Source organism: Enterobacter huaxiensis (assembly GCF_003594935.2).
Lineage (GTDB): Bacteria > Pseudomonadota > Gammaproteobacteria > Enterobacterales > Enterobacteriaceae > Enterobacter > Enterobacter huaxiensis.
In genome coordinates, this window is the sequence record NZ_CP043342.1 from 2,458,973 (window position 1) to 2,515,604 (window position 56,632).

General features: G+C 56.3%; 55 protein-coding genes (2 of these 55 cut by a window edge). 20 read left to right on the plus strand and 35 right to left on the minus strand.

Annotated features, from left to right (window positions below; genetic code table 11):
• Both D5067_RS11785 and sad read right to left on the minus strand, forming a co-directional pair.
• Window positions 1-301: the 5' portion of a methyl-accepting chemotaxis protein gene (locus D5067_RS11785; RefSeq protein ID WP_119936689.1), read on the minus strand. The gene continues 1,289 nt to the left of window position 1, outside the view; the window shows 301 of its 1,590 coding nt (coding positions 1-301); the start codon lies at window positions 299-301; its stop codon lies beyond the left edge, outside the window.
• Window positions 302-429: 128 nt separating this feature from the next.
• The gene (gene sad / locus D5067_RS11790; RefSeq protein ID WP_119936690.1) at window positions 430-1,818 is read right to left on the minus strand and encodes a succinate-semialdehyde dehydrogenase; all 1,389 of its coding nucleotides are present in this window, start codon (window positions 1,816-1,818) and stop codon (window positions 430-432) included.
• A gap of 99 nt (window positions 1,819-1,917) precedes the next feature.
• Here sad and ptrR point away from each other — a divergent pair, with 99 nt between their 5' ends.
• A complete protein-coding gene (gene ptrR, locus D5067_RS11795; protein ID WP_119936691.1) occupies window positions 1,918-2,796 on the plus strand; it encodes a putrescine utilization regulator PtrR in 879 nt (292 codons plus the stop codon).
• On the opposite strand, the gene D5067_RS11800 is transcribed toward ptrR, so the two are convergent.
• From D5067_RS11800 to D5067_RS11810, 3 genes are all read right to left on the minus strand, one after another.
• Window positions 2,750-3,232 (minus strand): GNAT family N-acetyltransferase, encoded by a 483-nt coding sequence (locus D5067_RS11800; RefSeq protein ID WP_119936692.1) that lies wholly within the window; start codon window positions 3,230-3,232, stop codon window positions 2,750-2,752. The genes ptrR and D5067_RS11800 overlap by 47 nt on opposite strands.
• Window positions 3,233-3,315: 83 nt before the next feature.
• Window positions 3,316-4,107 carry a PhzF family phenazine biosynthesis protein gene (locus D5067_RS11805; protein WP_119936693.1) on the minus strand — a complete coding sequence of 264 codons (792 nt, stop codon included), beginning with the start codon at window positions 4,105-4,107 and terminating at the stop codon, window positions 3,316-3,318.
• A gap of 21 nt (window positions 4,108-4,128) precedes the next feature.
• Complete coding sequence (locus D5067_RS11810) at window positions 4,129-4,923, minus strand: PhzF family phenazine biosynthesis protein (RefSeq protein ID WP_119936694.1); 795 nt, start codon at window positions 4,921-4,923, stop codon at window positions 4,129-4,131.
• Window positions 4,924-5,099: 176 nt separating this feature from the next.
• Between D5067_RS11810 and D5067_RS11815 the strand changes: the two genes are divergently transcribed.
• Window positions 5,100-6,296, plus strand: a complete 1,197-nt coding sequence (locus D5067_RS11815; RefSeq protein WP_119936695.1) for a sugar transporter — start codon at window positions 5,100-5,102, stop codon at window positions 6,294-6,296.
• Window positions 6,297-6,382: 86 nt separating this feature from the next.
• Here D5067_RS11815 and D5067_RS11820 read toward each other — a convergent pair whose 3' ends face one another.
• On the minus strand, window positions 6,383-7,048 hold the full coding sequence (locus tag D5067_RS11820) for a MarC family NAAT transporter (RefSeq protein WP_119936696.1): 666 nt from the start codon (window positions 7,046-7,048) through the stop codon (window positions 6,383-6,385).
• Window positions 7,049-7,304: 256 nt separating this feature from the next.
• Here D5067_RS11820 and marR point away from each other — a divergent pair, with 256 nt between their 5' ends.
• Genes marR through marB form a run of 3 tightly spaced genes read left to right on the plus strand, consistent with a single transcriptional unit; the run spans window position 7,305 to window position 8,387 of the window.
• A complete protein-coding gene (gene marR, locus D5067_RS11825) occupies window positions 7,305-7,739 on the plus strand; it encodes a multiple antibiotic resistance transcriptional regulator MarR (RefSeq protein WP_119936697.1) in 435 nt (144 codons plus the stop codon).
• 19 nt (window positions 7,740-7,758) lie between these two features.
• Entirely contained in the window at window positions 7,759-8,139 is a 381-nt protein-coding gene (gene marA, locus D5067_RS11830; RefSeq protein ID WP_001303241.1) for an MDR efflux pump AcrAB transcriptional activator MarA, read from the plus strand.
• Between the two features lie 32 nt (window positions 8,140-8,171).
• Entirely contained in the window at window positions 8,172-8,387 is a 216-nt protein-coding gene (marB, locus tag D5067_RS11835) for a multiple antibiotic resistance protein MarB (RefSeq protein ID WP_119936698.1), read from the plus strand.
• A 37-nt stretch (window positions 8,388-8,424) separates the two neighbouring features.
• Here the strand turns inward: marB and eamA are convergent, their stop codons facing one another.
• The gene (eamA, locus tag D5067_RS11840; RefSeq protein WP_119936699.1) at window positions 8,425-9,324 is read right to left on the minus strand and encodes an O-acetylserine/cysteine exporter; all 900 of its coding nucleotides are present in this window, start codon (window positions 9,322-9,324) and stop codon (window positions 8,425-8,427) included.
• Between the two features lie 193 nt (window positions 9,325-9,517).
• On the opposite strand from eamA, the gene ydeE reads away from it, so the two are divergent.
• Window positions 9,518-10,735, plus strand: a complete 1,218-nt coding sequence (gene ydeE, locus D5067_RS11845; protein WP_235843291.1) for an efflux MFS transporter YdeE — start codon at window positions 9,518-9,520, stop codon at window positions 10,733-10,735.
• A 45-nt stretch (window positions 10,736-10,780) separates the two neighbouring features.
• Here ydeE and zinT read toward each other — a convergent pair whose 3' ends face one another.
• The 8 genes from zinT to D5067_RS11885 form a co-directional block, all read right to left on the minus strand.
• Window positions 10,781-11,419: a metal-binding protein ZinT gene (gene zinT, locus D5067_RS11850; RefSeq protein ID WP_119936748.1), complete on the minus strand. Its 639-nt coding sequence runs from the start codon at window positions 11,417-11,419 to the stop codon at window positions 10,781-10,783.
• A 52-nt stretch (window positions 11,420-11,471) separates the two neighbouring features.
• Window positions 11,472-12,170, minus strand: coding sequence for an urea ABC transporter ATP-binding subunit UrtE (gene urtE / locus D5067_RS11855; protein WP_119936701.1), 699 nt, complete (start codon window positions 12,168-12,170; stop codon window positions 11,472-11,474).
• 9 nt (window positions 12,171-12,179) lie between these two features.
• Window positions 12,180-12,977: an urea ABC transporter ATP-binding protein UrtD gene (gene urtD, locus D5067_RS11860; protein WP_119936702.1), complete on the minus strand. Its 798-nt coding sequence runs from the start codon at window positions 12,975-12,977 to the stop codon at window positions 12,180-12,182.
• Entirely contained in the window at window positions 12,977-14,050 is a 1,074-nt protein-coding gene (gene urtC / locus D5067_RS11865; protein WP_119936703.1) for an urea ABC transporter permease subunit UrtC, read from the minus strand. The genes urtD and urtC overlap by 1 nt, the downstream gene beginning before the upstream one ends.
• A complete protein-coding gene (gene urtB / locus D5067_RS11870; RefSeq protein WP_119936704.1) occupies window positions 14,050-15,624 on the minus strand; it encodes an urea ABC transporter permease subunit UrtB in 1,575 nt (524 codons plus the stop codon). The genes urtC and urtB overlap by 1 nt, the downstream gene beginning before the upstream one ends.
• A 22-nt stretch (window positions 15,625-15,646) precedes the next feature.
• Entirely contained in the window at window positions 15,647-16,918 is a 1,272-nt protein-coding gene (gene urtA / locus D5067_RS11875; RefSeq protein ID WP_119936705.1) for an urea ABC transporter substrate-binding protein, read from the minus strand.
• A gap of 202 nt (window positions 16,919-17,120) precedes the next feature.
• Window positions 17,121-18,224: a cobalamin-independent methionine synthase II family protein gene (locus D5067_RS11880; RefSeq protein WP_119936706.1), complete on the minus strand. Its 1,104-nt coding sequence runs from the start codon at window positions 18,222-18,224 to the stop codon at window positions 17,121-17,123.
• Between the two features lie 156 nt (window positions 18,225-18,380).
• Complete coding sequence (locus D5067_RS11885; RefSeq protein WP_119936707.1) at window positions 18,381-18,794, minus strand: rhodanese-like domain-containing protein; 414 nt, start codon at window positions 18,792-18,794, stop codon at window positions 18,381-18,383.
• A gap of 73 nt (window positions 18,795-18,867) precedes the next feature.
• Between D5067_RS11885 and ftrA the strand changes: the two genes are divergently transcribed.
• Window positions 18,868-19,869: a transcriptional regulator FtrA gene (ftrA, locus tag D5067_RS11890; protein WP_119936749.1), complete on the plus strand. Its 1,002-nt coding sequence runs from the start codon at window positions 18,868-18,870 to the stop codon at window positions 19,867-19,869.
• A gap of 149 nt (window positions 19,870-20,018) precedes the next feature.
• Here the strand turns inward: ftrA and D5067_RS11895 are convergent, their stop codons facing one another.
• Window positions 20,019-20,381, minus strand: coding sequence for a hypothetical protein (locus D5067_RS11895; RefSeq protein ID WP_119936708.1), 363 nt, complete (start codon window positions 20,379-20,381; stop codon window positions 20,019-20,021).
• Window positions 20,382-20,711: 330 nt separating this feature from the next.
• On the opposite strand from D5067_RS11895, the gene D5067_RS11900 reads away from it, so the two are divergent.
• Window positions 20,712-20,942: a DUF2554 family protein gene (locus D5067_RS11900; protein ID WP_119936709.1), complete on the plus strand. Its 231-nt coding sequence runs from the start codon at window positions 20,712-20,714 to the stop codon at window positions 20,940-20,942.
• Here the strand turns inward: D5067_RS11900 and D5067_RS11905 are convergent, their stop codons facing one another.
• Together D5067_RS11905 and D5067_RS11910 are read right to left on the minus strand one after the other, a co-directional pair.
• A complete protein-coding gene (locus D5067_RS11905) occupies window positions 20,943-22,907 on the minus strand; it encodes a peptidase U32 family protein (RefSeq protein WP_119936710.1) in 1,965 nt (654 codons plus the stop codon).
• A gap of 80 nt (window positions 22,908-22,987) precedes the next feature.
• The gene (locus D5067_RS11910) at window positions 22,988-23,515 is read right to left on the minus strand and encodes a helix-turn-helix domain-containing protein (protein ID WP_119936711.1); all 528 of its coding nucleotides are present in this window, start codon (window positions 23,513-23,515) and stop codon (window positions 22,988-22,990) included.
• A gap of 92 nt (window positions 23,516-23,607) precedes the next feature.
• On the opposite strand from D5067_RS11910, the gene D5067_RS11915 reads away from it, so the two are divergent.
• A complete protein-coding gene (locus tag D5067_RS11915; RefSeq protein WP_119936712.1) occupies window positions 23,608-24,774 on the plus strand; it encodes a benzoate/H(+) symporter BenE family transporter in 1,167 nt (388 codons plus the stop codon).
• Here D5067_RS11915 and D5067_RS11920 read toward each other — a convergent pair.
• Entirely contained in the window at window positions 24,754-25,626 is an 873-nt protein-coding gene (locus tag D5067_RS11920; protein WP_119936750.1) for a helix-turn-helix domain-containing protein, read from the minus strand. The genes D5067_RS11915 and D5067_RS11920 overlap by 21 nt on opposite strands.
• A 172-nt stretch (window positions 25,627-25,798) precedes the next feature.
• Here D5067_RS11920 and D5067_RS11925 point away from each other — a divergent pair, with 172 nt between their 5' ends.
• Window positions 25,799-26,695, plus strand: coding sequence for a DMT family transporter (locus D5067_RS11925; RefSeq protein WP_119936751.1), 897 nt, complete (start codon window positions 25,799-25,801; stop codon window positions 26,693-26,695).
• 34 nt (window positions 26,696-26,729) lie between these two features.
• Here the strand turns inward: D5067_RS11925 and D5067_RS11930 are convergent, their stop codons facing one another.
• On the minus strand, window positions 26,730-27,404 hold the full coding sequence (locus D5067_RS11930) for a DUF3313 domain-containing protein (protein WP_119936713.1): 675 nt from the start codon (window positions 27,402-27,404) through the stop codon (window positions 26,730-26,732).
• 135 nt (window positions 27,405-27,539) lie between these two features.
• Window positions 27,540-29,135 carry an ABC transporter substrate-binding protein gene (locus tag D5067_RS11935; protein ID WP_119936714.1) on the minus strand — a complete coding sequence of 532 codons (1,596 nt, stop codon included), beginning with the start codon at window positions 29,133-29,135 and terminating at the stop codon, window positions 27,540-27,542.
• 111 nt (window positions 29,136-29,246) lie between these two features.
• On the opposite strand from D5067_RS11935, the gene pepT reads away from it, so the two are divergent.
• Window positions 29,247-30,476: a peptidase T gene (gene pepT / locus D5067_RS11940; RefSeq protein WP_119936715.1), complete on the plus strand. Its 1,230-nt coding sequence runs from the start codon at window positions 29,247-29,249 to the stop codon at window positions 30,474-30,476.
• Here the strand turns inward: pepT and tehB are convergent.
• Window positions 30,473-31,066: a tellurite resistance methyltransferase TehB gene (gene tehB, locus D5067_RS11945; protein WP_119936716.1), complete on the minus strand. Its 594-nt coding sequence runs from the start codon at window positions 31,064-31,066 to the stop codon at window positions 30,473-30,475. The two genes, pepT and tehB, sit on opposite strands and share 4 nt — an antisense overlap.
• On the minus strand, window positions 31,063-32,067 hold the full coding sequence (tehA, locus tag D5067_RS11950) for a dicarboxylate transporter/tellurite-resistance protein TehA (RefSeq protein WP_119936717.1): 1,005 nt from the start codon (window positions 32,065-32,067) through the stop codon (window positions 31,063-31,065). The genes tehB and tehA overlap by 4 nt, the downstream gene beginning before the upstream one ends.
• Window positions 32,068-32,189: 122 nt before the next feature.
• Here tehA and ydcK point away from each other — a divergent pair, with 122 nt between their 5' ends.
• Window positions 32,190-33,170 carry a YdcK family protein gene (gene ydcK / locus D5067_RS11955; RefSeq protein WP_119936718.1) on the plus strand — a complete coding sequence of 327 codons (981 nt, stop codon included), beginning with the start codon at window positions 32,190-32,192 and terminating at the stop codon, window positions 33,168-33,170.
• On the opposite strand, the gene rimL is transcribed toward ydcK, so the two are convergent.
• The 4 genes from rimL to D5067_RS11975 all read right to left on the minus strand — a co-directional run bounded on the left by rimL (window position 33,165) and on the right by D5067_RS11975 (window position 37,683).
• Window positions 33,165-33,704, minus strand: a complete 540-nt coding sequence (gene rimL, locus D5067_RS11960) for a 50S ribosomal protein L7/L12-serine acetyltransferase (protein ID WP_119936719.1) — start codon at window positions 33,702-33,704, stop codon at window positions 33,165-33,167. The genes ydcK and rimL overlap by 6 nt on opposite strands.
• A 105-nt stretch (window positions 33,705-33,809) precedes the next feature.
• Complete coding sequence (locus D5067_RS11965; RefSeq protein ID WP_119936720.1) at window positions 33,810-35,465, minus strand: glucan biosynthesis protein D; 1,656 nt, start codon at window positions 35,463-35,465, stop codon at window positions 33,810-33,812.
• A gap of 243 nt (window positions 35,466-35,708) precedes the next feature.
• Window positions 35,709-36,482 (minus strand): transporter substrate-binding domain-containing protein, encoded by a 774-nt coding sequence (locus D5067_RS11970; protein WP_119936721.1) that lies wholly within the window; start codon window positions 36,480-36,482, stop codon window positions 35,709-35,711.
• 31 nt (window positions 36,483-36,513) lie between these two features.
• Window positions 36,514-37,683: a pyridoxal phosphate-dependent aminotransferase gene (locus tag D5067_RS11975; RefSeq protein ID WP_119936722.1), complete on the minus strand. Its 1,170-nt coding sequence runs from the start codon at window positions 37,681-37,683 to the stop codon at window positions 36,514-36,516.
• A gap of 113 nt (window positions 37,684-37,796) precedes the next feature.
• Here D5067_RS11975 and D5067_RS11980 point away from each other — a divergent pair, with 113 nt between their 5' ends.
• Window positions 37,797-38,639 (plus strand): LysR family transcriptional regulator, encoded by an 843-nt coding sequence (locus tag D5067_RS11980; protein ID WP_119936723.1) that lies wholly within the window; start codon window positions 37,797-37,799, stop codon window positions 38,637-38,639.
• On the opposite strand, the gene D5067_RS11985 is transcribed toward D5067_RS11980, so the two are convergent.
• Window positions 38,626-40,131 (minus strand): carboxylesterase/lipase family protein, encoded by a 1,506-nt coding sequence (locus D5067_RS11985; protein ID WP_119936724.1) that lies wholly within the window; start codon window positions 40,129-40,131, stop codon window positions 38,626-38,628. The two genes, D5067_RS11980 and D5067_RS11985, sit on opposite strands and share 14 nt — an antisense overlap.
• Before the next feature lie 42 nt (window positions 40,132-40,173).
• Window positions 40,174-41,517, minus strand: a complete 1,344-nt coding sequence (hglS, locus tag D5067_RS11990) for a 2-oxoadipate dioxygenase/decarboxylase HglS (protein ID WP_119936725.1) — start codon at window positions 41,515-41,517, stop codon at window positions 40,174-40,176.
• Between the two features lie 227 nt (window positions 41,518-41,744).
• Here hglS and D5067_RS11995 point away from each other — a divergent pair, with 227 nt between their 5' ends.
• Both D5067_RS11995 and D5067_RS12000 read left to right on the plus strand, forming a co-directional pair.
• On the plus strand, window positions 41,745-42,668 hold the full coding sequence (locus tag D5067_RS11995) for a LysR substrate-binding domain-containing protein (RefSeq protein WP_119936726.1): 924 nt from the start codon (window positions 41,745-41,747) through the stop codon (window positions 42,666-42,668).
• A gap of 288 nt (window positions 42,669-42,956) precedes the next feature.
• Window positions 42,957-45,341 (plus strand): glucose/quinate/shikimate family membrane-bound PQQ-dependent dehydrogenase, encoded by a 2,385-nt coding sequence (locus D5067_RS12000; protein ID WP_119936727.1) that lies wholly within the window; start codon window positions 42,957-42,959, stop codon window positions 45,339-45,341.
• A gap of 97 nt (window positions 45,342-45,438) precedes the next feature.
• On the opposite strand, the gene D5067_RS12005 is transcribed toward D5067_RS12000, so the two are convergent.
• From D5067_RS12005 to D5067_RS12015, 3 genes are all read right to left on the minus strand, one after another.
• Window positions 45,439-47,133: a methyl-accepting chemotaxis protein gene (locus D5067_RS12005; RefSeq protein WP_119936728.1), complete on the minus strand. Its 1,695-nt coding sequence runs from the start codon at window positions 47,131-47,133 to the stop codon at window positions 45,439-45,441.
• Window positions 47,134-47,292: 159 nt separating this feature from the next.
• Complete coding sequence (locus tag D5067_RS12010; protein WP_119936729.1) at window positions 47,293-48,411, minus strand: S-(hydroxymethyl)glutathione dehydrogenase/class III alcohol dehydrogenase; 1,119 nt, start codon at window positions 48,409-48,411, stop codon at window positions 47,293-47,295.
• Between the two features lie 30 nt (window positions 48,412-48,441).
• Window positions 48,442-48,717 carry a metal/formaldehyde-sensitive transcriptional repressor gene (locus D5067_RS12015; protein WP_063451370.1) on the minus strand — a complete coding sequence of 92 codons (276 nt, stop codon included), beginning with the start codon at window positions 48,715-48,717 and terminating at the stop codon, window positions 48,442-48,444.
• 161 nt (window positions 48,718-48,878) lie between these two features.
• Between D5067_RS12015 and D5067_RS12020 the strand changes: the two genes are divergently transcribed.
• The 4 genes from D5067_RS12020 (at window position 48,879) to D5067_RS12035 (ending at window position 50,536) form a co-directional block, all read left to right on the plus strand.
• Window positions 48,879-49,151, plus strand: a complete 273-nt coding sequence (locus D5067_RS12020; RefSeq protein ID WP_119936730.1) for a CsbD family protein — start codon at window positions 48,879-48,881, stop codon at window positions 49,149-49,151.
• 422 nt (window positions 49,152-49,573) lie between these two features.
• A complete protein-coding gene (ycgZ, locus tag D5067_RS12025) occupies window positions 49,574-49,813 on the plus strand; it encodes a regulatory protein YcgZ (RefSeq protein WP_119936732.1) in 240 nt (79 codons plus the stop codon).
• 120 nt (window positions 49,814-49,933) lie between these two features.
• Window positions 49,934-50,233 (plus strand): hypothetical protein, encoded by a 300-nt coding sequence (locus D5067_RS12030; RefSeq protein ID WP_119936733.1) that lies wholly within the window; start codon window positions 49,934-49,936, stop codon window positions 50,231-50,233.
• Window positions 50,234-50,257: 24 nt separating this feature from the next.
• Window positions 50,258-50,536, plus strand: a complete 279-nt coding sequence (locus D5067_RS12035; protein ID WP_119936734.1) for a biofilm development regulator YmgB/AriR family protein — start codon at window positions 50,258-50,260, stop codon at window positions 50,534-50,536.
• A 97-nt stretch (window positions 50,537-50,633) separates the two neighbouring features.
• On the opposite strand, the gene D5067_RS12040 is transcribed toward D5067_RS12035, so the two are convergent.
• Window positions 50,634-52,097, minus strand: coding sequence for an EAL domain-containing protein (locus D5067_RS12040; RefSeq protein ID WP_119936735.1), 1,464 nt, complete (start codon window positions 52,095-52,097; stop codon window positions 50,634-50,636).
• Between the two features lie 328 nt (window positions 52,098-52,425).
• On the opposite strand from D5067_RS12040, the gene D5067_RS12045 reads away from it, so the two are divergent.
• Complete coding sequence (locus D5067_RS12045) at window positions 52,426-53,310, plus strand: MarR family transcriptional regulator (protein WP_119936736.1); 885 nt, start codon at window positions 52,426-52,428, stop codon at window positions 53,308-53,310.
• A 34-nt stretch (window positions 53,311-53,344) separates the two neighbouring features.
• Here the strand turns inward: D5067_RS12045 and D5067_RS12050 are convergent, their stop codons facing one another.
• Together D5067_RS12050 and D5067_RS12055 are read right to left on the minus strand one after the other, a co-directional pair.
• Window positions 53,345-54,520: an HlyD family type I secretion periplasmic adaptor subunit gene (locus tag D5067_RS12050; protein ID WP_119936737.1), complete on the minus strand. Its 1,176-nt coding sequence runs from the start codon at window positions 54,518-54,520 to the stop codon at window positions 53,345-53,347.
• Window positions 54,517-56,632, minus strand: the 3' portion of a protein-coding gene (locus tag D5067_RS12055; RefSeq protein WP_119936738.1) for a type I secretion system permease/ATPase. 50 nt of this gene lie beyond the right edge of the window; 2,116 of the gene's 2,166 nt are visible here — the last part of the coding sequence; the start codon falls outside the window, past its right edge; its stop codon occupies window positions 54,517-54,519. Before D5067_RS12055 ends, D5067_RS12050 begins: the two co-directional genes overlap by 4 nt.

Below are 56,632 nucleotides of genomic sequence, written 5' to 3' on the forward strand. Positions count from 1 at the left end.
GCCAGCTTCCCTCCGACCCGGTCTCTTTGTCCTGCATAAAATAGACGCCCGAACGGTTAAGCAGGTCGCTCGCGGCCAAGAGGGAAACGCGCGCCAGATCGAGCTTCCCCTGCTGCTGTATGGCCAGCTGATTGTGCTGCTCGTTGCGCTGGGCCTCTTTCAGGGAGGCAGTAAGAAGAAACGAGGAGGAGAGCTGGAGCGCGGAGAAAAGCGCAATAATACAAAAGATGCCGGCGAGCAAACCAAACTGACGAGGGAGTATACGCTGTGCAATACGGCGAGAAATTTGCGTTAGGTTCATTATTTTCTTCTGTAACAGTACGTTAGACGCGAGGGAGTCTACGAAACGAAAATGACAGAACCATGGCAAAAAAATGACAGCGTGCAGGGAGCGCCGGGCGGCGACTCCCTCTTACACGGCAAAAATACTCAGACCCGGTCTTTCCACACCGTCTGCACGTTACAGAACTCGTGCAGGCCAAAGTGGGAAAGCTCACGGCCAAAGCCGCTCTTCTTCACCCCACCAAATGCAACGCGGGGATCGCTGGCGCTGAAGCCATTGATAAACACGCCGCCGCACTCAAGCTCGCGAGAGAAGGTTTCAGCCAGCGCCTCATTCGCGGTAAAGACGGTGGCGGACAAACCAAAATCACTGTCGTTAGCCAGCTCGAGCGCATGGTCTGCATCTTTGGCTACCGTAATGGCGGCCACCGGGCCAAACAGCTCCTGGCGGAACGCGGTCATCTCAGGGGTGACGTTGCCCAGCACGGTGGGCGCATAGTAGTTCCCCTTACCGGCAACTTTCTCCCCGCCAAGCAGCAGCGTCGCACCTTCCGACAGCGTATCCTGCACCTGCTGATGCAGTTCGTCCCGCAGGTCGTAACGCGCCATCGGGCCTACGTAGTTTTCTTCACTATCGGGGGCGCCCATCTTCAGCGCCGCGACTGCCGCCACAAAGCGTTGGGTAAAGGCATCAGCAATACCCTCCTCCACAATAAAGCGCTTAGCCGCTGCGCATACCTGCCCGGTATTCTGATAGCGACCCGCGACCGCCGCTTTCACCGCCAGATCCAGGTCGGCATCGTTCAGGACGATAAACGGATCGGAACCCCCCAGCTCAAGCACGCATTTTTTCAACGCCGCGCCTGCCTGGGCACCAATCGCCGCCCCGGCGCGCACGCTGCCGGTCACGGTAATCGCTGCGATACGGCGATCGTTAATCGCCTGACTGACGCCGTCGTTAGTGGCATTCACCCAGCCAAAGACGCCCTGCGGGAAGCCGGCATCGGTAAAAATGTCAGCAATCAGGCTGGCGGAACCCAGCACGTTAGGCGCGTGCTTAAGCAGGTAGCTGTTCCCCGCCAGCAGGATCGGTACCGCGCCGCGCAGCACCTGCCAGAGCGGGAAGTTCCACGGCATCACCGCCAGAATTGCGCCATACGGACGGTACTCAATGACCGCATTGTGGTTTTCGACCTGAGTGGGTTCAGCCTGCAACATCGCCGGACCGTGTTCGGCATACCAGTCGCACAGGTTAGCGGACTTGGTGACTTCAGCGCGCGCCTGCAGGATCGGCTTGCCCATTTCGCGGGACATCATCTGCGCCATCTCTTCCGCGCGGTTACGCAGCGCTGCACCGAGATCGCGCAGTTTTTGTGCGCGACGGGAGACGCTTTCACCCCGCCACTGGCGATAACCCGCATCGGCCAGAGCAATCGCGCGTTCAACCTCGTCGGCCGTTGCCCACGGACAGGCGGCCAGGGTTTCGCCCGTCGCCGGGTTAACCGAGAGGGCATGTGTAGCAGATGAATAAGTCATGATGTTCTCCACGTCATTAGGGTTGATTCATTGTGGCCCACTCTGCTATTTCTTAAAAATGAATAATACTAACCACCTTGTTCACGAATTGAGAATGCCATGGACTTAACTCAGCTTGAAATGTTCAACGCCGTTGCGCAGACCGGCAGCATCACCCAGGCGGCCCATAAGGTGCATCGCGTTCCGTCAAACCTGACGACCCGCATCCGCCAGCTTGAGGCCGATCTGGGCGTTGAGCTGTTTATTCGCGAGAACCAGCGCTTGCGTCTGTCACCCGCCGGGCATAACTTCCTGCGCTACAGTAAGCAGATCCTGGCGCTGGTTGACGAGGCGCGAATGGTGGTTGCCGGGGATGAGCCGCAGGGGCTGTTTGCGCTCGGCGCGCTGGAGAGTACCGCCGCCGTGCGTATTCCTGAAAGCCTGGCCCGCTTTAACCAGCGCTATCCGCGCATCCAGTTTGCCCTCTCTACCGGCCCCTCGGGGACGATGATCGACGGCGTGCTGGAGGGAACCCTGAGCGCCGCGTTCGTCGACGGGCCGCTATCGCACCCCGAGCTGGAAGGTATGCCTGTCTTTCGGGAGGAGATGATGCTGGTCACGGCGGCAGGCCATTCTCCAGTGACAAAAGCCAAGCAGGTCAGCGGCAGCGACGTGTACGCCTTTCGCGCGAACTGCTCGTACCGTCGTCATCTTGAAAGCTGGTTTCATGCCGACAGGGCCACGCCGGGGCGCATTCACGAAATGGAGTCGTATCACGGGATGCTCGCCTGCGTCATTGCTGGCGCAGGCATCGCGCTGATGCCACGGTCCATGCTGGAAAGCATGCCGGGGCATCATCAGGTTGAAGCCTGGCCGCTGGCCGAAAACTGGCGCTGGCTGACGACATGGCTTGTCTGGCGGCGCGGGGCAATGACCCGCCAGCTCGAAGCGTTTATAGCACTGCTAAACGAACATCAACCGCCAGCGCCTTCTCCATAAACAGGCTCAGCGGATCCTCCGCATACGGGGCAAACGCGGATCGCAGTTCATAACCGCACTGTTCATAGAGGCGCACCGCTGCGTGTTGTTTGATCCCGGTTTCCAGCCGTACGGTATGGCAACTCCGGCTCAGGGCTTCATCTTCGAGGGCGGCCAGCAGCTTCTCCCCGAGATGTTGCCCCCGGTGGGCAGGATCGATATAAACGCGTTTCATCTCCCCCGTCCCGTCACCGTTGAGAACAACGGCGCCACAGCCTACCGCGCTGAGCTGCTGGTCGCGAATGATCATCAGAATCAGTGAGGCATCCGGCAGTTCTGCCAGATCGAGCAAATGATTGCTCTCGGCGGGATACAGTTCGCTCTGATAGCGGTCTAGAGCCGCAATGAGGTTGAGAATATCGGGATGGTGTGCAGATTCAGAGGTAATGGAATACATGGCAGGCTCCTTGTCGTTTTGATGTCAACATAGCGCCCGCCCTGTACGATGGCGTCATAGTATTTATCTATGACGCCGCACGGCTATCGCAGGAAGATTTTCCCTTTAAGATACAGCGTTGCCTGGCCGCCAATCAACACGCGGTCACCCACATGTTCACAGCGTAAATCTCCGCCTCGCAAGGAGACCTGACGGGCGTTCAGCGTCGTTTTACCCAGCTTTTCGCTCCAGTACGGGATCAGCATGCTGTGTGCTGAACCCGTTACCGGATCTTCCGGCACCCCTTCGCCCGGACAGAAGAAGCGGCTGACAAAATCGTACTCTTCGCCCGGCGCCGTCACGCAGACCATTTTATCCAGCGGGATCATCGCTGCAATATCCGGCGTTAAGGCCTCCACCTGCTGCTGGCTTTCAAGCACCACCATGTAATCCCGCCCGACGCGGACCTCTTTCGCAGCATCAATACCCAGCGAGCTAAGCAGCAACGGCGGTGGCGCGTCGACAGCCTCCGTTGACCAGGCCGGAAAATTGAGTGTCAGCCAGTCACCGCTGCGGCTCACCGTGAGATCGCCGACAAAGCGCGTTGAGAACCGTATTTCCGCGTGTGGATAATCAAGGTATTCGAAAATAACGTGGGATGCCGCAAGCGTCGCATGGCCGCACAGGTTAATTTCATCCTGCGTGGTAAACCAGCGTAGCTCGAACCCGCCGTCCGTCCGGACAAAGAAGGCGGTTTCGGACTGGTTATGCTGCTTAGCCATGTTGAGCAGCGTGCGATCCGGTAGCCACGCTTCCAGCGGACACACCGCCGCGGCATTGCCGCCGAAGGTCGCATCGCTGAATGCATCGACCAGATAGAAATCAATTTCCTGCATAGTCTCTTCCTCTGTTGTTATTCATATTGAGCGCAGAAAGACGGTGCCTTTCAAATAGAGTGACGCCTGCCCGCTCATCAGGACGCGGTCCCCTTTTAGCTCACAGCGAACGTCTCCGCCGCGCGCCGATATCTGACGGGCGAGCATCGCCGTTTTGCCCAGCTTCTCGCTCCAGTAGGGAATGAGCATCGTGTGCGACGAGCCGGTGACGGGATCTTCCGGAACGGCAACGCCGGGTGAAAAGAAGCGGCTGACGAAATCATACTTCCCGTCTCCCGGTGCGGTAACGGCCACTTTATGCTCGCCGGGCGTCATGGCGGAAAAATTCGGCGTGACGGCCTCCACCTGCTCACGGTTTTCCAGTTCGATAACCCAGGCGCGCCCTTTATGGGCCGCCGCGTAGCGGCTGATGCCCAGCGCGGTGAGCATTTCCGCTGGAGGCGTGCGTTCCTGCGTTGGGCAGGCCGGGAAATCCAGCGTCATCCAGTCGCCTTCCCGACTAACGGTCAGACGCCCTGAGGCGGTGTCGAAGTGAATACGGGAGTCGGGGTAATCCAGCTCGTTGAACAATACATGCGCCGCGGCAAGCGTGGCGTGACCGCACAGAGTGACCTCAACCAGGGTGGTAAACCAGCGCAGCTCAATTCCGCCTTTGCTGCACACGAAAAACGCGGTTTCGGACTGGTTATGCTGCTGCGCCATCTTCAGAAGCGTTTCATCCGGGAGCCACGCTTTCAGGGGGCATACCGCGGCGGGATTGCCGCCAAAGGAAACATCGCTAAACGCATCTACCAGATAAAAATCAATCTCCTGCATCGTTCTGCCGCCCGCTGTTGCTGTGTTGTCCTTTATATTCATTGAAAACAACGTCGTCCGCTACCGCTGTCATAAGGTAAATTTTGAGATCCAGGTCACATAATGGTTGAGTTTTCGCCATACAACGCTTTAAGATCGTCTCCTCATCTTTTACGCAACGAATCCCAGACATCCCTATGACAACAAACACTGTTTCCCGCAAGGTGGCGTGGCTACGTGTGGTGACGCTCGCCATTGCTGCGTTTATCTTCAATACCACTGAATTTGTGCCCGTTGGGCTGTTGTCTGACATTGCCGGGAGTTTCCAGATGGAGACGGCCCAGGTCGGCATCATGTTGACCATCTATGCATGGGTAGTGGCGCTCATGTCGCTTCCCTTTATGCTGCTAACCAGCCGGATGGAGCGCCGCAAGCTGCTGATTGGCCTGTTCGTGGTCTTTATCCTCAGCCACGTGCTGTCGTTTATGGCGTGGAACTTTACGGTGCTGGTGGTGAGCCGCATCGGTATCGCCTTTGCGCACGCCGTGTTCTGGTCTATTACCGCGTCGCTGGCGATCCGACTTGCTCCGGCGGGTAAGCGCGCCCAGGCGCTGAGCCTGATCGCCACGGGTACCGCGCTGGCAATGGTGTTAGGGCTGCCGATTGGGCGTATCGTCGGGCAGTACTTCGGCTGGCGCACCACCTTCTTTGCTATCGGCATGGGGGCGCTTGTCACGCTGGTTTGCCTGATCAAGCTGCTGCCTAAGCTGCCAAGCGAACATTCCGGCTCGCTGAAAAGCCTGCCGCTGCTCTTTCGCCGTCCGGCGCTGATGAGCATATACCTGCTCACCGTCATTGTGGTGACGGCACACTACACGGCCTACAGCTATATTGAGCCGTTTGTGCAGGTGGTTGCCGGGTTTAGCGCCAACTTCGCGACCGTCCTGCTGCTGGTTCTGGGCGGTGCGGGAATTATCGGCAGCGTTCTCTTTGGCAAGCTGGGCAATCAGCATGCGTCCGTCCTCGTCAGCAGCGCCATCGGCATGTTGTTAGCCTGCCTGCTGCTGCTGATGCCTGCGGCGGGCAGTGAAACACATCTGGCGATCCTCAGTATCTTCTGGGGCGTGGCGATCATGATTATTGGTCTCGGCATGCAGGTAAAAGTGCTGGCGCTGGCACCGGATGCAACGGACGTCGCAATGTCGCTCTTCTCGGGGATATTCAATCTCGGGATTGGCGCGGGCGCGCTGGTAGGAAATCAGGTAATACTGCACGTGTCGATGTCGGCGATTGGCTATCTGGGGGCGATCCCTGCGCTGCTTGCGCTTATCTGGTCCGTGCTTATCTTCCGTAAATGGCCGGTGGCGATGGAAGAACAAGGCCAGCATGGGTAAGGCCCGTATTGCCGGGTGGCGGCTTCGCCTTACCCGGCCTACAAAACCCGAATGCCCGTGCAGGCGACGCGCCGCCGGGCAAAACATCAATGATAGGTCTTAATAATTTCCAGCACGCCGTTAATAATAAACTGCACGCCCATACACACCAGCAGGAAGCCCATCAGGCGGGAAATCGCTTCGATACCGCCCTTGCCCACCCAGCGCATGATCGCACCTGAACTGCGCAGAGATGCCCACACGATAATGCCAATAAGCGCAAAAATGAGCGGCGGCGCAACGGCCAGAACCCAGTCCGGGAAGGTTGAGCTATCGCGCACCGTTGAGGCAGAGCTGATGATCATCGCAATCGTTCCCGGGCCTGCCGTGCTCGGCATCGCTATGGGTACGAAGGCAATGTTCGCGCTGGGCTCCGTTTCCAGCTCCTCGGATTTACTCTTCGCCTCCGGCGATTCATGCGCTTTCTGCGCAGGAAACAGCATGCGGAAACCGATAAAGGCCACAATCAGCCCCCCGGCGATACGCAGGCCGGGAATCGAAATCCCGAAGGTGTTCATGACCACCTGCCCGGCGTAGTAGGCCACCATCATGATGGCAAACACGTAGATGGAGGCCATCATCGACTGCTGATTGCGCTCCGCCGTGTTCATGTTCCCTGCCAGCCCCAGAAAGAGCGCAACCGTCGTTAGCGGGTTCGCTAAGGGCAGCAGCACCACCAGCCCAAGACCAATCGCTTTAATCAAATCCACCATAATGCTTCGCTGTCCTTATCCATAATCATCACCGCAATTATAGGGTGAAACCGGCTGGTTGAGCCATCCACACAACGTAAGGATTATTTTCCGTTCGAAAGGATAACCCTAAGTTATGTTTCTGATTTTAAAGACCCCAAAAAAAGTTCATGAAACGTTTTAGCAATTCGTGGCATCGGCTGATTCATTCAGTTGACTTATACTTGCCTGAGCAATAATATCTGCCGTGACTAAACTACTTGCCAGGGCAACCATTGTGAAAAGCACCAGTGATCTCTTTAACGACATAATTCCACTGGGTCGTCTTATTCATATGGTTAACCAGAAAAAAGATCGCTTGCTCAATGACTACCTGTCGCCGCTGGATATCACCGCAACGCAGTTCAAAGTGCTGTGCTCCATTCGCTGTGAAGCGTGTATCACGCCGGTTGAGCTAAAAAAGGTGCTCTCTGTCGATCTGGGCGCGTTGACCCGCATGCTGGATCGTCTCGTCTGCAAAGGATGGATAGAACGGAGCCCTAACCCGAATGACAAGCGTGGCGTACTGGTGAAGCTCACCCAGGACGGCGCGGCCATGTGCGAGCAATGTCATCAATTAGTAGGACTCACACTGCACCAGGAACTAACAAAAAACTTAACGGCAGACGAAGTGGCAACGCTTGAGCTTTTGCTTAAGAAAATACTGCCGTAAACAGAAAAGAGGTATGACGATGTCCAGACGCAATACTGACGCTATCACCATTCATAGCATTTTGGACTGGATCGAAGATAACCTGGAATCGCCGCTCTCCCTTGAAAAAGTGTCTGAGCGTTCAGGTTACTCAAAATGGCACCTGCAACGGATGTTTAAAAAAGAGACCGGTCATTCATTAGGTCAATATATTCGCAGCCGCAAGCTGACGGAAATTGCCCAAAAACTGAAAGAAAGCAATGAGCCGATCCTTTATCTGGCCGAGCGTTACGGATTTGAATCGCAGCAAACCCTGACGCGTACGTTCAAGAACTATTTTGACGTGCCGCCGCATAAGTATCGAATCACCAGCATGCCGGGTGAATCCCGATATCTCTATCCGTTGAAACACTGTAGTTAACCATCGCCTGTACAGACGTAATTGAGGAAATCATGAAAGTTATCGCCTCCGCCGCCCTCGCCTTGCTGGTGCTGTTTTCCAGCCAGACCTTCGCGGAGCAAACTCCCCGTGCAACGCAGCAAAATAATCGCGAAGCGATGATTTTGCCGTCAGCACATGACCAGTCACCCTATGATTTCAACCATATGGGCGCTGGTAGCGACAAATCCGACGAATTAGGCGTGCCGTATTACAACCACGACCTCTGATTCGTTTTGCCCCGCCGATGCGGGGCTTTTTTTTGATCTATCCCCGCACCCGCGTCGCCCGGCGTAAACGAAAGCCAAACACGTTGATGTACAGCCCGGCCATAATAAGCACTGCGCCCAGAAGCTGTAGCGCGCTCAGTTTCTCATCCAGCAGAATGGCCGCACTGGCAAGGCCAACCACCGGCACCAGCAGCGACAGCGGCGCTACGCGCCAGGTTTCATACCGCCCCAGCAGCGAGCCCCAGATCCCGTAGCCCACAATGGTGGCGACAAACGCCAGGTAGATAAGCGACAAAATGGTAGTAAGGTCGATGTTTATCAGGCTGTTCAGCATGGCGTCCGATCCGTCCAGGATAAACGACGCGACCATAAACGGTACAATCGGAATTAATGCGCTCCAGACCACCAGCGACATCACCGGCGGGCGCGTCTCGTGCTGCATGATGAGCTTGTTGAAGATATTCCCGCAGGCCCAGCTCAGCCCCGCCGCCAGGGTTAGCATAAAGCCCAGCAGCGCAACGTGCTGTCCGTTCAGGCTGGCCTCAATCAGCACCAGAACACCAAATACCGCCAGGGTGATCCCCGCCAGCTGTTTGCCCTGCAGGCGCTCGCCGAACACGAACGCCCCCAGAATGATGGTAAAGAACGCCTGCGCCTGCAGCACCAGAGAAGCAAGGCCGGCAGGCATGCCGAACTTGATGGCGCAGAACAGAAAAGCAAACTGACCAAAGCTGATGGTCAGGCCATAGCCCAACAGCAGTTTCAGCGGGATTTTCGGGCGGGCAACAAAGAACAGCGCCGGGAAGGCCACCAGCATGAAGCGCAAACCGGCCAGCATCAGCGGAGGCATGTTGTGTAAACCGACCTTAATGACCACAAAATTCAGCCCCCATACCACCACCACCAGCAACGCCAGCAGCCCGTCTTTACGCGTCATATTCTGCCCCTGAATTATTAAATTTTTGTAAACACTTCAAGGTAACAGAAAAAATAGCGTCGCGAATAGATCATTAATATTGGCAGTCAGGCGAAGCACTTAGGGATAAATTAGGCGCTATACAAGCCCCTTATGGCGTGGTAATCCTGTTAGAACACAACAAAAAAAGCATAAGCATTTGTCGGACAGGTATATGAAAGCATCTCTCAGGCGCTCAACCGCAGCGCTGCTGGCATCGTCATTGTTATTAACAATTGGTCGCGGGGCTACGCTGCCGTTCATGACCATTTACCTTACGCGCGTTTACGGCATGAGCGTGGAGAACATTGGCTATGCTCTGACCGTGGCGCTGACCATTGGCGTGGTGTTTAGCCTGGGATTTGGCATTCTGGCCGACAGGTTTGATAAGAAACGCTACATGCTTATCGCCATCATGGCGTTCATTGCCGGCTTTGTGGCGATCCCGCTGGTGAATAACGTCACGCTGGTGGTGCTGTTTTTTGCGCTCATCAACTGCGCCTATTCCGTCTTCTCCACGGTGCTGAAGGCCTGGTTCGCGGATGTGCTGACCTCCAGCGAAAAGGCCCGCGTTTTCTCGCTGAACTATAGCTTTCTGAACATTGGCTGGACGATCGGCCCCCCGATAGGCACCCTGCTGGTGATGTACAGCCTGCAGCTGCCGTTCTGGCTGGCGGCCTTCTGCGCCGCGCTTCCGCTGGGATTTATCCATTTCTTTGTGCAGAAAAGCATTGCCTTAGATACCGTTGAGGAAAAGACCCCGTGGCAGCCTTCCGTGCTGCTCAAGGACCGCGCGCTGTTCTGGTATACGCTGTCAGGCCTGCTGGCGTCGTACGTTGGCGGCTCTTTCGCGACCTGCATTTCCCAGTACGTGCTCGCCGCGCATGCAGACAGCGATTTCGCCGAAAAAGTGGTGGCCGTCGTGCTGCCCGTCAACGCCGCGGTCGTGGTGACGCTGCAGTACGCCCTCGGGCGCAGGATATCCGCCGCCAATATCCGTCCGCTGATGACGGTCGCGACGCTGTTCTTCATCATCGGGCTAGGCGGCTTTATGTTCTCTGGCGAAAACCTGGTTTACTGGGGCATCGCCGCGGCAGTCTTTACCCTCGGTGAGATTATTTATGCCCCGGGGGAATATATGTTGATCGACAACATCGCCCCGCCGGGAATGAAGGCAAGCTACTTCTCAGCGCAGGCGCTGGGCTGGCTGGGCGCGGCGGCCAACCCGATGATTACCGGGGTCATCCTGACTCATCTTCCGCACTGGTCGCTGTTTGTCATTATGATGGTCGCCATTGTGATTGCATGGCTGATGATTTTGCGCGGAATGCGCGTGAAAAGTGGGGTTAGCGTGTCGGGTGGCGCTGCGCTTACCCGACCTACAAAACTCTAATCGTAGGCCGGGTAAGGCGTAGCCGCCACCCGGCAAAAGCAGCAGCTAGTGGTGCAGCATCTCCTCAACAACCTGCTCTTTATACATCTCATTCGGATAATAGGTCGGCCAGTTATCCATCTCTTTCAGCAGCGCCTCATGAGAGGTGTTGCCCATAAAAATATGGAAATGCGCGGAGGCTTTTGGCGCGATGGTATGGTCGCTGAACTGAACGAACTTCGGTGCCTTGCTGGTGGCGTCCTTACACTCGAACAGGTAGCGAACGCCTTTTTTGCCTGAGGCATAGGTCAGGATTTTGTAGCCGCTGTAGTCGTAACGGCAGCTGCTTACCGCTTTCCCCTGATGGAATTCCATCACGTTATTTTCTATACCGATGGCGTCCACGTCCGTGGCATAGCCGGTGCGGTAATAGGCTTTCACGGCCTCAACGGACTTGTGGTCCTTCTCCGCTTTCTTCTTAAACACCGGATCGAGTGAACCATCCAACAGGAACGGATAGACCGATTGCCAGGTGCCGTCCCAGTCAGAGAGCGATCTGTCCTTGACGTCTTTATCCTCAAACACGCCGTTCGCCGCCTTCTGCTCCGCCTCGGTCATCTGGTGTCCGTGCGAGTGGGCAAACAGCTGGCCGCTGACCAGCAGCGCCCCCAGAGTCATTGCAAATTTCCCAATATGTGCAGCCAAAACAAAACCCTCACTCCGTTTTATAAGAGTGAGAATGTTATAATATAACATTTCAGATCGCAACCAATCCGCGCACCCCGTCCTGCTCCATGTTTTCACCGCGTCCGCGCTGAACGATAGCGCCGCGCGACATCAGCAGATAGCTGTCCGCCAGTTCGGCCGCAAAGTCATAAAACTGTTCAACGAGCAGAATAGCCATATCGCCCCGGTCCGCCAGCGTGCGGATCACCTGGCCTATCTCTTTGATCACCGAGGGTTGAATACCTTCCGTTGGTTCATCGAGGATCAGCAGCTGCGGGCGGCTGGCCAGCGCGCGCCCTATCGCCAGCTGCTGCTGTTGGCCGCCGGAGAGATCGCCGCCGCGACGGTGCTTCATCTCTTTTAGGACCGGAAACAGCTGCCAGATCTCCTCGGGTACGCCCTTCGCCTCTCGCGCCGGGAACCGGGACAGCCCCAGCAGCACGTTCTCTTCTACCGTTAAACGCGGGAATATTTCACGCCCCTGCGGCACATACGCCACGCCGGACTGCACCCGCTGGTGCGGCTTGCTGTGGGTGATTTTTTTGCCCTGCCATATCACCTCGCCCGTTTTCGCCGGGATCAGCCCCATCAGGCACTTCAGCAGGGTGGTTTTACCCACGCCGTTACGCCCCAGTAAACAGGTGACTTCACCGGCAACGGCGTCAAAGCTCACGCCGCGCAGAATGTGGCTTCCGCCGTAGTACTGATTCAGTTCGTTAACCTGCAACATCACGGCTCCTTAACGTCCAAGATAGACCTCAATCACCTGCTCGTTAGCCTGCACCTCGCGAAGCGATCCCTCCGCCAGCACGCGCCCCTGGTGCAGCACCGTGACGCGATCGGCGATGGTTTCGACAAAGCCCATGTCGTGCTCCACCACCATCAGCGAATGCTTGCCCGCCAGCGTTCTGAACAGCTCTGCGGTGTATTCAGTTTCCGCATCGGTCATTCCCGCCGCGGGTTCATCCAGCAGCAAGAGGTGCGGGTCCTGCACCAGCAGCATGCCGATCTCCAGAAACTGCTTCTGCCCGTGCGAAAGCAGCCCGGCACGACGATCCCGCTCTGCGCTCAGGCGCAGCAGAACCAGCATTTCATCGATGCGGTCCGCTTGCTCACCGCTGAGCGTTGCCCGCAGGCTTGCCCAGACGGACCTGTCGTTCTTCATCGCAATTTCAAGATTTTCCCACACGGTCAATGCTTCAAAGACCGTCGGTTTCTGAAATTTCCGCCCGATACCCCGTCGCGCAATGGCGGCAGGCTCGAGGACGGTCAGGTCGATAGACTGATCGTATAGGGCCTTCCCGCTTTTCGGCCGCGTTTTGCCGGTGATAACGTCCATCAGCGTGGTCTTGCCCGCGCCGTTGGGACCGATGACGCAGCGCAGCTCGCCCACGCCAATATTCAGCGAGAGGTCGGTCAGCGCCTGAAAGCCGTCAAAGTTCACGTTGACCGCCTCCAGCTGCAGAACCGGGTCGGTCCTGTCGCGGTAGCGATCGCCGGGCAGCTGGCGGGTAAATAATCCTTCTGAGGGCTGCATTATTTGTCTCCCTTACGAAACAGGCCGTAGACGCCCCGCGGCAAAAACAGCGTGACGGCGATAAAAATCAAGCCCAGGAACAGCTGCCAGTATTCCGGCATGGACACGGTGAAGACGCTTTTCGCGCCGTTTACCAGCGCCGCGCCAATGACCGGACCAACCAGCGTTCCGCGGCCTCCCAGCGCCACCCAGATTGCCGCCTCGATGGAGTTCGTCGGCGACATTTCACCCGGGTTGATAATGCCCACCTGCGGAACATACAGCGCCCCTGCCAGGCCGCAGAGCACGGCTGAAAGCGTCCACACCAGCAGCTTGAATCCGCGGGGATCGTAACCACAAAACGTCAGCCGGTTTTCCGCATCCCGCACCGCCGTCAGAATGCGGCCAAACTTACTCTTTGCCAGCGCATAGCCAATGCCTAACGCCAGAAGCAGCAGCATCACGGTCGCGAGAAAAAGCGCAATCCGCGTCGTCGTCGCCGTCACCGAAAATCCGAGCAGCGTGGTAAAGCCGGTAAAGCCGTTATTGCCACCAAAGCCGGTTTCATTGCGAAAGAACAGGAGCATCCCCGCGTAGGTCATCGCCTGAGTCATGATCGAGAAGTAGACCCCTTTGATTTTTGAGCGGAAGGCAAACCAGCCAAACGCCAGGCCAAGCAGGCCGGGGACCGTGACGATGAGCACCAGCGCCCAGGCAAAATGCTGGGTGCCCCACCAGAACCAGGGCAGTTCACTCCACGAGAGAAAGGACATAAACGCGGGCAGCCCTTCGCCCGCGGCCTGGCGCATCAGATACATGCCCATCGCATAGCCGCCCAGCGCGAAGAAAATGCCGTGCCCCAGGGACAGCATGCCGGCGTATCCCCACACCAGATCCAGCGCCACCGCCACGATGGCATAGCAGAGGATCTTGCCGATAAGCGTTAGCATCCAGGTCGACAGCGCCAGCGGATGGGTTGCGGGCAGCAGGGCCAGAAAAGGCAGTATCAGCAGTAACGCCATCAGCAGGCCGCCGATAACCTGCGCGGTGCGCGGCGCTTTACGCGCCAGCGTTAAGGTCAGTGGCTGGCTCATCAGTCCGTCACCCTCCCTTTCAGTGCAAAGAGCCCCTGCGGTCGCTTCTGAATAAACAGAACGATCGCGACCAGAATCACAATTTTCCCCAGAACCGCGCCCATCTGCGGCTCAAGGATTTTGTTGAAAATCCCCAGGCCAAACGCCGCCGCCACGCTACCGGCAAGCTGACCGACGCCGCCAAGTACGACCACCAGGAATGAATCGATGATGTAGCCCTGGCCCAGCTCCGGCCCGACGTTGCCAAGCTGTGACAATGCCACCCCGCCCAGACCGGCAATGCCGGAACCCAGGCCAAAGGCCAGCATGTCGACGCGTCCGGTCGGCACGCCGCAGCAGGCCGCCATGCTGCGGTTTTGCGTCACGGCGCGCACGTTAAGGCCCAGACGCGTTTTATTCAGAATGAGCCAGGTAAAGAACAGCACCAGCAGGACAAAACCCAGCACCACAATGCGGTTCCAGGGCAGCGTCAGGTTGGCAAACACCTGCACGCCGCCGGAAAGCCAGGCCGGGTTTGCTACCTCCAGGTTTTGCGCGCCGAAGGTCATGCGCACCAGCTGGATAAGCATCAGGCTGATCCCCCAGGTTGCCAGCAGCGTTTCCAGCGGACGACCGTAGAGGTGGCGGATCACCGTGCGTTCGAGCACCATGCCGATACCCGCCGTGAGGCAAAACGCGACGGGCAGCGCCACGACGGGATAGAGCCCCAGCCACTGCGGCGTGAATTGCCCCATCGCCTGCTGAACCATCCAGGTCGCATAGGCGCCCAGCATCAGCATTTCGCCGTGCGCCATGTTGATGACCCCCAACAAGCCATAGGTGATCGCCAGCCCGAGCGCGGCCAGCAACAGCACCGAGCCCAGAGAGAGCCCCATGAAGGCTTGCCCGAGCAGATCGCCCCACATCAGACGATGCTTGATGTGGTTAAGGCTCTCCTCAGCGGCAGCGCGAACGCGGGCGTCAGGTTCGTTTTGCGTCTGCGTGAACGGCGCAAGTTTTGACTGAACGTCCGGATCGTCAGACTGGCCCAGCAGCTCGACGGCGTGCAGACGCGCCTCCGCCTGCGGGCTCGCCAGCTGAAGGTTGGCCAGCGCCATCATCAGCGCATCGCGTACGACGGCATCGGTTTCGACGTCCACGCGTTTTTGCAGGAAACCGAGCATCTCTGGCTGCGCATCACGCTGCAGCTGGCGGGCAGCATCCCGCCGATTCGTGACGTTGTCACCTGTGAGCTGGTGCGTTGCCAGCGCCGTGGCGGCTAAGACGCGCAGGCGGTTGGTCAGGCGAACCGCTTTGGTTTGCCCTTCTGCCGCCGCTGACTCACCCAGCGCGACCGTTTCACCGTTGCTGCGCGTAAAGGCATGCTTTTGGCCGTCGATATACAGATTCTCTTTTTGCAGCGCCTCAAGCAGCGGCAAACGCTGCGGCGACGGCGCGGCGGCCCACTGCTCAAGCAGCGCGGCCTGCTGGCCGCGCGTGGCGACAACAAACTCATCGGCATCCGATGCCTGCGCCATCCCTGGCAGCAGTCCGGTAAGCCATACAAAAGCGATGAACATGCGCATGGCGTTCATGACGTTCTCCCTGGGGTAAGGCCTAGTTGCTGGCGGTTTTCATTGGCTGGTCGGGCTTTTTGTCATTCCCGGCGATAAACGGGCTCCATGGCTGCGCGCGCACCGGTGCATCCGTCTGCCAGACGACGTTAAACTGGCCGTTACCCTCAATTTCACCAATCATGACCGGCTTATGCAGATGATGGTTGGTGGCATCCATGGTGAGCGTAAAGCCCGACGGCGCCTTAAAGGATTGACCCGCCATGGCCGCGCGCACTTTATCCACATCGGTTGTTCCGGCTTTTTCGACCGCCTGCGCCCACATATGAATACCCACATACGTCGCTTCCATTGGATCGTTGGTTACCACAGAATCCGCATTCGGCAGCTTATGGGCTTTGGCATAGGCTTTGTAATCGGCCACGAAGGTCTGGTTGGTAGGATTATCGACGGACTCAAAGTAGTTCCATGCCGCCAGGTTACCCACCAGAGGTTTAGTGTCGATGCCGCGCAGTTCTTCTTCTCCCACAGAGAACGCCACGACCGGCACGTCGGTCGCTTTCAGCCCCTGGTTAGCCAGCTCTTTATAGAACGGCACGTTGGAGTCCCCGTTAATGGTGGAAACCACCGCCGTTTTGCCTCCCGCGGAGAATTTTTTAATGCTGGAGACGATGGTCTGGTAATCGCTATGGCCGAACGGGGTGTAAACCTCTTCAATGTCTTTATCTTCAACGCCCTTCGAATGCAGGAAGGCGCGGAGGATTTTATTGGTCGTGCGCGGATAGACGTAGTCCGTACCCAGCAGGAAGAAACGTTTGGCGCTGCCGCCGTCCTCACTCATCAGGTATTCCACCGCCGGGATCGCCTGCTGGTTAGGCGCCGCACCGGTATAGAAGACGTTAGGCGACATCTCCTCGCCCTCGTACTGCACCGGGTAGAACAGCAGGCCGTTCAGCTCTTCAAAGACCGGCAGAACGGATTTGCGTGAAACTGAGGTCCAGCAGCCAAATACGACGGCCACCTTGTCCTGGCTCAAAAGCTGTCGGGCCTTTTCCGCAAACAGCGGCCAGTTAGAAGCCGGATCCACCACCACGGGTTCCAGTTTTTTACCCAGCACTCCGCCCCTGGCGTTGATTTCATCAATCGTCATCAGGGCCACGTCTTTCAGGGGCGTTTCAGAGATCGCCATCGTGCCGGAGAGCGAGTGCATGATCCCGACTTTGATCGTATCTGCGGCCTGCACGCCAAAACTCATCCCCATCGCAACAACAGAGGCGGATAAGGCAAAGGCTTTAATTAAGGTACGACGGTGCATATTTTCACTCCTGAAAAAGAAAGCTGTGCGAAAGCGTCCGATACCGCAGAACGCAGAAAATAGAGACGTCAGCTTAACGAGAGCAAAAAGGATGCCAGGATGAGGGGGACGGATTTACAAGGGGACGGCGGAGTTAAAAAGCGGGAACGACTCAGAATGGCACAGCGCTGCACCGTTATAATGCAGCGCCGTGGTGATAGGTTTACCAGACTTCGCTGGCGATTTGCGTCACCAGGCGAACTTTGTCCCACTGCTGGGCTTCGTTGAGGCTGTTTCCTTCCTCGGTGGAGGCGAAACCACACTGCGGGCTAAGGCAGATCTGCTCTTTCGCCACGTACCGCGCGGCCTCTTCCAGACGCGCCTTCACGCCTTCCGGATTTTCCAGCTCACCGTTTTTGGTGGTGATCAGACCCAGCACCACCTGCTGCTTGCCCGGACGCACAAAGCGTAACGGTGCGAAATCGCCGCTGCGGTCGTTATCGTATTCCAGGAAGAAGGCATCCACATTCACGGTGCCGAACAGCACTTCCGCCACGGGCTCATAGCCGCCTTCGGAAATCCAGGTTGAACGGAAGTTGCCGCGACAGACGTGCAGACCGATGGTCAGATCTTCCGGTTTACCCTCGAGCGCTTTGTTCAGCACGCGGGCATAAATCTGCGCCAGCTCGTCCGCATCATCACCGCGTTCGCGGATCTGACGACGCTGGTCGTCCGAGCAAAGGTAGGCCCAGACGGTGTCATCCAGCTGAAGGTAGCGGCAGCCGGCGTTATAAAATGCGTGGATCGCATCACGCCAGGTGGTCGCCAGGTCGTCAAAATAGTCATTCAGATCGGGATAAACCGTGGCGTCGATATCTTTTCGGCCGCCGCGAAAATGCAGAACGCTCGGGCTTGGAATGGTCATTTTCGGCTCGGCGTTACCGCTGATGCTTTTCAGGTAGCGGAAATCTTCCAGCATTGGGTGGTCGCCAAAGCCCAGCTTGCCCGTTACGCGCACGCCGTGGGCCCTGGTCTGAACACCGTTAAACTGAATGCCCTGCTGAGAATCGTAGCGTTCCACGCCCTGCAGGCCGTCGAAGAAATCGAAATGCCACCAGGCGCGACGAAACTCACCGTCGGTCACCACGTGCAGCCCGCAGGCACACTGCTGCTCGACAACGTGACGGATAGCCTCATCCTCTACCGCACGAAGCTGCCCGGCATCAATTTCACCGCTGGCAAATTTCAGACGAGCCTGCTTGATGGCGTCAGGACGTAAAAAACTGCCTACTACATCGGCGCGGTACGGGGCGTGTTGTCGCTGCATGAAAATCTCCTCTTTCTGCCGGCGATAATTGCCAACAGTGATAATTCATCATTTGAAGTTTTAGACTTCTGGATGTCTAAATGTCCAAAAAAGATGTCATACCTGCCGCCTGACGACAAACGAGAAAATTTCACGTGTGTTGAAAAAAATTCATGTTCACGTCGCGGGAACGTAATCCGTGGAGGCAAATTCAAAACGCTCATCCTCCCAGCCTGCGATCCCCCCCAGCATGATCTTGACCGGTAACCCCAGGCGAGCCAGCTTCAGCGCTGCCCTATCCGCGCCGTTACAGTGCGGTCCGGCACAGTACACCACGAACAGCGTCCCTGCAGGCCACTGCGCCATCCGCTCTGGCGTTATCTGGCTCCAGGGTAAATGTACTGCACCCGGCACGTGTCGACGCGCGAACTGCTCTGCCTTGCCCACCACGTGCAGCAGCACGAAGTCCTGCTCCTGGTTGACCAGCGCGTGGTGGACGTCGGCACAGTCCGTCTCAACGCTCAGGCGGCGCAGAAAATGGGCAACGGCCTCCTGCGGCTCAGCTGCCGGAAATTCAGTAACATAGCTCATGATCCTTCCTCATCTTTGGCGTTTGTGTTAACACTACTCTATCCGTAAATTCAGCCAGTGAATGTCTCCGCTTATGCCAGAAAACCGCAAAAAGATGACAAACTTAAGACACGCCTCTGCGCCGAACGTGGTGGTTCTGGCCTATGACGGTTTGTGCACCTTTGAGTTTGGCGTGGCGGTCGAGATATTTGGCCTTCCTCGCCCGGAAATGGGTGAAGCCTGGTATCGGTTTGCCGTCGCGGCGGTTGATGGCGGCGAGCTGCGGGCCACAGGCGGGATCCGTATCCTGGCCGATGGCGATCTTAGCCTGCTCAACGCGGCGGATTTAATCATCGTCCCCGGATGGCGTGGAACTGACCAGGCCGTTCCGGCACCGCTTTGTGAGGCATTGCGGCAGGCCAGCATACGCGGCTGTCAGCTCCTTTCTATCTGCTCTGGCGTGTTTGTTCTGGCGGCAACGGGCCTGCTCGATGGTCGAAAAGCCACGACCCACTGGCGCTATATCGAGGCCCTGAAAACCCGCCACCCGGCGATTGATGTGGTCGAAGACGTCCTGTATCAGGACGAGGGCGATATTCTGACTTCCGCAGGCAGCGCTGCCGGAATCGATTTGTGTCTGCATGTGGTGCGCCGGGACTATGGCATGGAGGCGGCAAACCGCGTTGCGCGGCGTCTTGTGATCCCACCGCACCGGGACGGCTCCCAGACCCAGCAGCTTAGCCGGCCGGTAGCCCAGCTGCGCGAGAGCCAGCGGCTGGGCAAGCTGTTTGATTACCTGCACCAGCATCTTGCGGTCCCGCACACCGTCGACTCCCTGTCGCGTCGGGTTGGGATGAGTCAGCGCACGTTTCTGCGCCGCTTTCAGGACGCTACCGGCACCACGCCCTCGCGATGGCTGCTTAATGAACGCCTGATTCGTGCGAAAGATTATCTTGAAAATAGCCGGTTAAGCATCGACAGCATCGCCGAGCAGACGGGGTTTGGCCAGGCCGCCACCTTACGACATCATTTCCGCCAGCATTACGCCCTTTCTCCTGCCCGGTACCGTAAACAGTTCGCTCAGGCAGCCCGATAAACAGGCAAAAAAAAACCGCCAGAATCTGGCGGTAAATGCTTGCATGGATAGATTTGTATTTTCGTCTCTACGTCCCCGACATTGCATGCCGGGCAGCGGATCCGTTATAACCTATCATTGCGAAATTCAACGGGAGTTAAACAGACGCGTTAACTGGATTTGGTATTAATTTGCAGGTAGCGCATCAGCCCCTGCTCCGCACTCTGTTTCGCATCATCGTTGAGGGCTTCAAGATAGAATGAACGCGAGACGCCATAAGGCGCTTTTTCAGATGGATAAACGGCAAACTGGAACGTTTTCGCTCGAGCCTTGTTGACACAGCCTAATTCCCAACGCTCTTCATTCATGCGCGTGCTATTACAGGCGACGCTGCCGTAATCACTGGTTAAATATGAGCCCACCCGGGATTCTGCTGACTGGATATAGTCTGGTTTGTTATCCCAGTCATAGCTCATGCCCGCAACTGCACCAACGGCAACCACCATCAGAGCAATCGATAATACTTTTTTCATTGGATCAGACCTATTCCTTAGCCAGAAAGGTTCATTATATAGGATTAATCTATGTTTGGGCGTACTGATTTCATACCATAATTGGCAGGGCATGAAAATTCAGCATTTTCCTAATATGACCTCTAATTTAGGATTTTCTCATTTCTGCATGTTGCCGGGGAAAATTTTCAAATAATGGATATTCAGGATGTGAAGAGGAATATATCCACAGTTAGCAGGGGTTTGCCGCACGATAATTGACATTCTCTTTGCACTAATTTGAATAGTGGAATAATAACACGACGAAATTACCCGCAATATAGCCGTGATTACTCTTTCTGCGGTGAGAATATGTTGAGAAAAGGCCTATCGCTGATGATGCTGGTCTGCGCCCTCTTTTCGGGGCAGCTTATGGCCGGGCACAACGGGCATGAATATTTGTGGGTTAAGAATGTGGATCATCAGCTGCGGCATGAGGCCGACAGCGATGAAATTCGCAGCGCTGCCGAGGAGTCGGCAGAAGGTTTGCGCGACCACCATTACTGGCAAAAATCGCGCAAACCGGACAGTCATTTTCGCTAATTAGCTGCCTTTACGCTTCGGCAGGGTCTTCATCAGCTCATCCGGGCTCACGGAGGCCACAACACTGCCGGGCTGTGGCATCCTGAAGATGTGGTTTTTCATCTTGCCAATGACGTGCATTTCGCACGGACGACAGTCAAACTTAAGCGTCAACACTTCGTCGCCGTTCACCAGCTGCATGGGCGTCGCTTTCCAGCTTTTGATGTTCCCTTTCGCCTGTTTCGGACAGAGGTTAAACGCAAAGCGCAGGCAGTGCTTGGTGATCATCACCGGCACGTCGCCCTTCTCTTCATGCGCTTCATAGGCGGCATCAATCAGCTGCACGCCGTGCTGATGATAGAATTCACGCGCCTTATGGTTATAGACGTTCGCCAGGAAGGACAAATGCGTGTCAGGATAAACGGGCGCTGGCACCGCTTCGGGCTTGCGGCTGCCGCGCGGGTAGTTAGACAAACGAGCGTCATCAAGCAGGTCAGCGGTTTCACGCCGGAACTGGTTTAGCAGGCTGTTAGGTACGAAGAGCGCATCCGGCAGGTTGACCTCAATGTTACGTGCGTAATAAAGGGTCTGCCCCAGCTTGGCCACACCGTCTTTCAGGCTGTTAAGCGCTTTTTCGGCATTGTTGGCCACCTCAAATTGACCGTCGAGGGTATGCGTCACGCTGATGCCATCCTCACAGGTCATGGTCAGTATCAGCTGCTCTTCCCAGCCGCCCAGCTCAATGTCCACCGCAATACGGCGCTCGCTGGAGGTTTTTAAGAGCGCCTGCTGCCAGTTGTGATCCAGGTTGCGGTTCAGGGCGGCATTCGGGCGCGCTTTGTAGAGATCGGCAGGCATCTCGTTAGGCCAGACGCGGTAGCGGTTTTCACCGGTTTTCTCTACCGTGTTGGCACGGAAGCCCACCACCTCACGCTTGATCATCACGTTCAGGCCGTCACCGTTCGCCAGCGGTTCGGTCACTTCAACGTCAAGATGGTCTTTGGCGACCTTCAGCACTTCACCAACCTGCAGGCCGACAAACTTCGGTGAATCGAACGCGCCAATGTCGCCCTTGCGCGCGTTCACGAAATAGTCCGTGCTGCCGCGGTGGAAGGTTTTATCCGTAGAAGGAATAAAGAAATGCTCCGTCCGGCCGGCCGACGCGCGCGCCAGGTCACCGCGATCCTCGATAATGGAATCCAGCATCTGGCGGTAGTGCGCGGTGATGTTCTTCACGTAGCTCATGTCTTTATAACGCCCTTCAATCTTGAAGGAGCGTACGCCCGCGTCGATCAGCGCGCCCAGGTTTGCGGTCTGATCGTTATCCTTCATCGAAAGCAGGTGTTTTTCAAACGCCACCACGCGGCCCTGGTCGTCTTTCAGGGTATAGGGTAAGCGGCATGCCTGCGAGCAGTCGCCGCGGTTCGCGCTTCGCCCGGTTTGCGCGTGGGAAATATTGCACTGGCCGGAATAGGCAACGCACAGGGCGCCGTGAATAAAGAACTCAATGGTCGCGTCCGCCGCCTGATGAATATCGCGGATCTGATTCAGGTTCAGCTCACGCGCCAGAACGATCTGGGAGAAGCCCACGTCGGAGAGGAATTTTGCTTTTTCGACCGTACGGATATCGCACTGGGTGCTGGCGTGCAGCTCGATCGGTGGAATGTCCAGCGCCAGCACGCCCATGTCCTGGACGATAAGGGCATCGACCCCGGTCTGATAGAGATCGGTAATCAGGCGCTGCGCGGGCTCCAGCTCATCATCATGAAGAATGGTGTTCAGGGTCACGAACACTTTCGCACCAAAACGGTGGGCGAACGGCACCAGCTCGGCAATGTCGCTCAGGCTGTTGCTGGCGTTATGACGGGCACCGAAGCCCGGGCCGCCAATATAGACCGCATCCGCACCGTGAAGAATGGCTTCACGGGCAATGGCGGCGTCGCGGGCCGGGCTTAAAAGTTCAAGATGATGGGATTGCAGGCGCATACTTCGTCGTTATCCGTTATGGTCAAAATGGCGGCTATTGTAGTCAGAAGTATGCATCAGCGAAACAGTTTTGCGCGGCTTTAGCGGGGATAATGGATCAGGGAGTGAAAATGCACCGTTCGGGCGCTGCTGTTGCGGTAGGAGTGCGGTTTATCACCGGCAAAACGGACGCCGGAATCGGCATAAATTGTGCGCCACTCTCCGTCGATAAGCATCTCCAGCTCGCCGCCGATCACCACCACATGTTCAATCACCCCCGCCTCATGCGGCGTGGACTCGCTCATCGCGCCCGGGGCAAGCGTGATGGAAAAATGGTCGAACCTGAGCGTCTCATCCCATGGGAAAAGCGGTTTTACCACCATGGCCTGCTGCTGCGGGTCAAAAGCGGCCTGGGTGTCGGCTTCCGGCGTGATGAAGGCCGAAAACGGCACATTCAGCCCGGTGGCAATTTTCCACAAAGTCGACACCGTCGGGCTGGACTCGTTACGTTCGATTTGTCCCAGCATCGCTTTTGAGACGCCGGTCTCTTCTGCCAGCCTGGACAGGCTCCAGCCCCGCGCCTGGCGCTGCGCTTTCAGTGTCGTAGCAAGGTGTTGTGTAATTTCCATGGTTCCTCCCGTTGTGCCAGAGCATACCACTTGTACGCTATAGCGCACAGTGCTACCTTACTGCGGACGTTATAACGCACAACGGAGTTTTTATGCGCAGCTCATCCTCTCTCTTTCCCGCCGTTCTTGCCGGCTTCGTGGCCGTTCTGGTGGGGTACGCCAGTTCCGCCGCCATTATCTGGCAAGCCGCCGCCGCCGCGGGGGCCAGCACACAGCAGATCGCCGGCTGGATGACGGCGCTGGGCATAGGGATGGGCGTCAGCACGCTTGCGCTGTCGTGGTGGTATAAAGCGCCGGTGCTCACCGCCTGGTCAACGCCCGGCGCCGCGCTGCTTGCCACCAGCCTGCAGGGCGTGTCGCTCGCGGAAACCATCGGCGTGTTTATCTTTGCCAATGCGCTCATTCTGCTGTGCGGCGTCACCGGCGTGTTCGCGCGCCTGATGAAGCTCATTCCGCATTCCCTGGCCGCCGCCATGCTGGCGGGGGTGCTGCTGCGGTTTGGCCTGCAGGCGTTCAGCAACCTTGAGGGGCATATCCTGCTGTGCGGCAGCATGCTGGCGGCATGGGTAATTGCAAAAGCCTTCGCCCCCCGCTACGCCATCGTTGCCACGCTGCTGGTGGGCGGTATGGTCGCCTGGGCTGGAGGTGACATTGTCACAAACAGGATCGGGTTTTCCGTTGTTTTGCCGGAATTTATCGCCCCGACGTTTACCTTCACCACCCTGGTAAGCGTTGGTTTGCCCTTCTTCCTGGTGACCATGGCCTCTCAGAACGCCCCCGGCTTCGCCACCATGAAGGCATCGGGTTATCCGCTGGCGGTGTCTCCGCTGATTATCTTCACCGGCGGGCTGGCGCTGTTGCTATCTCCCTTCGGCGTCTATTCCATCTGCATCGCCGCCATCACTGCCGCTATCTGCCAGAGCCCCGACGCGCACCCGGATGTTTCTAAACGCTGGCTCGCCGCGGCGGCGGCCGGAGCGTTTTATCTGCTGGCGGGCGTGTTTGGCGGTTCCATCTCCGGGCTGATGGCCGCGCTGCCGCTCAGCTGGATCCAGACGCTTGCCGGGCTGGCGCTGCTGGGCACCATCAGCGGGAGTTTGTATCAGGCGCTGCATAGCGAAACGGAACGCGACGCGGCGATTGTCACCTTTCTGATGACCGCGAGCGGCGTAACGATTGGGGGCATTGGCTCCGCGTTTTGGGGGCTGGTGCTGGGCGGGGTCTGTTACGCGCTGTTTTCACGCCTTCGCCGCGCGTAGCTGCGACGGCGTCATCCCCATCACGCTGCGAAAACGGTTGCTGAAGTGGCTGGCTGAGTTAAACCCGCAGGCGAGCGCAATATCCGTCAACGGCGTTGCGGTATGTTGCACCATAACTTTGGCTCTCTCCATTCGACGCTGCATAACGTACTGATGCGGCGCCAGCCCCGTCGACTGACGGAACATTCTGGCGAAGTGGTATTCGCTGAGGGCGGCCTGGTCAGCCAGCTCCATCAGCGTCAGCGGCTGGGCAAGATGCTCTTCGATAAACGCCAGCACGTTTCGCAGTACGAATGGCGACAGCCCGCCGGTAACCACCGGCAGCTTCCACTGCACGCTGGCATAATGCTGCAGGAGGTGCGTCATCAGCAGCGTAGAGGCGGTGCTCAGCGTGAGCTGGTTAGCCTTTTGCTGCCAGTCGCAGCCGAGTAAAAACTGGCGATAGAGCGCGGTGATTTTCGGGTCGCTGCCAAAGATTTTTTCATCCAGCGTCAGGGACAGCGGGCGCTTATCCCAGATTTTCTCCCCGACGTCCCGCAGGTGTTCATCCGTGCAGTAGAGGTGCACAAAAGACAGGTCATCGCGAATATCCCAGGTGGATTCGCTCTCCTGAGGCATCAGGCAGAAGCGATCCGGGCCGCCGCCATTTTTCCAGCCTCCCGGCGTCTTCTGATAGCTCTCGTACCCGTCCGCAACGTACAGGCTCAGCGTATGGTGGTTGCTTTTAACCGTAATGGTATCGTGCTTGTTGTACCACGCCGCCAGCTGAATACCGGAATTCAGCGCCACGGTTTCCCGCAGCACTGCATTCTGCTGGCGCAGCGTTTCAAAGGTATCGTAAGCGCGAGACATAGCCATTTACACGTCATTAATCAGACGCTCAGTCTAAGAAGTGTTGCCCCCCGTTGCCAGATCTCACGACATAAAAAAGCGCAAGAATTTGCAAGTCAGGCGCAAGCGCATGAAAGCATGCGCAGTCGAAACGCCCCACACTGTTTATCCGCTGTGTGAGAAGAGAGAAAAAATGAACGCATTACTCTATGGTCTGGTGGTGGTTATCTGGGGCACGACGTGGATCGCCATTTTTCTGCAACAGGGGGCCGTTGCGGCGCCCGTCTCGATATTCTGGCGCTTTGCCCTGGCCAGCGCCGCAATGATGATTGTTCTGCTTGCGCTTCGCCGCTTGCGCAAGCTGTCGCTGCGCGATCATCTGTTTTGCATGGTTCAGGGATGCTGCGTGTTCTGCTTCAACTTCTGGTGTTTTTACACCGCCGCGGCGCACATAAATACCGGACTGGAGTCGGTGATTTTCTCCATGGCGGTGCTATACAACGCCATCAACAGCTTCATCTTCTTTGGACAGCGTCCACCCGCCCGCTTCTGGACGGCAGCCGCGCTTGGCCTCATCGGGATCGTCACCCTCTTCTGGGACGACCTGCTGGCGAGCGGCTGGAGCGTGTCGCTTCTGACGGGAATTGGCCTGTCTGCGCTGGGCACCTACGGGTTCTCGCTGGGGAACATGATAAGCCTTCGCCACCAGCGCAACGGGCTGGAAACAATGACCACCAACGCCTGGGCCATGCTTTACGGCACGCTGGTGATGGGCTGCATTGCGCTGTTCCGCGGCGATAGCTTTATGCCGGAATGGACGGTGAGCTACATTGGCGCGCTGCTCTATCTTGCCCTTTTTGGCTCGGTGATTGCGTTTGGCGTGTACTTCACGCTGGTAGGCCGAATTGGCGCCGGCAAAGCGGCCTACAGCACCCTGCTGTTCCCGCTGGTCGCCTTGTCTATCTCAACGGTTTATGAAGGCTACGTGTGGCATATGAATGGGATCGTCGGGCTACTGCTGATACTGGGTGGGAATATGGTAATGTTTACGAAACCGGAAACCTGGTTCAGACGGTTACGGACGGCATAAAAAAGACGGCCTGCAGATGCAGGCCGTTACTGCGTTACTGCGCGGTCTTTTTCACATCAAACATGGTGGCGTCCGTCGCCATATCGTCAACAACCTGCTTCAGGGTCGCAAAGGTCATTGGTGCATTTTCGTTATTCAGCTCTTTCCCTTCGCCTTTACGAACCACCTTCATCACGGTCTTGTTGGTCGCGGCATCAATCAGCTCACCTTCGAAGAAGAGATGCGTATCCATGGTGCGGTGACCGGTTGCCATCTGCGTACCTGCAACGACCAGGGCCACTGGGACCACTTCATAGAACTGCAGGCCCTCTTTCTGCGAACTCACCCCTGTGATAGCACCGCGGAAGATCAGGCTGTGTTTTCCAGGCGTGGTCACAATAGGTTTACGGGTACCAATCGCCGTTTTCATTTTGGTATTGGTGTAGTTCAACAGCTCATCGAGGGTTTTTTGCCCAATCTGAGTAGTTGGTTTTGGCGTTGGATAATAGGTAATCGGCGTCCAGATAATGCTGTCGTAATTCGCTTCGTTATACGAAGGATCAACCCAGCGCAGCGTCGGTTTACCCGTCGCAGAAGTCGTTTGCTGCAAGCCAGAGTAATCTTTTAAAAAGCCTGAAAATTGTTCGGGAGCCGCAACTTTTGATGCACAGCCAGCCAACGCCAACAGACCAGAAAGCACTGCAACTTTAAAAAAAGTGTGAGTACGCATGATGGTATTCCATGTTATCTGCAAGTATGCAATTGAAGTTATAGCAAAAGACAGGGGGATGTGTTGTGGCAAAAAATGATGCGGAGAGCACAAATTGCGAAAAGACTGCCCGAGCGCGCGTCGGGCAGTGAAAAATTACTGTTTTATATCCACCTGCCAGAACAGATGTTTGCCAAACGGATCTATTTCGTAGCCCGTCACTTCTTTACGCACCGGTTCGAAAATGGTCGAGTGGGCTATCATCACCGCGGGCATTTGATCGTGCATCATCTGCTGCGCCTCTTTGTATAACGCCACGCGCTTGTCGCGATCGGTTATCGATTTCGCCTCTGCGATAATTTTATCGAATGGCTTATAGCACCATTTCGCCGAGTTCGACCCGCCGTTGGCGGAAGTACAGGTAAACAGCGGACCAAAGAAGTTGTCCGGATCGCCCGTGGCCGTCGTCCAGCCCATCAGCGCCGCCTGATGTTCGCCGCCCTTCACGCGCTTGAGGTACTCGCCCCATTCGTAGGTCACAATGCTGGTCTTAACGCCTACTTTCGCCCAGTCGGCCTGGATCATTTCCGCCATTCGTTTGGCGTTCGGGTTATACGGCCTCTGGACGGGCATAGCCCACAGCTCGATGCTCACCCCGTTGCCAAACCCCGCCTCTTTCAGCAGCGCTTTCGCCTTTTCGGGATCGTAGTCGTAATCCTTCAGTTCGCTATCCGCGCTCCAGACGCCCGGCGGCAACAGATTTTTCGCGGCGGTACCCGTTCCGTGAAACACCGCGTCAATAATGGCCGGTTTATTAATGGCTATCGCCAGAGCCTGACGCACTTTCACATTGTCCAGCGGCGGTTTTTGAGTATTGAACGCAAGGAAACCGGTATTCAGCCCCGCCTTGCTCATCAGGTTGATGTCTTTATTTGCCTTCATGCGCGGCAGATCGGCCGGGTTCGGGAACGGCATGACCTGACACTCATTTTTTTCGACCTTGGCAAAACGCACGGAGGCATCCGGCGTAATGGTAAACACCAGACGATCCAGCTTCGATTTACCCTGCCAGTATTCCGGGAAGGCGGTGAACAGGATGCGAGAGTCTTTTTGATATTGCGCCAGCTTAAAGGGCCCGGTGCCAATCGGATCCATATCGACTTTCTCCGGCGTGCCGGCTTTGAGCATGGCATCGGCATATTCCGCCGAAAGAATCGATGCAAAATACCAGGCCAGATCGGCAACGAACGGGGCTTCAGGATGCGCCAGGGTAAAGCGCACGGTGTGGTCATCGACCTTGTCAATCGCCGTTATCAGGCTGCCAAACTCCAGGCTCTCAAAGTTGGAATAGCTGCCGTTGGAGACGTTATGGTACGGATGATTCACATCCTTCTGACGCATAAACGAGAAAATCACGTCGTCCGCGTTAAAGTCTCGCGTGGGGCTGAAGGCTTTGTTGCTCTGGAATTTTACGCCCTTGCGCAGGTGGAAGGTGTACACCTTGCCATCCTCGCTGACGTCCCAGCTTTCGGCAAGGCTCGGCACCAGTTCCGTGGTGCCGGGTTTAAAATCGACAAGGCGGTTATACACCGGCACCGCGCTGGCATCCACGCTCGTGCCGGACGTGTAAAGCTGAGGATTGAAGTTTTCCGGGGATCCCTCGGAGCAATACACCAGCGTTTTGGCCGCAACGGTGGAACTGACCGTCAGTGCAGCAAGCGCCAGCGCTAAAGTTGTAAGTGTGCTTTTCATCATTTATTCCTGTCTTTTTAATTCGACGGCTAATTAATTCTTTTGCCATTTCATAAATAACATTAAAGTGACGATGCAAACACCTGAAAAATAAATAAAGAGAGAAACACTATGAGCTCGCTGCTTTCCAGACAATTAACCCACCGCTTTTTCCGCTACCTCTCCATCACCAGCCAGAGCGACCCTAAAGTGAAAACGCTGCCCTCCACGCCGGGCCAGCACGACATGGCGCGAGAGCTGGCGCAGGAGCTGGCGCAGCTGGGCTTAGACGACATCGTAATTGATGAATTTGCCACGGTAACGGCGGTGAAAAAAGGCAATGTTGCCGGCGCGCCGCGAATTGGTTTTATTACCCATATCGATACCGTGGACGTCGGGTTATCACCGGATATTCATCCACAAATATTAACGTTCAGAGGTGAAGACCTCTGTCTGAATAAAGAGAAAGACGTCTGGCTGCGCGTTAAAGAGCACCCGGAAATTCTTGCCTACCCGGGTGAAGAGATTATTTTCAGCGACGGAACCAGCGTATTAGGCGCAGATAATAAATCTGCGGTTACCGTTGTGATGACCGTACTGGAAAACCTGACGGCGGAACATCAGCATGGCGACATTGTGGTTGCGTTCGTGCCTGACGAAGAAATTGGGCTTAACGGCGCAAAAGCGCTGGATCTCGCGCGCTTTGACGTTGACTTTGCCTGGACCATCGACTGCTGCGAGCTGGGTGAGATTGTTTATGAAAACTTCAACGCCGCCGCCGCGGAGATCCGCTTTACGGGCGTGACGGCGCACCCAATGTCGGCGAAAGGCGTGCTGGTGAACCCTTTACTGATGGCGACTGACTTCATCAGCCGCTTCGACCGCCAGCAAACGCCGGAATGCACCGAAGGGCGTGAAGGCTATATCTGGTTTAACGGGATCCAGGCCGGACAAAACGAGGCGGTACTGAAGGCCAACATCCGTGATTTTGATAAAGATAATTTCGCCGCGCGCAAGCAGCAGATTGCCGACGCGGTAGCCCAGATTGCGGCCCAGCATCCGACGGCCAGCGTGGAGTACCGCATTGAGGACACCTACAGCAATATCAGCAATGCGATAGGCGACGACCGTCGGGCCATCGATCTGATGTTTGAAGCGATGGAATCACTCGGAATCGTCCCAAAACCGACCCCAATGCGCGGCGGTACCGACGGCGCAGCCTTGTCTGCCAAAGGGCTACTCACCCCGAACTTCTTCACCGGCGCGCATAACTTCCACTCGAAGTTTGAGTTTTTACCGCTGTCGTCGTTCGAGGCCTCTTACAAAACCGCCCTGCAAATCTGCCTGCTTGCGGCGCGCTAAAGCTGCTTACGCGCCAGCATCGTCGCAAAACGTAGCTTGATGCGGTTACCGTTCGCGTCGGTGCGGTGCAGCTCACCGACCTCTTCATTGTACTTGAGCAACGTCCAGCCTTCGTAGTAGTTGCTCAGTTCACCGCTTTTGAACGCAAACGGGAAGCCGACGGTGCACGGGTAATCCGGGGTATCCATCGCCGCAACGATCAGATTGTAGCCGCCCGGCTTCGTGCAGCGCTGCATATTGGCGATAAGGCCAGGGATGGTCTTCGCCTCCAGGAACATCATGACCACGGTGGAAAGGATAAAGTCATACTCACCGTCAAAGCTCAGGCTGTTCAGATCTTTAATCGCCGTCTGCAGGTTGCCGATCCCTTCTTCCGCCTTGATGCGCTCGATGTTGTCGATGCTCATCGGGTTTTTATCCCACGCCGTTACGTCAAAACCGTTGGCGGCCAGGTAGAGGCTGTTACGGCCATTGCCGCACCCGAGATCGAGCGTTTTGCCCGGCTTAACGATTTCCGCACTGTACAGCACCTCTGAGTGCGTGCGGGTCAGGCCATATTTCTCGGTGAAGTAGCTCTCATCAACAGTCATTTTTTTTCCTCAGATTGCATAAGCAGTGCCTTATCAGTGCGCACCAGAAGTTTGCCCTGAATCAGCAAGATAAACGTTCGCACCAGCAGCATCGCGATGATGAAACTGGTGAATATAAACAGGGGAATGGCAAGAGCATGAAAGAAGCCCGACGGGCTGCTCTGCCCCAGGTGTAAGCCCGTGGTCGCCAGCGCCGAGACGCCGAACGAGAAGCTCCAGAACGAGGCGTTGAACGGCTGCGACAAATACCACGGCATCAGGCGCAGCATAAACAGGAGCTGCAGCAGGCCGTAACCGAAGAGCATTTTAGCAAAGGTATCCGCCTCGCCACCGTTGACGCTAAGCCAGGCGCTGCAGGCCACCAGCGCAGGGGCGAGCTGGATCCCGAGCGACGTTCTCAGTGCAGAAGGTAACTCCCCGGCGCTGCGCAGGCGCTGTAGGATGACCGGCTCAAGGCTGAGCCAGGAGAAGACCCCGGCCCCTAAAAACACCAGCCCCGCATCGTTGAACCCCAGCGCGCCGCAGGCCATGGCGCTGATAAAGTTATTCGCAACGGTCGGGAGATAGAGCCCCGGCGTGGTGGCTTCCTGTGGATGATTACCCCGCCACAGCCCGGCGCTTTGCCACGCAGAGTAGCCGAGCTGAATCACCACACCGATACCAAACAGCACCAGCGAAACCGGGCGGCACCACGGCACAAAGCCGATAGACACCAGCATCGTTGTGGCCGGAAAAAGACTGACAAAGCTGCTCATGACCGGATGACGCATCTCGGCGATTACGCTATGCGGAAAGCGAACGGCGCGGGTGATAAAGGCCACCGTGAGCAGAAACCAGATCCCGACGGCAAGCGCCACAAGGCCCTCGCCGGGCCAGCGGGAAACGGGCCACAGGGTGCTGGCGTAACGCCACGCAAACCCCATGCCAATGGTGCCCAGCACCATGCCGAAGTAGCCTGCGGGCAAGTTAAGAACCTGTTGACGCTTGTTACTTTTATGCATTTATTTTAATTTTTAAAATGTATTTTAAATGCCATTTTAAGGCGTTTCCGCTGCGGATGCCAGCACTTCGAAATTCCCAAACTTTGCTACGTTTAGTTAAGGCGCTACTCAGGGATAACACGATGAAAAAGTACCGACTCGGTGATGAAATGCGGCTCTGGCACTGGCAAACCGGAGAAACGAAATCCACCGCTACGCTACGGCAGATTATCGCCACGGCGGATTTTAACGACGTCACCAGCGGGACAAAAGGCGGCTGGGTAGAGGATGAGAGCACCCTCGCACAGGACGGCCACTGCTGGATCTACGACGAAAACAGCGTGGCGTTTGCCGGTGCCAGGATCTCCGGCAATGCGCGCCTCACCCAGCCCTGCGTGATAAGCCATGACGCCCGGGTTAGCGGCAGCTGCTGGCTTGACGCCGCTGAGGTGAGCCACGGCGCCGAAATATGTGACAACGTCACGATTCAACAGTCCGCGATCCGCGGCGAGTGCCGCATCTCAGGCAATGCCCGCGTGCTTCACCGCAGCCAGGTCATTGCCGCCAAAGGGCTGACGCCCGATCGCGAGCTGACGCTGAAAATTTATGGTAACGCAACGGTCTGTCAGTCCCGCGTGGTTCACCAGGCGCAAATCTACGGCAACGCCATGGTCAGCTACGCGTTTATTGAGCATCGCGCTGAGGTGTTCGATAACGCCATCCTTGACGGTAACGAAACGAATAACGTCTGGGTCTGCGACTGCGCAAAGGTCTACGGCAACGCGCGCTTGATTGCGGGCCAGGAGGAAGACGCCATCCCCACCCTGCGCTACAGCTCTCAGGTGGCGGAAAACGCCGTTGTTGAAGGTAACTGCGTGATTAAACACCACGTGCTGATTGGCGGCGAGGCGTGGCTGCGCGGCGGGCCAATTCTGGTTGACGACCGGGTGGTGATCCAGGGCCGCGTGCGCATCAGCGGCGATGTGCTGATCGAGCATCGAATTGAAATAACTGACGATGCCGTCATCGAAGCCTTTGCCGGAGAGAGCATTCACATAAGAGGAGAAAAGGTGATTAACGGCAGCCAGCGCATTACCCGAACGCCCCTGCTGGGCGCGCTATAGCGGGAAGAGTCTGGCGTAGGTATTGACGTCGTCAAAGCGGCCATTCAGGTATTCAGCTTCGCGCAGACACCCTTCCAGCTGGAAGCCGTTTCTCTGCGCCACCTGATTGCTGCTGAGGTTATCCACGCGGCACTTGATCACAAAACGACGAACCTCACCGCGCTCGGCGTAGTAGCGCATAAAGGCCTGCAGCGCCTGTGACAGAATGCCCTGCCCCTGACGGCTTTCATCCAGCCAGTAGCCGATATAGCCCGTTTTGTTCGCGGGCTCAATGGCATTGAAGGAGAGCACGCCGGCTAACGCCGCATCGTAAAAAATCAGGAACATTTTGGCGTAGCCACGCTGGTGGAGCATCTGGTTGCTCTGCACGTTACGCCGCGTGTCTTCTTCGCTACCCGCGTGCTGCGCCCAGTCAAAGGCGGTTTGCAGAAAGATTTTATTTTTAATGACGAGGTTGTGCAGTTCGCCGGTGTAGCGCTCTTCGACGGCGCGCAGTTCGATGTGCTGAGTAACGGGGATGATTTCTGACGACATGGTGCCTCTCAATTGCCGGGTGGCGGCTTCGCCTTACCCGGCCTGCTCTGGACGCATTTGCAGGCCGGCTAAGCGTTAGCGCCACCCGGCACAATCCCACAAGGACTAACGCATTACCCGGTCGTCAACGTAATTACGCTTGTCCGGCGCCGGCGGGAAATACTGATACAGCCAGGTTTCACTGATGGCATCACCCTGACAGCGCAGGAACAGGCGCATATCCACCGGTTCCGTTGAATCAGACGTAGGATACCAGTCGAACAGGATGCGATACCCGTCAAACGGCTCAACGTAGAGGATCTCAACCTGCTTCGCTTCCCCGCTTGAGAGGGTGATCACCGGTTCAATCCCTTTCGGTGCAGCCGCTTTCAAATCGCCGCCGACGAAGTCGATAGCGAAGCGACGCGCCCACACTTTCGGATAGTTTTCACCCGGCGCCCAGCCTTCCGGGAACCCGCCCATGCCGGTACGGGTGGCGAAGACGTTGGCCAGCGGTGAACGCACCGGCGGCTGCGCGCTCCAGTAAAGGCGGTATTTGAAATCGAGCTCATCGCCCGCCTCCACCGTCTTCTCTGGCTGCCAGAAGCAGACTACGTTATCGAGCGTTTCCCCCGTTGTCGGGATCTCCATCAGCCCGACGGAGCCTTTACCCCAGTTATTGCGCGGCTCAACCCACAGGCTCGGGCGCTTATTATACCAGCCCATGATGTCCTGATAGTGGGAGAAATCGCGATCGAGCTGCAGCAGACCAAAGCCTTTCGGGTTCTTGTCCACAAAGGCGTTGAACTGCAGCTTCTGCGGGTTATTCAGCGGACGGCAAATCCACTCGCCGTTACCGCGCCACATGGCAAGGCGGTCAGAGTCATGAATTTGCGGATGAATGGTGTCGCACATGCGGCGCTCGTTGTTGCCGCAGCTGAACATGCTGGTCATCGGCGCGATGCCCAGCTGCTTAATGTCTTTACGCGCGTAGAGGTGATTTTCAACATCCATGATCACCTGGCTCTTTTCGCAGTGGATCACGAACTTATAGGCACCGGTGATGCTTGGGCTGTCGAGCAGCGTGTAAACTGTAAAGGTGGTGTCGCCGGGCTTAACGGTCTCGAACCAGAACGCGGTGAAGTCCGGGAACTCTTCCGGCGTATCCGTAAAGGTATCCACCGCCAGGCCACGGGCGGAGAGCCCGTACTGGTAAGTATCATCGACCGCGCGGAAGTAGCTCGCCCCCAGGAACGAAACAATATCGCGACGCGCCAGTTCAGGCGCCTTAAAGGCGCGGAAGCCGGCGAAACCGAGATCGCTTTGCCCTTCCAGCTGTTTCGTATCCACACCCGTGTCGCCGTAGCTGAACAGCTCGGGGCGGAAGTGGATTTCACGCGCGAGAGACGTTGCCTGATCCAGTGAGAACATCCGCACGCGGCGACGGAAACCCATTCCCATATGGAAGAACTGCACGTCCAGCTGACGGCCTTCAACGTTATTCCACAGCGACTGCTTCTCATCGTACCGAATGGCGTTATAGGCCTGCGGCGTCATGGTCGCCAGCGTTTCCGGCAGCGGACGCGGCGCACCGCCCCAGGGGGTTTTCGCCATGTCATGGGCCATGGACTGCAGCACGGAGAAGTCAAAACGACGGCTCTGGCCGTCGGCAATGTCAGAGTCTGCAGCGTAAGCCGCTTTGGAGAACAGTGAAGCAAGGCCAGAAGTGCCGCTCAGGGCAGCCATGGCCAGCGAGCCTTTTAGAAAACGTCTGCGATTCATGCCTGAGAAAACGTCCTTATGGTCGTGTGAATGAGTTTCGCACTCGGCGAAACGACGGCAGGAAAGAACGCACAGCCTAAACAAAAATGGTTAAGAATCCAATTGTTGGCCGGTGAATATATGCACAAAGTGAGAAATATTTTCTGTCGACCGGAACGGCCTGAAAGTGGTGTAAAAAACAGTAAAAGCGCGTGTATAAAAATGCCCCGTCATGACATCAGCTGACGGGGCTAAACGAGGCGGTTATTTTACGCTGACATCGATACCCGGAAAGTACTTATCAGCGAGTTTTGCGATCGTGCCATCGGCACGGACTTTATCTATTGCGGCGTTAAGCTGCTTTTGGGTGGCCTCATCCCCTTTGCGCAGCCCGAAGCCGATACCGCTGCCGAGGATCGTGTCGTCAGACACCGGTTTGCCGATAAAGCCAAACCCTTTACCCTGCGGCTTGCTCAGGAAACCCGCCTGCCCGGCCGCGGACATGACCAGCGAGGCGTCGATACGGCCATTCAGCAAATCTCCCCACGCCATATTCTGATCTTTATAAGACACCACGGTGACACCGTGTTTTTCCCAGTGCTCTTTGGCATAGGTTTCCTGAATGGAGCCCTGCAGCACGCCAATGGTTTTTCCCTTCAGCCCTTCAGGCCTCGTATCGACCGCCGTGCCGGCTTTGCCCACTAGCTGCGACGGAATGCGGTAAATCGGCTGCGTAAAATCAATGCTTTTTCGGCGCTGCTCGGTGATGTTCATCGCCGAATTAATGGCATCGAATTTCTTCGCGACCAGGCCCGGGATCAGGGCATCAAACGACGTTTCGACCCAGCTGCACTTCAGCGCTGCCGCTTTACAGATAGCATTGCCCAGCTCAACGTCGAACCCTTCCAGCTCGCCAGACGCGTTACGGCTTTCAAACGGCGGATATTCCGCTTCGAGGCCGTAGCGTAGCTCGGTGGCGGCGAAGGAAGAAAACGTACACAGCAATCCCATGCCGACAATCAACGCGCGTAATTTCATCTCATACTCCTCAGAACCTGGTGGGATAGGCTCAGCGTGGTTTGACCCGACACAGGGCCTGGGCACCTGCCCGTAACGTTGCCTCATCTTTCGCAAAAGAGAGACGAATCAATTTATTATCCGTGCCGTCAGCGTAAAACGCCGAAAGCGGGATGGTGGCAACACCGCACTCAACGATCAGTCGTTTCACCATCTCGCTGTCGCTTTCGTCGCTGAAATGGCTGTAATCCGCCAGCAGGAAGAACGAGCCCGCGCTGGGCAACAGCTTAAACGGTGATTCCGCCAGCAAACTTTGCAGCAGATCGCGCTTGCGCTGATAAAACGGCGCCAGCGAGAGCCAGGTCTGCGGGTCGGTCATGTGTTCGGCAAAGGCATGCTGCATAGGGGTATCGGCAGAAAACATCAAAAATTGATGGACCTTGCAAATCTCATCCATCAGCGGCGCGGGCGCAACGCAGTAGCCCACGCGCCAGCCGGTCACGTGATAAGTTTTTCCGAAAGAAGAGATGATGACGCTTCGCTCCGCCAGCTGCGGGTGCGTGGCCATGCCGTGGTGCGGCTCGCCGTCGAAAACCACGTGCTCATACACTTCGTCAGACAAAATAATGATATCGGTATTGCGGGTCAGCGCCGCAAGCTGCTGCAGATCGCTCGCAGAGAAGACCTGTCCGCTCGGGTTATGCGGCGTATTAACAATTATCATGCGCGTTTTGGGGGTAATTGCCGCACGCACTTCATCCCAGTTTACGGCAAAATCCGGCACCGTTAGCTTTATGGCAACAGGCGTTGCCCCCTGCAGGCGCACAATCGGCGCGTAGCTGTCAAACGACGGCTCGAAGTAGATAACCTCATCCCCGGGATGCACCAGCCCGCTAATGGCGGAATAGAGCCCTTCGCTGGCGCTCGCCGTGATAAGAACTTCATCGTCGGGGTCATACTGCGTGCCATAGAGCGCGGCAATTTTCTCCGCAATGCGCGCCTTCAGGGGCTGCAGGCCGGTCATCGCCGCATACTGATTATGACCCGCCTCCATCGCGCGGGTCACCCCGGCGACAAGTTTGGGATCGCAGGAAAAATTCGGCGCGCCCTGAGAAAGGTTAATGGCGTTATGCTGGGCAGAAAGCTGGCCGATAACGGTAAAGATGGTGGTGCCCACGTCAGGTAATTTCGAACGGGTTTGCACCGGGGTTTTCAAAGTCATCGTCTATCCCTTCTCATGGTCATTGCATAACTATTCAAACAATAACTCCGTTGCCGGGACAATCGAATTGTTGTCATAATAGCCATGAGAAAAACGCATAGCTGAGGTGGTTTATGTCGCGCCGTTCATTCCCGCTCAATTCCGTTGACGCCTTTTTGGTTACCGCGCGTCATCTCAACCTCACGCATGCTGCCGGGGAGCTGTGCCTGACCCAGGGTGCGGTGAGCCGCAAAATTGCCTCGCTGGAAGCGTGGTTTGGTTTTCCCCTGTTTGAGCGCCACGCGCGCGGACTGCGCCTCTCGCCTCAGGGCAGCGCCCTGCTTCCCGAGCTGCAGTCCGCTTTCGAACAGCTGCTGACGGTTGCCGACCGGGCCAGGACGCATCAAACCGTCATTCGCCTGAAGGCCCCTACCTGCGCCATGCGCTGGCTTGTCCCGCGTCTGCTGCAGGTAGAGCGGGAGCAGCCCGACCTGCAAATTGCGCTAACCACAACGACCGACCACAACGTCAATTTTAAAACCGAGTCTTACGACGCCGCCATCGTGTTTGGCACCCATATGAGCGCGGGGGATTTGCTGTTCGAGGAGGCCCTCACGCCGGTCATCAGCCCTGTGCGGGCGGGCGCCGAGCTGGCGTCGCTGACCTTCCTCCACCCCACGCGAGACAAAACGGACTGGTCGCTGTGGTTAACTCAACGGGCGCTTCCGGCACAAGCTATGCTCAAAAATCAACACTTCGATACGATGGATCTGGCAATAACGGCCGCTATACAGGGGCTGGGCGTGGCCATCGCCGATGAGACGCTGGTGGAGGAAGATATCCGCGCCGGTCGTCTGGCGCGGCCTTATGAAACAAGCATTAAGACCGGTGCGAGCTACCGTCTGGTGTTGCGCGAATCACCCGGGGCTGAGAACGGGCTCGCGGTGTTTCGCGCGTGTCTGCTCAGTCGAGGCTAACGTGGTGCTTCATCACCCGCTTAAAGAGGCTCATGCGGGCGCGCATAAAGCGGTTTTCAAGCCTGAAACCTGCATGTTTATTCACTCCGATACGTAGCAGCACGTCGCGGCCTTTACGACAGGCGGGCCAGCGTACGGGGCCGGGCAAGCTGTCGCGCGCTCCGGCCTCCCGCGCGAAGCTTGCCCAGTAATCGGCCACCTGAGCCGAAAACTGCAGGTCGCGTTCGTTCACGTAGCGGCGCGACGGCTCAACCTGCCCAAGCGTATCAAAGACGTAGGGTACCTCGTTTCCGTGCCAGGCCCCGTTGATGTACGTGGCGTGCTCCGCCTCTGCGACATAATCAAACCAGTAGCGCCAGCACGGCGCGCCGACTCGCTGCTGCGCCTGCATCACCACATATCCCATCGTCGTAAAAGCCATATCGCGGCACACCTGCCTGCCCAGCTCTTCATCGCCCTTCACGCCGGGATAAAGCAGCTTAATCAGCCCGAGGCCAAAGCGCCGCTCGCGCCGAAGTTTTTGGATCTGCCCGGCAAGATCCACGCCAAATACGCCCATCACGCTGGCTTCATCGCTGTTTGAACCGATCATCACCGGCACGGGGTGCTGACGGGCGGCAAAGAACACATCGAGCATCGCTTCCGGCAGAACGCAGTCTCCCACGACGGGCGCAGGCGCGATATTCAGCGGCGCCGCGAGCGGCCAGAAGGCGTCAGCCGGGATGGCCCGAAGCTGGTCTGCAGTGGCATTCTCTAAGCCAAAATGACGCGATAACGCTTCCCCTTTTTCCAGCGCCTGCGCTCGCGGCGTGTCCGGCAACGTATAGCCGCTCTGGATAATCGCCTTGTGAAATAGCCCGCCGGCCAGAGGAGAAGCAAGCAGCGAGAGGACGCTGCGCGCGCCCGCGGACTCGCCAAACAGCGTGATGCTGTCGGGATCGCCCCCAAATGCGGCGATGTTGTCGCGCACCCAGTTAAGGGCCGCGATTTGGTCAAGCAGTGCAAAATTATGCACGACCCGATCCTCTTCCCCTTCCAGAGCCGGGTGGGCAAAAAAGCCGAGGTGGCCAAGGCGGTAGTTGATCGTGACAACAACCACATCACGCTTTGCCAGCGCCCTGCCGTTATAGGGCGGAAGCCCGCCCGCGCCGAGGGTGAACCCCCCGCCGTGAAGCCAGACCATTACCGGTAGCGGCGTCGCGCGAGACGCGGGAGACCAGACGTTCAGATAAAGACAATCCTCAGAAAACTGGCCGGGATCGCCCCCGCCCAGCTCCTGACAGTATTCGCTGCTTTGCCAGCTGGAGGGGGAAAACGCCGTCGCCTGGCGCACGCCTTCCCAGCGTTCCGGGGGACGAGGCGAACGCCAGCGCCACGCGCCAACCGGCGGTGACGCATAGGGGATGCCGCACCAGACATGAACGTTGTCGTCGGTAAAACCAATAAGTGCGCCCTGGCGCGTTTCAACCACTGGGGCGGAGGGATTTTGCATATCAACCTTCTTTTTCCATCACACCCCTGCAGGGTAACGATTTTAGAGCAAACCGCAACGCTGTTTACTGCGCACTTCCGCCTGATGATAGAGGGTAAACTCGTCAAACACCGGGCAACCGAGCGCCGCTTCGAAGGCCTCACGGCTGGCATTGCCCTGGCTTCGCGCCTGAGTTTCGTTTCCGAGGTTGGACTGGAAAATACCCGCCGCGCTGACGGGCAGGAAATCTTCATAGGTGATGGGCTGTGCGACGACCCAGCCGCGCTCGATCAGCGGCTGTGGGTCATCACCCGGACGGAAAGCGTGGCGATGCGCTTCGCCCGCTGGCGTCAGGCGATAGCGGAAGTAGGCCAGTTCCTGTCGACGAAGGAACATCTCGCTGTCCGGGAAGGTGCTAAATACCTCGCGCAGATGCAGCTGGTGCGTAAGGTTATCTTTTCCCGTTCCCGCTTGCCCTAACAGGCTGTCGTAAAGCTCGCGCCCTTTCGGCGTTAGCGCCACCCCACGCTGTTCAATCTCACCGAAGCGAGCGGTATGGGTGCCCTTGTGTTCACCGGAGAAAAATACCGGCTCCTCCAGCGCCTTAAAGCTGGTCTGCCGCAGCAGGATCGGCACCTCACGGCGCGGCGGCCCTTCAATCAGCACTTTGGGTTCAATACCGTATTTCGGCATCAGCTCCTGCACCCTGTCGATGTCCAGCGTGCGCGGAGTGAGGTGGTTAATATGGCAGCCGGGGAAGCAGACCACATCGGCAATCAGGCGGTGCTCGTTGCTCAGCGCCAGGTAGGTCTCACGATCGACCGTGGCATGGCGGTGCCAGCGGAACGTCTCCAGCGCTTCCTTCACAAACTCGCGCGCCTGCGCCTCGGTGAAGTGCCCGGCTGACTCGTGCAGATCGATAAGTTCAAGACAGCGCGGAGTGAAGATGTTGCGATGCGAGAGGATCTCAGCAGCACGAGCACGCAGAGCGGTATTTTCGATCAGCTCCAGGCGCAGCAGCGAGGTAAAAATGCGAAACGGATTGCGGCACAGCGCGGCGTCCTCAACCGGTCGAAATGCCGTGGAATGCACGGGCACCGCCGCCTGGGAGAGATCGTAATAGCTGACGGGGAACATCCCCATGATGGCGAACATCCGGCGGAGCGTAGAGAGTTCCTTCGCCGTACCGACGCGGATCGCACCGTGGCGCTCAACGTTCAGGCGCGCCAGTTCATCCGCATTCGCGAGCTGTTCGTGCAAGAGCGGATTATTTTCCAGCACCGCCAGGTTTACGTCCGCCACCAGTTCCAGCAGGGTGCCGTACTGTGGAACTTCCTGCTGGTACATCGCCGACATAGCCTGCGAAAAGTGTTCCCGAATATCATCAGCCGTGATGGTGTTCGCCATGATGTCATGCCTCCAGTGAATAATACCTGGAGTGTAGAGAAGCCCGTTCCTTCCGGCGGGAAGAATTTACGAATTGTGATCCAGGCAGATGAGTGGTCAAACCCTGCGCGACGCCGAAAACTGGTTGTAACTCAAATAGATTAGATGTTAAAAATATTTTGCTATCAGGTTATCAAAATTAAACAACTTAACTTGTCACCCGCATCGCTCTGTTTTTAACATCGCCTATGGAAAAAAATGGTCTTTTCAGTCAGCGCATACGCTTGCGCCATTTGCATACATTTGTGGCCGTCGCTCAACAGGGAACGCTGGGGCGTGCGGCTGAAACCCTTAACCTGAGTCAGCCCGCACTTTCAAAAACACTCAACGAGCTGGAGCAGCTTACCGGCACCCGGCTTTTCGACCGTGGCCGCCTTGGCGCACAGCTTACGCTCGTGGGGGAGCAATTCCTGACGCACGCCGTCAAGGTTCTGGACGCGCTCAATACGGCGGGACAGGCATTGAACCGCAAAGAAGAGGTCACGCGTGACGTCGTTCGCGTGGGCGCCCTTCCAACAGCCGCGCTGGGAATTTTGCCTGCGGTAATCAGTCAGTTCCACAAGCAGCAGAAGCACGCCACTATTCAGGTGGCGACCATGAACAACACCATGCTCCTCGCGGGGCTGAAATCCGGTGAGCTGGATCTGGGGATCGGACGGATGTCCGATCCTGAACTGATGAGTGGCCTGAACTACGAGCTGATGTTCCTGGAATCGCTAAAGCTGGTGGTGCGTCCTGGCCACCCGCTTTTGCATGACACCGTCACCCTGAGCCGCGTGATGGAATGGCCCGTCGTGGTCTCACCAAAGGGGACCGTCCCGCGTCAGAATGCTGAAGCGCTGCTGGAAATGCACGGCTGCACGCTGCCGTCGGGATGTATTGAGACGCTCTCAGCCTCCCTGTCGCGCCAGCTGACCGTGGACTACGACTACGTGTGGTTCGTGCCGTCCGGCGCGGTGAAAGACGATCTGCGCCACGGCACGCTGACGTCACTGCCCGTTACCTCGCCGGGAGCAGGTGAACCGATCGGCATCCTGACCCGCGTTGATACCCCCCTGTCGACGGGCGCGCTGACGCTTTTAAGCACAATCCGCAAGTCCATGCCCGCCTGATACTCCTTTATGAGCACGCCCGCTAACCCGTCGTAATGACGGGTTTGATCCCTTCTCTAACCAAATAATGCGAAATCATTCATTAACATTTGCGCAAAACAATTTAACAGTTTTATCATAGCGGCGAATTCACCAAATGGTTCATTCACGCAGTGATGGCCGCGAATTCACGCGTACTTACACGCACTGATTACCGTAAACCCTCGCAACTTTCGTCTTTTATTATCCAATTGGTACAGATGCCACACAGCACAGGCCGGGAAGACGGGAGCATTTAAGGAGATAGAAATGGCATTTGGCAGCGCGCCACGTGGGATACCCCGTATTCTGCAGTGGCTCCTTGCCGGACTGATGGCGATCATCGGTCTGGCAGTTGGCGGACTTGGCTTAAAGCTCGCTACGGTAGGCGGAAGTTGGTACTTCCTGATCGTGGGCGTGGTGATGGTCATTGCCGCGATCCTCATTTTCATGAACCGCAGCAGCGGGATAGTGCTTTACGCCATCGCCTTTATCGCCTCGCTGTTCTGGGCGGTGAGCGATGCGGGCTGGGATTTCTGGCCGCTCTTCTCGCGCCTGTTTACCTTTGCCGTCCTGGCGTTCCTCTGTGCCGTGGTCTGGCCGTTCCTGCGCGCCGCGAACCGCACCGCGCCGGTTAACAAAGCCCCGGCCTTTGGCGTAGCCGCCGTTCTGGCCGTCGCAATGCTGATCGCTATTGGCTGGATGTTCAAGCCGCAGACCCTGGTCACGGCGAACGAAGCGGTTCCGGTGAAGCCTGTGGCGGCCGGCGAGCAGCAGAAAAACTGGGAGCACTGGGGCAATACCACCCACGGTGACCGTTTCGCCGCGCTGGATCAAATCAACAAGCAGAACATCGGCGATCTGAAAGTCGCCTGGGTTGCCCATACGGGCGATATTCCGCAGAGCAACGGCTCGGGTGCGGAAGACCAGAACACGCCGCTGCAGGTTGGCGATACGCTCTACGTCTGCACGCCTTACAGCAAAGTGCTGGCGCTGGATGTGGATTCTGGTAAAGAAAAATGGCGCTATGACTCAAAAGCCACCGCGCCAAACTGGCAGCGTTGCCGCGGCCTGGGCTACTTTGAAGATCATCAAAACGTGACAGCGTCACAGACAGAAACGCAGCCTGCCGCCTGCTCTCGCCGCCTGTTCCTGCCTACCACCGATGCGCGCCTGATTGCCATCAACGCCGACAGCGGCAAGGTCTGCGAAGACTTTGGCGATCGCGGCATCGTTGACCTGAGCGTCGGCATGGGCGATATCAAACCGGGCTATTACCAGCAAACCTCTACACCGCTGGTGGCGGGGAATGTTGTCGTGGTCGGTGGACGCGTGGCGGATAACTTCTCCACGGGTGAACCGCCGGGAGTCGTACGTGCCTATGACGTACACACCGGTAAGCTGGCCTGGGCATGGGATCCGGGCAACCCGAATCTGACCGGCCTGCCGCCGGAAGGCCAGACCTACACGCGCGGTACGCCGAACGTCTGGTCAGCCATGTCTTACGACGCCAAACTGAACCTGATCTATCTGCCTACCGGCAACGCCACCCCGGATTTCTGGGCGGGTGAGCGTACCGCGCTGGATGATAAATACAGCTCGTCCATCGTGGCCGTCGACGCCACGACCGGTCAGGTTCGCTGGCATTTCCAGACGACCCACCACGACCTGTGGGACTTTGACCTCCCTTCTCAGCCGCTGCTGTACGATCTCCCTGACGGTAAAGGCGGCACCACGCCGGTGCTGGTGCAGACCAGCAAGCAGGGCATGATCTTTATGCTCAACCGCGAAACCGGCAAGCCGGTGGCGAAGGTTGAAGAGCGTCCTGTTCCAGCGGGTAACGTTGAAGGTGAACGCTACTCCCCGACCCAGCCCTATTCTGTTGGCATGCCGATGATCGGCAACCAGACGCTGACCGAATCCGATATGTGGGGAGCAACGCCTGTTGACCTTCTGCTGTGTCGTATTCAGTTTAAAGAGATGCGTCATCAGGGCGTCTTCACCCCGCCTGGCCTGGACCGTTCCCTGCAGTTCCCGGGCTCGCTCGGTGGGATGAACTGGGGCAGCGTATCGGTTGACCCGAACAACGGCCTGATGTTCGTCAATGACATGCGTCTGGGTCTGGCAAACTACATGGTGCCGCGCGCCAACGTGGCGAAAGATGCCAGCGGCATTGAGATGGGTATTGTTCCAATGGACGGCACGCCGTTCGGCGCAATGCGCGAGCGTTTCCTCTCGCCGCTGGGTATTCCCTGCCAGAAACCGCCGTTCGGTACCATGTCCGCGGTTGACCTGAAATCCGGCAAGCTGGTCTGGCAGGTTCCGGTAGGTACCGTAGAAGACACCGGCCCGCTGGGTATTCGCATGCATATGCCAATTCCAATCGGCATGCCGACGCTTGGCGCATCGCTGTCTACCCAGTCTGGCCTGCTGTTCTTTGCCGGCACTCAGGACTTCTACCTGCGCGCGTTTGATACCGCTACCGGGAAGGAGATCTGGAAGGACCGCCTGCCGGTAGGCAGCCAGTCTGGCCCGATGACCTACGTTTCACCGAAAACCGGTAAACAGTACATCATCATTAACGCGGGTGGTGCTCGCCAGTCGCCGGATCGTGGTGATTACGTTATCGCCTACGCGTTACCGGACAAAAAGTAAGACATGAAAAAAGGGACTGAAAAGTCCCTTTTTTTTACACGGTGGAGACGGTTTTGTAGGTCGGGTAAGCGAAGCGCCACCCGACACTGCTGGCGACTCAGAACGTCTCCCAGTTATCCCCGTTATCAGCAACCGCCGGACGCAACGCAGCCTGCTTTACCGCCGCAGTGGTCTGCTGTTGAGTGTGCCCCTGAGCTTTACCGTTCAACCGAAACGCGCCAACCGCCTCGGTCAGGCGTGCGCCCTGTTCTTCCAGAGATGCCGCTGCAGCGGACGCTTCTTCCACCAGCGAGGCGTTCTGCTGCGTCACTTTGTCCATCTCAGAAATCGCCTGGCTGACCTGCACGATACCGCGACTCTGTTCATCAGAGGCGGCGGCAATTTCCAGCATAATATCGGTCACGCGCTTAACGGCGTCGACAATCTCATTCATGGTGTTACCTGCGGCAACCACTTCGCCCGAGCCCTGGTCGATCAGCGTCACCGATTCATTGATCAGGCTTTCAATCTCTTTCGCCGCGTTGGCGCTACGGCTAGCCAGCGTACGCACCTCGCTCGCCACTACCGCAAAGCCGCGGCCCTGCTCGCCGGCACGCGCGGCCTCTACCGCGGCGTTCAGCGCCAGGATATTGGTTTGAAACGCAATGCTGTTAATCACCGCGGTGATTTCAGAGATCTTCTTCGAGCTGGTGGATATATTGCCCATGGTTTTCACCACGCCGGAGACCATCTGACCGCCGCGGCTGGCCTTGCCGGAGGCGTCTTCTGCCAGCTTGCTCGCATGGTGCGCGTTATCGGCGTTCTGTTTCACCGTTGCAGTCAATTGCTCCATGCTGGCGGCCGTCTGTTCAATCGCGGCCGCCTGCTGCTCGGTGCGGGATGAGAGGTCCGTGTTGCCGGCTGAGATCTCACTGGTCCCACGATAAATCTCTTCCGCCCCCTGGCGCACGGTGCCCACAGTGGTCACCAGCGAGTGCTGCATGGTTTGCAGATCGCGGGTTAAGCGGCCAATTTCACTGCGCCCCGTCGCGTCGTCCGGCATCGTTAAATCACCTTTGGCGATATTCTCGATGCGGGTGGCGGCACGCTGAAGCGGGTTAATTACCGTCCTGCGCAGCACGATAAAGGTCATGGCCGTCAGCACCAGCGCCAGCGCGAAGGCGCCCACCATAAACATCAGGCCCAGCTGGGTGCGTTTATGCGCCTGCGACGTCAGGGCATTGGCGCGGTCGGTACGGATCTTAATCGCCTTCAGCAGCACGGCGTTATAGGCGTCGTCCAGCGGGCGCGCGGACTCGTTTTCATGATTGATTATCGCCTCGAACATCCCGTTTTTGGCGTATTTGAGCATCGGCTGAAGGCCCGCAATATAGGCGTCGTACCGCGCTTTCAGGTCCGCGTCCAGCGCTTCATCGGCAGGCGTGCGTACGTTACGGCCCATGTAGGAGGCAAACCCCTGCTGCGACTGCTTAATGCGCGTCTCCGCCTCGCTGATGTTTTGCTTCATCGCATCCATTTCTGCGATACGGCTTGCCGCACCCGCATGGATCATGTTGATTCGCGCCGTTCGCAGATGGTTAGAACTGTTCGATAAACCGGTGCGTACCTGAATTTCAGCCGTAACATCCTGCTGGTCGGTATCCGCCTGCAGCAGAAAATAGCCCGCCAGCGCAGAGCTCAAGGCAAACAGAAGAATGATGCCACCGAGAATGGAGGAAAACAGCGGAACCAGCCTGATGTGGTGCAAGAAGCTCAGCTTGTGCTGCGCCTGCACCGAAGTTGTGTTGTCCATGACCGTCGACTCTCTTATAGGTAAGATGCGTAAAAACACGCCTGTAAAATAGTCATCGGCACGGCAGGAAATTTGATTACGGCTAAAAGCGCCAGACAGGTCACACTTTAGAGAAGATTATTCAAGAAATGCCAGCGGCAAAAACCGCTGGCAGAATAATCAGTTGTCGCCGAAATGGATGACGGTACGAATGGATTTACCTTCATGCATCAGATCGAACGCCTCGTTGATTTGATCCAGCGGCAGACGGTGGGTAATGAACGGGTCGAGCTGAATTTTCCCAGCCATGGCGTCTTCAACCATACCCGGCAGCTGCGTACGTCCCTTGACGCCGCCAAACGCCGAGCCGCGCCACACGCGGCCGGTTACCAGCTGGAACGGACGGGTTTTGATCTCCTGGCCTGCGCCAGCGACGCCAATGATGATGCTCTCACCCCAGCCTTTGTGGCAGCACTCGAGGGCGGAACGCATCACGTTCACGTTACCGATACATTCAAAACTAAAGTCAACGCCGCCGTCGGTCAGTTCAACGATCACGTCCTGAACCGGCTTATCATGATCTTTCGGGTTCACAAAATCGGTCGCGCCCATGTCGCCGGCCAGCTTGAATTTTTCCGGGTTGGTGTCCACGGCGATGATACGACCGGCTTTCGCCTGCACCGCGCCCTGGATAACCGCCAGGCCAATACCGCCCAGACCGAACACCGCAACGGTATCGCCTTCTTTGACCTTCGCGGTGTTATGCACTGCGCCGATACCGGTGGTCACGCCGCAGCCCAGAAGACACACTTTATCCAGCGGAGCCTGCGGGTTGACCTTCGCCAGCGAAATTTCCGCACAGACGGTGTACTCGCTGAAGGTGCTGGTGCCCATGTAGTGGTAGATAGGCTCGCCGTTGTAGGAGAAACGCGTAGTTCCGTCCGGCATCAGGCCTTTACCCTGGGTGGCACGAACGGCCTGGCAGAGGTTGGTTTTGCCGGATTTACAGAACTTGCACTCGCCGCATTCAGCGGTATACAGCGGGATGACGTGGTCGCCCGGCTTAAGGCTGGTTACGCCCTCGCCCACTTCGACAACCACACCGCCGCCTTCATGGCCGAGTACCGCCGGGAATACGCCTTCAGGATCGTCACCCGACAGCGTAAATGCATCGGTATGGCATACGCCGGTATGGGTAATTTTAATCAGCACTTCGCCTTTCTTCGGCGGCGCTACGTCGATTTCAACGATTTTCAGCGGCTGGCCAGGGCCAAATGCGACAGCTGCGCGAGATTTCATCATGTTTCCCTTATTGTGAGGTCTGTGGGTTTATTTTAGATAAGAGCGCAGCAAATGGCCGACTTCTGCCATCCGAACGGCTCGCTGATCCGGAGTTGTCTCCCCCGTCACCAGCTCATCTTTGAGGTGAATTTCGACCATTTCGCCCATCAGGCCGTTGGCAGCACCACGCACGGCGGCAATTTGCTGCAGGATGGCCAGACAGGGCTCGCCCGACTCCAGCGCGCGTTCAAGGGCATCAACCTGGCCCCGAATTCGCCGGACGCGAGTCAGAATACGTTTTTTATCTTCGGGTGAATGCGGCATACGCCCTCCTTAAAGATACTATAGGGGGGTATGGTACCTGCATTATTGTATCGATGTAAATGTGTTAATTGCAACGCTGTTCAGCCAGGGAGACATATCCTAAAAATCCCTCAACCTGATTCGAGCGGCTATCCTTAAACTATCCACAAAAGGAGGTAAGAATGTCTGATTTCGACGCTGATAAGAACGCTCAATTTGCTGGCGAAAAAGCCAAAAACAAACTTGATGAACTTGCAGGCTCTGCGCAGCAGCAGTTTGGCGACTTCGTTGATTCACCTAAACACCAGGTGAAGGGTGCGGCAAAAAAATATGCTGCACAGGCCAGCGATGCCGTATCTGATGTGACTGAAGCCGTAAAAAATAACCCACTGACCGGCCTGATTGCTGCCGGGGCGGTAGGTGTCGTACTGGGCCTGTTGCTGGGCCGTAAGTAATCTCAGGCCCCTCGGGGCCTTTTTTCTCTTCTGTTTCCTTCAGCCAGGCTCCTGCACCCCCGGGCCCAAAATGCCCGATAACACGACGGCCTCAGAGGTCGAGCAAATCTCGATATCTTCGCCCATCAGATGCCAAACCCCTCTTGTTATCCCTCCCGTTTCAATATCCGTGATTGGTATATCCGAGTAGCGGGCTTTCTGAACGATCCCCCTAAACTTTATCCAGTAGTAACCGTCTTGCATGGCATACCCTCCTTTTTGGCATGGATAAAGTATTGCAAAGAACCAGCAATCTGGCGGGAAAGGAGGATAAAATTTTTCCATTTTGAAAAAGTTGTACATTTTCCCTGTACAGATTTAGCGTGATGGTATAAATTCATTTGCATCAATGTTGCTAAAATGTTTTTTAACGGTGGAAAATTATGCGTCGTAACCTGGCACCCTCATCTGCAGAAAGCGCTATCACACTGTATTTCAATAAAAACAATATTCCCAGCCAGCAGGAGACGCTTGGGCTGATCGTCAGTGAAATCATTAAGGAAAATGTACAACTGAGCAGAATGACAATTTGTACAAAGCTGCTACGACGTATCGAAGAGTCTTCCTGTGAAGAAGAAAAGGCGCATTACAACGGTCTGATCGCCCTCTTCTTCGAGCGATAACGTGAAGAAATACTGTTTTTTAACTTACTAAGTTAGTTACGCTGATGGGCTATCTTTACCCTAAGCGATGACTAACCCAATGCTACAGCCCTCCGCATGTAGCAGAGTGAGATTGAAGCTATGCATAGAACCAGATTTGAACGACTCAAAGACGACCTGATTGGTGAGGCCGTTTTATCCATATTAAAAGAGAACGGGCCCATCACCTTTGCATCGCTTGCCGAGCGCCTGCGTGCAATGGCTGGCGTTGAGTCAGATGATGAACGTAAAAATGCATTAGTTGCTGCTGAAGATGAAGTACGCCAGCGCGTGACGGGCGTATCACAAGACAGAGGAAGAGTGATCGGCGACTATGACGTAGGTCGAATCCGTTCCCTCTTCAAAAAAGACACTCTTCTTTTCCCCGATAAGAAACACTAATTTGCAACGGACACGGTGACCACCATGAGCAAGGCGATGAGACAGCAGACGTATAATTTTGAAGCACTGCACGATAAAGGACTGGCCGAACATTTTCTTAACGCGGGTAAGCATCTCAGCGATGAGGCCGAAGTGTTAGGTTCTGCAATACGCTGTATTTTGCTTTGTGGTGATAACCTTTCGAACAAAGAGATTATCCTGCAGCTGATCCACGCGCTTGAAATTACACCAGAGCCTGAAGCGTGTGATGTGATCCGTAACACGCTTGAAATTGTCGTCGGATTTACCCGGGACGACATCTGATTAAAAGAGCGCGATGATCTCCACTCCTGTCTGAAAGCTGGTGGGTTGAAGAAAGAGTATTTCTACTATTACCCTCACCCACCAGCAGCATAAATCATTAGCTAAAAAGCCTCACCATGCGGTCTAATTCATCCTCTCTTACCGCGCGTGAGAGATAATATCCCTGGAAGTTTTTGACCCCAAGAGCAATCAGCTTTTCGAACTTTTCTTCACTATCTACTCCCTCTGCAACGCAATCACTTCCTGACATATCGCTGTATATTTGTATCGCTTTAATCAAATTATAATCATTGTCGTTAGCCACGAACTGCTCAACAAGATCGCGGTCCAGCTTCAGCCCGTCAAAGTGAATGTGCCGCACGGGGAACATCGTGTGATGATTCGAAAAACAGTCATCCAAAAACAATCGACAGCCGGTATTTCTCAAGCGCCGCATCGTTTCAGGGATCGCATTATCCTTCGTAACGTCAATAGTTTCTGCAAACTCAAACACCAGCTTCTCGGCCCAATGCGGCTTAAACAGCATTTCAATCGCCTTTTTGGCCATACCCGGCAGCGCATTTCCGGATGCCAGCCGCGGCGGGATATTGACCGAAAAGTAGTATTTACCGTTATATTTATTGATGCCTGACACAGCGGCATGGATCACCAGCGCGGTTATCTTCAACCAGATTTCAATATCTGAAATGTCAGACAAAAAAGCCGCGGGCTTGACGATCTTACCGTTCTGATTCCAGCGCAGCAGGATCTCAAAACCTACGCCCTTTTTATTACGATCGGTAATAATTTGATAAGCAGGAAATATTTCGCCCTTAAGAAGAGCGTTTAGGATGTCAATCTCGTGGCTGGACAACCGTTCTCGACTATTTTTTCGATCGCCGCTGCCCTCCGTTCGTAATACATGCGTATCGTTTAACCACATTCTGATGGGCTGTATTTTTCTGACGCCCTCTTTGCGATGGGTATAGACGGTCTTATCCGACAGGCCCATTTTTTCACACTGTTCTTTTACCGACATTCCGCGGTAAAAATTTAGCAACACGTCAAGCTCGCGCCGGGTTAATCCCTTTGCCACCTCTTTATAAGAACAGTCTGTATAGGCCTCGCATAATAAGCGAGAGTGATTTTCCGCCACATCAGCCGTATTTTTAAAAGCATCCGAGATATCCGAAACGCGGGCGACTCTCACCCTGGATAAGTGTTGTTTATCATGGAGAAGACTGCCCAGCGTTCGGTAAAGCCAGCTGTCGGGAATTTTTCCATACAGCGTAACCCGTCGAACCACAGGAAGAACGTTAAGAACTGAAGCCAGCTTCTTCAGGCTCTCCAGTAGAAGAGCAATATCGTCCCCAAGAAAAACACAGATTTCAGCTTCTTGATTTGAAACAATATTTTCTACGTCCCCCGAGTTCGGTTCATCATCATTAAAACGAAGGTGAGTCGCATTTATCCCGTGCTGCTGCAGAAAAAATGTGTATCCCTGGAAGGTAAAGCCACAGGCCGAGATGACAAAGTGTTGCTCATAACGTGCAGCATTTCTGTGCGAAATAGTTTGGATCATATCCTGCTCCTGGGGACACAAACACAATTCTTTGACCGAGAGAATGGCCAGAAAAAGGGCAGCAAAATAATATTGAAATGTAACAAACTTGAAATAAGCTCGTTGTGTAAAATAATTTTACAGCACCCGAATACGTTAATAAACCGTTATCAACGCAACACTCCGGAACATCTTTGGGTTAATCAACCCGCGCATCCATACGCGACGTAAATATAAGTATATTTTTAAACAACCACAGTGAATATGTCATCCACAATGGTATAATGAAAATTCCTAAAAACAGACTGGATACTTCATCTCATCGCTTATTTGATTAAGAGAAAATGCTATGGATAATCACATTTCATCCAGAGCTTTGCTGCATCGACGGGATGTCATTAAGAGCAACCCACGATTCAGCGAGGCAATAATAGAACACTACACCATTAACGACAGCATTTATAAAAAACAGCCATTGTTCTACAAAACCATGCTTCAGGAATCACGCTTCAATATCATACTTTCTATGTGTTGCTTTATTTTTGGAAATCAGGCCGAATCAGTATCAGAGATTAAGGAACTATGCTCGCGATATCATATTGCCAGCCCCAACAGCGTCATTGCAATTATCACCATATTGAGAACAACCGGTCGTATCAAGACCTGGCGCTGTAGCGAAGACCGACGAAAAACACGAATCGCCCCAACAGAAAAAGGACTCAATGAACTTAAACGCTATATGTCCGGCGCGTTCTTACCCGTCAGCATTCTCTATCCGGCGTTCAATATTAACGTCAACCTGTTAGACAGCGACGTATTACGCAACAACTTCTTTAGACGCGCGGCGGAATACCTGTTTCGGGGATTAACATTCAAAAAAGTCTTGCCTGAGGTGGGATTATTTATCGAAAAGGACGGAGGCCGAATGATTATGCTCTATTTGTACCTGCAGGCCATTAAGAATAAAACCGCGCACGGTGCCATAATCGATTACTCAGCCAGCACGCTCGCGAAAGAATTTTACGTTTCGCGTATTCACGTAAACAGAATTATCAAAACGGCGCAGGAGGCGGGTTATTTAAAAGATCGCGGAGAAGGTCGAATGTCGATTTATCCGGCATTCCTTGAGCTGGTTGAAAACTATGCTGGTTTATATTTTGCTTACGTTACGCACTACATCAACGTTGTACCGAAAGAGCGGCGCCACGCTCCTGGCGTGACGTCCACCGTATAACCCCACCGGCGTTCGGTTCCCCGAACGCCTTTTTTTATCTTTCGCGCAGCGCCTCTTTTGCTTTGTTCAACGGCTTCAGCAGATAGTCGATAATGGTTTTGCTCCCCGTTTTGATATCCACGGTGGCTATCATGCCAGGAAACACCGGGAATGCTTTGCCCTGCTTATTGGTCAGATGATTGCTGTCGGTACGGATATAGACGCGATAGTAATAAACATCCCTTTTCACCTCGTCCTGCAGGGTGTCCGGTGAAATCATCGTCACTTCCCCTTCCAGCCCGCCGTAGATGGAGTAGTCATAGGCCGTGATTTTTACCAGCGCTTTTTGGCCAGGATGAATAAAGGCGACATCGCGCGGGGAAATTTTCGCTTCTATCACCATCTGGTCATCAAGCGGTACCAGGCTCATCAGCTTTCCATTGGGTGGAATGACCCCGCCGACGGTCGTTACGTCGATATCCTTCACGATCCCCCGGACCGGCGCGTTAAACGTCAGGCGGGTCAGGGAATCCTCACGTCCCTTCATCACCGAACGCTGCGCTTCCATCTCGGCGTTGGCCTTGGCCAACTCCTCGCGGGCGCGCACGTAGTACTGGTTTTTCATCTCGGTGATCTTATTCTCAAGCTCATTTTTTTGACGCTCAAGCCGTAACACCTCCACTTTACTGGCCGCGCCCTGCGTCACCAGCGGACGGGTCAGGGAGAGTTCTCGCTGTATCAGCTCGGTGCCCTGGCGTAACCCTGCCAGCCCTTTGTCGAGACTTTCGCGACGCGACTGATAAAGCGCCGTCTCCTGTTTAACCAGTTCTACGTCGTCATCCAGCTCCGCCGGGAAGACCAGCGCGGTGTCGTTCACCTCGGCGTTCAGCCGCGCGGCCGTTGCCATCGCGGCGTTGAGTCGAGACTCACTTTCCAGCACGCTGGACTCGGTTTTCGTGCGGTCGAGCTGGGCAAGCTGCTGACCGCGCTCAACGATGTCGCCCTCGCGCACCATCAGACTGTGAATAATCCCTCCTTCAAGGGACTGGATCACCTGCTCATGTGAGGACGGGATCACCTTGCCGCTGCCGGTGGTCACTTCATCAAGATGGAACAGGCTCGCCCAGGTAATAAAGACCACCAGCAGGGCAAAGAGTGACCATGCGACCAGGGTAGCGCGCGGCAGGCGCGGCTCCTTCAGGCGGCTGTTAAAGCGGGAGAAATCATTCATGCCACGCCCTCCGTTTTCATCGTGACGGTACGCTGCGGTGCTTTCTGCGCCGCCATGCCGTGCTGGCTCAGAATGGCGTCACGCGGGCCATCCATCACCACCTTGCCGTTCTCCAGGACAATAATGCGGTCAACCAGGTCCAGAATAGGCAGACGATGCGTCGCCACCACCAGCGTTCGGCGCTTACCCAGCCACTGGTGAAGATGCTGGATAAACTGCTTCTCGCTGACTTCATCCAGCCAGGCGGTAGGCTCATCCAGCAGCAGAATGTTTGGCGACGTAATCAGCGCGCGCGCCAGCAGTAACGCCTGACGCTGACCGCCGGATAGCCCGGCGCCCCCTTCATTGATGATGTAGTTCAGCCCCATTTTCTGCTTGCGGACAAACTCCAGCGCGCCGCTGTTGACCAGCGCCTGATGAATTTCATCATCGGTGGCCAGCGGATTGCCCATCAGGATGTTGTCGCGCACCGAGCCAAAGAACAGCCGCGCCTGCTGGCTGAGCAGCTGCATATCGCGACGCACGTCAGCCGGATCCAGGTGGTTTAAGGCAATATCATCCAGAAGAATGCTGCCCTGCTGCGGCTCCTGCATCCCCGCCAGCAGGTGCAGAAACGTGCTCTTGCCCGATCCATTCCGCCCGAGCACCGCAATGCGCTCCCCGGCACGGATCTTCAGCCTGCTGATGTTCAGCACGGTGAGCTTCTCTTCTTCGTCGTAATAAAACCCGACGTTGTCCAGCTGATAATCACCGCGCAGGTGGGCTTTGTGCACTTTTTTGCCCTGCTGCGGATCGTCAATCGGGCGCTGCATCAGGTCATCGAGCCCCTTGCGCGCCACCTTTGCCGACTGCCAGCGCGACAGCACGCCTGAGATCTGCGACAGCGGCGCAATGGTCCGCGACGCCAGAATCGAGGTACCCACCAGCGCACCGGTGGTCATGTCGCCGCTGATGACGAGGTAACAGCCCACCAGCAGCACCACGGCGTAAACGATTGACTGTACTTCCTGCGTCCACGTAAGCAGCAGCCCCGTCAGCCAGCGCTGCTTCATGCCGACGCTGGCAGCCACGTCATTGGTGTTATTCCACTGGTTCTGAAAACGCTGCTCGGCGCGCATCAGCTTGATGTCTTCTAGACCCTGCACCGCTTCCACCAGCGTGGCGTTACGAATAGCGGATTCACGCATCCCTTCGCTGGAGAGTTTCCCCAGCGGGCGCTGCACCAGCAGCCCAGGGATCAGCAGCAGCGGAACGGCAAGCAGGACCACCAGCACCAGCGGGCCGCCAATCATCCACAAAATAACGACAAACAGCAGGAAGAACGGCAGATCGGAAATGGCCGCAATGGTGGTTGAAGTGATCAGCTCGCGCACCGACTCCAGCTCGCGGATCTGCGCGATAAACGAGCCGGTTGATTTCGAGCGCGCGCCGTTCTTAATCCGCAGAGCGTGGGCAAACACGCGTTCAGAGATCCGCAGATCCGCGCGTTTCCCGACCACGTCGGAAATATGCACGCGCAGCATACGCATGATGAATTCGAATACGATGGCGATCATCACGCCGCCAAACAGCACCCACAGCGTGGCTTCCGACTGCGACGGCACCACCCTGTCGTACACCTGCATGGAGAAGACCATGCCCGAGAGCGCCAGCACGTTGGCCACCAGCGCCACCAGCATAATGTCGCTGTAGCGACGCCAGTCCTTCAGCGCCAGCTGCCAGAACCAGTTTTTCTCATAGGGTTTGATGTAGTCATCGACGCGCGCGTCCGGCGTCGATTCAAGCGGGCGCAGCACCGCTACGCTTTTGAGCCGCGAGCCCAGTTCTTCGCGCGTCAGGGTCGTTTCCAGACCGCCATCGCCGCTGAACTGCAGGCTGACGTTTCCTTCAGCGTCCATGCGGTTGATCACCGCAACCTGCCCGCCGGTGAATTCCGCCAGCAGCGGCAAGCGCCACGGGTCGAGCGATACGGCCTGCGCTTCTATCCTACGCATCCCCAGCCCTAGCTGACGCGCCATCTCCTCCAGCACCAGATGGCGCGGAGACTGACTTTCATGGTTAATCGTGACCCGAACGTGCTCTGCCGAAAAATCCAGCCGATAGTGCTTTGCA

Coding starts and splice junctions, on each gene's coding strand:
- sad (WP_119936690.1), bottom strand. CDS start 1,818: ATGACTTATTCATCTGCTACACATGCCCTCTCGGTTAACCCGGCGACG.
- ptrR (WP_119936691.1), top strand. CDS start 1,918: ATGGACTTAACTCAGCTTGAAATGTTCAACGCCGTTGCGCAGACCGGC.
- D5067_RS11800 (WP_119936692.1), bottom strand. CDS start 3,232: ATGTATTCCATTACCTCTGAATCTGCACACCATCCCGATATTCTCAAC.
- D5067_RS11805 (WP_119936693.1), bottom strand. CDS start 4,107: ATGCAGGAAATTGATTTCTATCTGGTCGATGCATTCAGCGATGCGACC.
- D5067_RS11810 (WP_119936694.1), bottom strand. CDS start 4,923: ATGCAGGAGATTGATTTTTATCTGGTAGATGCGTTTAGCGATGTTTCC.
- D5067_RS11815 (WP_119936695.1), top strand. CDS start 5,100: ATGACAACAAACACTGTTTCCCGCAAGGTGGCGTGGCTACGTGTGGTG.
- D5067_RS11820 (WP_119936696.1), bottom strand. CDS start 7,048: ATGGTGGATTTGATTAAAGCGATTGGTCTTGGGCTGGTGGTGCTGCTG.
- marA (WP_001303241.1), top strand. CDS start 7,759: ATGTCCAGACGCAATACTGACGCTATCACCATTCATAGCATTTTGGAC.
- marB (WP_119936698.1), top strand. CDS start 8,172: ATGAAAGTTATCGCCTCCGCCGCCCTCGCCTTGCTGGTGCTGTTTTCC.
- eamA (WP_119936699.1), bottom strand. CDS start 9,324: ATGACGCGTAAAGACGGGCTGCTGGCGTTGCTGGTGGTGGTGGTATGG.
- ydeE (WP_235843291.1), top strand. CDS start 9,518: ATGAAAGCATCTCTCAGGCGCTCAACCGCAGCGCTGCTGGCATCGTCA.
- urtE (WP_119936701.1), bottom strand. CDS start 12,170: ATGTTGCAGGTTAACGAACTGAATCAGTACTACGGCGGAAGCCACATT.
- urtD (WP_119936702.1), bottom strand. CDS start 12,977: ATGCAGCCCTCAGAAGGATTATTTACCCGCCAGCTGCCCGGCGATCGC.
- urtC (WP_119936703.1), bottom strand. CDS start 14,050: ATGAGCCAGCCACTGACCTTAACGCTGGCGCGTAAAGCGCCGCGCACC.
- urtB (WP_119936704.1), bottom strand. CDS start 15,624: ATGAACGCCATGCGCATGTTCATCGCTTTTGTATGGCTTACCGGACTG.
- urtA (WP_119936705.1), bottom strand. CDS start 16,918: ATGCACCGTCGTACCTTAATTAAAGCCTTTGCCTTATCCGCCTCTGTT.
- D5067_RS11880 (WP_119936706.1), bottom strand. CDS start 18,224: ATGCAGCGACAACACGCCCCGTACCGCGCCGATGTAGTAGGCAGTTTT.
- D5067_RS11885 (WP_119936707.1), bottom strand. CDS start 18,794: ATGAGCTATGTTACTGAATTTCCGGCAGCTGAGCCGCAGGAGGCCGTT.
- ftrA (WP_119936749.1), top strand. CDS start 18,868: ATGCCAGAAAACCGCAAAAAGATGACAAACTTAAGACACGCCTCTGCG.
- D5067_RS11895 (WP_119936708.1), bottom strand. CDS start 20,381: ATGAAAAAAGTATTATCGATTGCTCTGATGGTGGTTGCCGTTGGTGCA.
- D5067_RS11900 (WP_119936709.1), top strand. CDS start 20,712: ATGTTGAGAAAAGGCCTATCGCTGATGATGCTGGTCTGCGCCCTCTTT.
- D5067_RS11905 (WP_119936710.1), bottom strand. CDS start 22,907: ATGCGCCTGCAATCCCATCATCTTGAACTTTTAAGCCCGGCCCGCGAC.
- D5067_RS11910 (WP_119936711.1), bottom strand. CDS start 23,515: ATGGAAATTACACAACACCTTGCTACGACACTGAAAGCGCAGCGCCAG.
- D5067_RS11915 (WP_119936712.1), top strand. CDS start 23,608: ATGCGCAGCTCATCCTCTCTCTTTCCCGCCGTTCTTGCCGGCTTCGTG.
- D5067_RS11920 (WP_119936750.1), bottom strand. CDS start 25,626: ATGTCTCGCGCTTACGATACCTTTGAAACGCTGCGCCAGCAGAATGCA.
- D5067_RS11925 (WP_119936751.1), top strand. CDS start 25,799: ATGAACGCATTACTCTATGGTCTGGTGGTGGTTATCTGGGGCACGACG.
- D5067_RS11930 (WP_119936713.1), bottom strand. CDS start 27,404: ATGCGTACTCACACTTTTTTTAAAGTTGCAGTGCTTTCTGGTCTGTTG.
- D5067_RS11935 (WP_119936714.1), bottom strand. CDS start 29,135: ATGAAAAGCACACTTACAACTTTAGCGCTGGCGCTTGCTGCACTGACG.
- pepT (WP_119936715.1), top strand. CDS start 29,247: ATGAGCTCGCTGCTTTCCAGACAATTAACCCACCGCTTTTTCCGCTAC.
- tehB (WP_119936716.1), bottom strand. CDS start 31,066: ATGACTGTTGATGAGAGCTACTTCACCGAGAAATATGGCCTGACCCGC.
- tehA (WP_119936717.1), bottom strand. CDS start 32,067: ATGCATAAAAGTAACAAGCGTCAACAGGTTCTTAACTTGCCCGCAGGC.
- ydcK (WP_119936718.1), top strand. CDS start 32,190: ATGAAAAAGTACCGACTCGGTGATGAAATGCGGCTCTGGCACTGGCAA.
- rimL (WP_119936719.1), bottom strand. CDS start 33,704: ATGTCGTCAGAAATCATCCCCGTTACTCAGCACATCGAACTGCGCGCC.
- D5067_RS11965 (WP_119936720.1), bottom strand. CDS start 35,465: ATGAATCGCAGACGTTTTCTAAAAGGCTCGCTGGCCATGGCTGCCCTG.
- D5067_RS11970 (WP_119936721.1), bottom strand. CDS start 36,482: ATGAAATTACGCGCGTTGATTGTCGGCATGGGATTGCTGTGTACGTTT.
- D5067_RS11975 (WP_119936722.1), bottom strand. CDS start 37,683: ATGACTTTGAAAACCCCGGTGCAAACCCGTTCGAAATTACCTGACGTG.
- D5067_RS11980 (WP_119936723.1), top strand. CDS start 37,797: ATGTCGCGCCGTTCATTCCCGCTCAATTCCGTTGACGCCTTTTTGGTT.
- D5067_RS11985 (WP_119936724.1), bottom strand. CDS start 40,131: ATGCAAAATCCCTCCGCCCCAGTGGTTGAAACGCGCCAGGGCGCACTT.
- hglS (WP_119936725.1), bottom strand. CDS start 41,517: ATGGCGAACACCATCACGGCTGATGATATTCGGGAACACTTTTCGCAG.
- D5067_RS11995 (WP_119936726.1), top strand. CDS start 41,745: ATGGAAAAAAATGGTCTTTTCAGTCAGCGCATACGCTTGCGCCATTTG.
- D5067_RS12000 (WP_119936727.1), top strand. CDS start 42,957: ATGGCATTTGGCAGCGCGCCACGTGGGATACCCCGTATTCTGCAGTGG.
- D5067_RS12005 (WP_119936728.1), bottom strand. CDS start 47,133: ATGGACAACACAACTTCGGTGCAGGCGCAGCACAAGCTGAGCTTCTTG.
- D5067_RS12010 (WP_119936729.1), bottom strand. CDS start 48,411: ATGAAATCTCGCGCAGCTGTCGCATTTGGCCCTGGCCAGCCGCTGAAA.
- D5067_RS12015 (WP_063451370.1), bottom strand. CDS start 48,717: ATGCCGCATTCACCCGAAGATAAAAAACGTATTCTGACTCGCGTCCGG.
- D5067_RS12020 (WP_119936730.1), top strand. CDS start 48,879: ATGTCTGATTTCGACGCTGATAAGAACGCTCAATTTGCTGGCGAAAAA.
- ycgZ (WP_119936732.1), top strand. CDS start 49,574: ATGCGTCGTAACCTGGCACCCTCATCTGCAGAAAGCGCTATCACACTG.
- D5067_RS12030 (WP_119936733.1), top strand. CDS start 49,934: ATGCATAGAACCAGATTTGAACGACTCAAAGACGACCTGATTGGTGAG.
- D5067_RS12035 (WP_119936734.1), top strand. CDS start 50,258: ATGAGCAAGGCGATGAGACAGCAGACGTATAATTTTGAAGCACTGCAC.
- D5067_RS12040 (WP_119936735.1), bottom strand. CDS start 52,097: ATGATCCAAACTATTTCGCACAGAAATGCTGCACGTTATGAGCAACAC.
- D5067_RS12045 (WP_119936736.1), top strand. CDS start 52,426: ATGGATAATCACATTTCATCCAGAGCTTTGCTGCATCGACGGGATGTC.
- D5067_RS12050 (WP_119936737.1), bottom strand. CDS start 54,520: ATGAATGATTTCTCCCGCTTTAACAGCCGCCTGAAGGAGCCGCGCCTG.